Source organism: Pseudomonas duriflava (genome assembly GCF_007830155.1).
Classification (GTDB): domain Bacteria; phylum Pseudomonadota; class Gammaproteobacteria; order Pseudomonadales; family Pseudomonadaceae; genus Chryseomonas; species Chryseomonas duriflava.
Genome location: NZ_VLKY01000016.1, coordinates 1 through 57,671, shown reverse-complemented (window position 1 = coordinate 57,671; position 57,671 = coordinate 1). Strand labels below are relative to the sequence as shown.

43 protein-coding genes (1 of these 43 running past the window's edge) are annotated in these 57,671 nt (G+C 54.0%); 12 read left to right on the top strand and 31 right to left on the bottom strand.

The window, feature by feature from the left end; genetic code table 11:
* The 12 genes from dpdD to IQ22_RS19135 form a co-directional block, all read right to left on the bottom strand.
* A protein-coding gene (gene dpdD / locus IQ22_RS19190; protein WP_145144989.1) for a protein DpdD crosses the window boundary here: on the bottom strand, positions 1-756 show its 5' portion. Its footprint begins 1,428 nt before the window's first position; the window shows 756 of its 2,184 coding nt (coding positions 1-756); its start codon is at positions 754-756; its stop codon lies beyond the left edge, outside the window.
* Positions 753-1,280, bottom strand: coding sequence for a phospholipase D-like domain-containing protein DpdK (dpdK, locus tag IQ22_RS19185; RefSeq protein WP_145144987.1), 528 nt, complete (start codon positions 1,278-1,280; stop codon positions 753-755). Before dpdK ends, dpdD begins: the two co-directional genes overlap by 4 nt.
* A 9-nt stretch (positions 1,281-1,289) precedes the next feature.
* Positions 1,290-5,723, bottom strand: a complete 4,434-nt coding sequence (dpdJ, locus tag IQ22_RS19180; RefSeq protein ID WP_145144985.1) for a protein DpdJ — start codon at positions 5,721-5,723, stop codon at positions 1,290-1,292.
* Entirely contained in the window at positions 5,723-6,481 is a 759-nt protein-coding gene (locus IQ22_RS19175) for a hypothetical protein (protein WP_145144983.1), read from the bottom strand. Before IQ22_RS19175 ends, dpdJ begins: the two co-directional genes overlap by 1 nt.
* On the bottom strand, positions 6,474-9,554 hold the full coding sequence (gene dpdH, locus IQ22_RS19170; RefSeq protein WP_145144981.1) for a protein DpdH: 3,081 nt from the start codon (positions 9,552-9,554) through the stop codon (positions 6,474-6,476). Before dpdH ends, IQ22_RS19175 begins: the two co-directional genes overlap by 8 nt.
* The gene (dpdG, locus tag IQ22_RS19165) at positions 9,551-10,435 is read right to left on the bottom strand and encodes a protein DpdG (protein ID WP_145144979.1); all 885 of its coding nucleotides are present in this window, start codon (positions 10,433-10,435) and stop codon (positions 9,551-9,553) included. The genes dpdH and dpdG overlap by 4 nt, the downstream gene beginning before the upstream one ends.
* 2 nt (positions 10,436-10,437) lie before the next feature.
* Positions 10,438-12,903, bottom strand: a complete 2,466-nt coding sequence (gene dpdF / locus IQ22_RS19160) for a protein DpdF (protein ID WP_145144977.1) — start codon at positions 12,901-12,903, stop codon at positions 10,438-10,440.
* Positions 12,900-15,992, bottom strand: coding sequence for a protein DpdE (gene dpdE, locus IQ22_RS19155; protein WP_145144975.1), 3,093 nt, complete (start codon positions 15,990-15,992; stop codon positions 12,900-12,902). Before dpdE ends, dpdF begins: the two co-directional genes overlap by 4 nt.
* A 179-nt stretch (positions 15,993-16,171) precedes the next feature.
* Positions 16,172-18,202 (bottom strand): DUF262 domain-containing protein, encoded by a 2,031-nt coding sequence (locus IQ22_RS19150; RefSeq protein ID WP_145144973.1) that lies wholly within the window; start codon positions 18,200-18,202, stop codon positions 16,172-16,174.
* A complete protein-coding gene (locus IQ22_RS19145) occupies positions 18,192-19,688 on the bottom strand; it encodes a DUF262 domain-containing protein (protein ID WP_145144971.1) in 1,497 nt (498 codons plus the stop codon). The genes IQ22_RS19150 and IQ22_RS19145 overlap by 11 nt, the downstream gene beginning before the upstream one ends.
* A gap of 16 nt (positions 19,689-19,704) precedes the next feature.
* Positions 19,705-20,412, bottom strand: coding sequence for a hypothetical protein (locus tag IQ22_RS19140; RefSeq protein ID WP_145144969.1), 708 nt, complete (start codon positions 20,410-20,412; stop codon positions 19,705-19,707).
* Positions 20,413-20,952: 540 nt separating this feature from the next.
* Complete coding sequence (locus tag IQ22_RS19135; RefSeq protein ID WP_145144967.1) at positions 20,953-21,822, bottom strand: BrxR family helix-turn-helix transcriptional regulator; 870 nt, start codon at positions 21,820-21,822, stop codon at positions 20,953-20,955.
* Positions 21,823-21,929: 107 nt separating this feature from the next.
* On the opposite strand from IQ22_RS19135, the gene IQ22_RS19130 reads away from it, so the two are divergent.
* From IQ22_RS19130 to IQ22_RS19095, 8 genes are all read left to right on the top strand, one after another.
* Positions 21,930-22,499 (top strand): HD domain-containing protein, encoded by a 570-nt coding sequence (locus IQ22_RS19130; protein WP_145144965.1) that lies wholly within the window; start codon positions 21,930-21,932, stop codon positions 22,497-22,499.
* A 645-nt stretch (positions 22,500-23,144) separates the two neighbouring features.
* Positions 23,145-24,149: a dynamin family protein gene (locus tag IQ22_RS19125; RefSeq protein WP_145144963.1), complete on the top strand. Its 1,005-nt coding sequence runs from the start codon at positions 23,145-23,147 to the stop codon at positions 24,147-24,149.
* Positions 24,146-26,404, top strand: a complete 2,259-nt coding sequence (locus tag IQ22_RS19120) for a dynamin family protein (RefSeq protein WP_145144960.1) — start codon at positions 24,146-24,148, stop codon at positions 26,402-26,404. The genes IQ22_RS19125 and IQ22_RS19120 overlap by 4 nt, the downstream gene beginning before the upstream one ends.
* Positions 26,405-26,416: 12 nt before the next feature.
* The gene (locus tag IQ22_RS19115) at positions 26,417-27,307 is read left to right on the top strand and encodes a hypothetical protein (RefSeq protein ID WP_145144958.1); all 891 of its coding nucleotides are present in this window, start codon (positions 26,417-26,419) and stop codon (positions 27,305-27,307) included.
* Positions 27,308-27,311: 4 nt separating this feature from the next.
* The gene (locus tag IQ22_RS19110; RefSeq protein WP_145144956.1) at positions 27,312-30,575 is read left to right on the top strand and encodes an ATP-binding protein; all 3,264 of its coding nucleotides are present in this window, start codon (positions 27,312-27,314) and stop codon (positions 30,573-30,575) included.
* Positions 30,572-31,159, top strand: coding sequence for an HNH/ENDO VII family nuclease (locus tag IQ22_RS19105; protein ID WP_145144954.1), 588 nt, complete (start codon positions 30,572-30,574; stop codon positions 31,157-31,159). The genes IQ22_RS19110 and IQ22_RS19105 overlap by 4 nt, the downstream gene beginning before the upstream one ends.
* 12 nt (positions 31,160-31,171) lie before the next feature.
* Entirely contained in the window at positions 31,172-31,579 is a 408-nt protein-coding gene (locus tag IQ22_RS19100; RefSeq protein ID WP_145144952.1) for an SMI1/KNR4 family protein, read from the top strand.
* A 1,009-nt stretch (positions 31,580-32,588) separates the two neighbouring features.
* Positions 32,589-32,942, top strand: a complete 354-nt coding sequence (locus tag IQ22_RS19095) for a hypothetical protein (protein WP_145144950.1) — start codon at positions 32,589-32,591, stop codon at positions 32,940-32,942.
* A 98-nt stretch (positions 32,943-33,040) separates the two neighbouring features.
* On the opposite strand, the gene IQ22_RS19090 is transcribed toward IQ22_RS19095, so the two are convergent.
* From IQ22_RS19090 to IQ22_RS19055, 8 genes are all read right to left on the bottom strand, one after another.
* Positions 33,041-33,715 (bottom strand): amino acid ABC transporter permease, encoded by a 675-nt coding sequence (locus IQ22_RS19090; RefSeq protein WP_145144948.1) that lies wholly within the window; start codon positions 33,713-33,715, stop codon positions 33,041-33,043.
* Positions 33,715-34,392, bottom strand: coding sequence for an amino acid ABC transporter permease (locus IQ22_RS19085; protein ID WP_208733672.1), 678 nt, complete (start codon positions 34,390-34,392; stop codon positions 33,715-33,717). The genes IQ22_RS19090 and IQ22_RS19085 overlap by 1 nt, the downstream gene beginning before the upstream one ends.
* The gene (locus tag IQ22_RS19080; protein ID WP_145144946.1) at positions 34,392-35,138 is read right to left on the bottom strand and encodes an amino acid ABC transporter ATP-binding protein; all 747 of its coding nucleotides are present in this window, start codon (positions 35,136-35,138) and stop codon (positions 34,392-34,394) included. The genes IQ22_RS19085 and IQ22_RS19080 overlap by 1 nt, the downstream gene beginning before the upstream one ends.
* On the bottom strand, positions 35,135-35,974 hold the full coding sequence (locus IQ22_RS19075) for a transporter substrate-binding domain-containing protein (RefSeq protein WP_145144944.1): 840 nt from the start codon (positions 35,972-35,974) through the stop codon (positions 35,135-35,137). The genes IQ22_RS19080 and IQ22_RS19075 overlap by 4 nt, the downstream gene beginning before the upstream one ends.
* Positions 35,975-35,983: 9 nt before the next feature.
* On the bottom strand, positions 35,984-37,453 hold the full coding sequence (gene hydA, locus IQ22_RS19070) for a dihydropyrimidinase (RefSeq protein ID WP_145144942.1): 1,470 nt from the start codon (positions 37,451-37,453) through the stop codon (positions 35,984-35,986).
* A 20-nt stretch (positions 37,454-37,473) separates the two neighbouring features.
* Entirely contained in the window at positions 37,474-38,253 is a 780-nt protein-coding gene (locus IQ22_RS19065; protein ID WP_145144940.1) for an SDR family oxidoreductase, read from the bottom strand.
* Between the two features lie 2 nt (positions 38,254-38,255).
* Complete coding sequence (locus IQ22_RS19060; RefSeq protein ID WP_145144938.1) at positions 38,256-39,182, bottom strand: dihydrodipicolinate synthase family protein; 927 nt, start codon at positions 39,180-39,182, stop codon at positions 38,256-38,258.
* A gap of 98 nt (positions 39,183-39,280) precedes the next feature.
* Positions 39,281-40,192, bottom strand: a complete 912-nt coding sequence (locus tag IQ22_RS19055) for a LysR family transcriptional regulator (protein WP_145144936.1) — start codon at positions 40,190-40,192, stop codon at positions 39,281-39,283.
* Positions 40,193-40,330: 138 nt separating this feature from the next.
* On the opposite strand from IQ22_RS19055, the gene IQ22_RS19050 reads away from it, so the two are divergent.
* On the top strand, positions 40,331-40,999 hold the full coding sequence (locus tag IQ22_RS19050) for an aspartate/glutamate racemase family protein (protein ID WP_145144935.1): 669 nt from the start codon (positions 40,331-40,333) through the stop codon (positions 40,997-40,999).
* On the top strand, positions 40,999-42,405 hold the full coding sequence (locus IQ22_RS19045; RefSeq protein ID WP_145144932.1) for an FAD-binding oxidoreductase: 1,407 nt from the start codon (positions 40,999-41,001) through the stop codon (positions 42,403-42,405). Before IQ22_RS19050 ends, IQ22_RS19045 begins: the two co-directional genes overlap by 1 nt.
* A 224-nt stretch (positions 42,406-42,629) precedes the next feature.
* Here IQ22_RS19045 and IQ22_RS19040 read toward each other — a convergent pair whose 3' ends face one another.
* The 7 genes from IQ22_RS19040 to IQ22_RS19010 all read right to left on the bottom strand — a co-directional run bounded on the left by IQ22_RS19040 (position 42,630) and on the right by IQ22_RS19010 (position 47,862).
* Positions 42,630-43,490 (bottom strand): DsbA family protein, encoded by an 861-nt coding sequence (locus tag IQ22_RS19040; protein WP_145144930.1) that lies wholly within the window; start codon positions 43,488-43,490, stop codon positions 42,630-42,632.
* Positions 43,491-43,638: 148 nt separating this feature from the next.
* Complete coding sequence (locus IQ22_RS19035; RefSeq protein WP_145144928.1) at positions 43,639-43,968, bottom strand: hypothetical protein; 330 nt, start codon at positions 43,966-43,968, stop codon at positions 43,639-43,641.
* Positions 43,952-44,428 carry a hypothetical protein gene (locus tag IQ22_RS19030; protein ID WP_145144926.1) on the bottom strand — a complete coding sequence of 159 codons (477 nt, stop codon included), beginning with the start codon at positions 44,426-44,428 and terminating at the stop codon, positions 43,952-43,954. The genes IQ22_RS19035 and IQ22_RS19030 overlap by 17 nt, the downstream gene beginning before the upstream one ends.
* Before the next feature lie 603 nt (positions 44,429-45,031).
* The gene (gene mobI / locus IQ22_RS19025) at positions 45,032-45,571 is read right to left on the bottom strand and encodes a conjugative transfer protein MobI(A/C) (RefSeq protein WP_145144924.1); all 540 of its coding nucleotides are present in this window, start codon (positions 45,569-45,571) and stop codon (positions 45,032-45,034) included.
* Between the two features lie 515 nt (positions 45,572-46,086).
* Positions 46,087-46,734 (bottom strand): FlhC family transcriptional regulator, encoded by a 648-nt coding sequence (locus IQ22_RS19020; protein WP_145144922.1) that lies wholly within the window; start codon positions 46,732-46,734, stop codon positions 46,087-46,089.
* A gap of 331 nt (positions 46,735-47,065) precedes the next feature.
* Positions 47,066-47,320: a hypothetical protein gene (locus tag IQ22_RS19015; protein ID WP_145144920.1), complete on the bottom strand. Its 255-nt coding sequence runs from the start codon at positions 47,318-47,320 to the stop codon at positions 47,066-47,068.
* The gene (locus IQ22_RS19010; protein WP_010799210.1) at positions 47,317-47,862 is read right to left on the bottom strand and encodes a lysozyme family protein; all 546 of its coding nucleotides are present in this window, start codon (positions 47,860-47,862) and stop codon (positions 47,317-47,319) included. The genes IQ22_RS19015 and IQ22_RS19010 overlap by 4 nt, the downstream gene beginning before the upstream one ends.
* 506 nt (positions 47,863-48,368) lie before the next feature.
* Here IQ22_RS19010 and IQ22_RS19005 point away from each other — a divergent pair.
* Positions 48,369-48,962 (top strand): hypothetical protein, encoded by a 594-nt coding sequence (locus IQ22_RS19005; RefSeq protein WP_145144918.1) that lies wholly within the window; start codon positions 48,369-48,371, stop codon positions 48,960-48,962.
* A 31-nt stretch (positions 48,963-48,993) separates the two neighbouring features.
* On the opposite strand, the gene IQ22_RS19000 is transcribed toward IQ22_RS19005, so the two are convergent.
* From IQ22_RS19000 to IQ22_RS18985, 4 genes are all read right to left on the bottom strand, one after another.
* Complete coding sequence (locus IQ22_RS19000) at positions 48,994-52,662, bottom strand: conjugal transfer protein TraG N-terminal domain-containing protein (protein WP_145144916.1); 3,669 nt, start codon at positions 52,660-52,662, stop codon at positions 48,994-48,996.
* Positions 52,662-54,098: a conjugal transfer protein TraH gene (locus IQ22_RS18995; protein ID WP_145144914.1), complete on the bottom strand. Its 1,437-nt coding sequence runs from the start codon at positions 54,096-54,098 to the stop codon at positions 52,662-52,664. Before IQ22_RS18995 ends, IQ22_RS19000 begins: the two co-directional genes overlap by 1 nt.
* The gene (traF, locus tag IQ22_RS18990; protein ID WP_145144912.1) at positions 54,095-55,096 is read right to left on the bottom strand and encodes a conjugal transfer protein TraF; all 1,002 of its coding nucleotides are present in this window, start codon (positions 55,094-55,096) and stop codon (positions 54,095-54,097) included. Before traF ends, IQ22_RS18995 begins: the two co-directional genes overlap by 4 nt.
* A 553-nt stretch (positions 55,097-55,649) precedes the next feature.
* Positions 55,650-57,152 (bottom strand): 3'-5' exonuclease, encoded by a 1,503-nt coding sequence (locus IQ22_RS18985; protein ID WP_145144910.1) that lies wholly within the window; start codon positions 57,150-57,152, stop codon positions 55,650-55,652.
* 276 nt (positions 57,153-57,428) lie between these two features.
* Between IQ22_RS18985 and IQ22_RS18980 the strand changes: the two genes are divergently transcribed.
* Positions 57,429-57,671: transposase (locus tag IQ22_RS18980; protein ID WP_145145029.1), on the top strand; the 243-nt coding region annotated here is incomplete at its 3' end.

Sequence of the window (57,671 nt, the reverse complement as noted above, 5' to 3'; positions counted from 1 at the left end):
CCCTGGCTCCAGCAAACGTTCACCGCCTAAATTACCTACGGCGCGCAATAGAACCCGAACCAGTTGGGCGGGCATTCTTGCGCCCAGCATATCCACTAGTCGGGGATGTCCTATAATGTCCGACCAACGACGCTCAGCCTCCCAGGCCTGCAACTCCAGAGAGATCAAGTTTCGCTGACTGAAATTGCCTGTCGTTTTGAGTTCGCCAAAAAAGTGCGATGCTTTCGAACCATCCCAGGACTGACAAGCGGCGAAGAAATCCCGCAGGACCCGCCCAACTGGCCGCTTCACCACAGCGGTTGCTGGCGGCCGTTGCTGGTAGAGATCCAGCACCGATGCCAACGCTTGAAACACACGTTTACGTAAAGCGAAGTCGCTCTGCGACTGGCGTAACAAATCAACTTTGAGAAGCCCTGCAGGTGCCTGCTGTAAAAGAATCTGTTCGATTTTTCCCCGGGCTACCTTAATCAATGGAAACTCTGGATACGTATCCGCTGCTCCCAGCACCGCTTGCAGTATCTGTCGCAACTCCTCCAAAGATCGCCTGTCGCGTTCAGCACCATAGAAGTAAAGTTCGCCGCCACGACTAACCGGGAGCAGCAACGGCCATTTTCCCTCGATAGCTGAAGACACGAGTGGCTTGAGTAGATCTTGAAACTTTGGATCGTACGGGTTAGTCAGCGAAAGCAGTCGATCAAGATCGATTTGATTGTCTTCAGCGAAAAAATTCCGAAGCCAATCTGGTGGGATACTCATATATCGGCCTCGAAACGATAATGATTTTTGAATTCAAGAAACGCATCGGATATCACCTGTGCGTCTTGTGTCAGAGTCACATGCTCATCGTTTCGTTGCGTACCACTGAAGGTGTAGTTCAAGGAACCCTTAAGAAACCCCGATCGGGTCAAAAAGCCCTTCGAATGCAGGGTGTCACTGATTAGGTAGTGAAAGTCCGGATTGTCGCCGAGACGATTCTCAAGGCCACGGACAAAATATCGACTGGAGTCTACATCGCGGGTTGCGATTCGCAAGGTACACCCCGCCGTGACCGCCCGACCCAATAACTCGCTGAACGAAACGGTTCGACTACCCCACTTGGGTTCCAATGAATTCCATTGCCCTGAGCGATTATCCAATAAAGGAAAATCGCTCAACCAAGGTGATACAAGCCAGATCTCGTCTGGATTGATCAACAAAGACGCCAGCATAGTACTTAGTACTTCACGAAACTGCCTACGCCCCAGAGGTCCATGCAGAAAAATCTGCCGCTGCTCATTCATAGCGCGCCCTCACTGCAAAGCCTCCGCCAACTCTATGACCAGCACCAGGGAACCGTCTTCTCTCTGTAGTTCGCCCACTCTGGGGTAAAGTAGCAAACCCAGATAGTCAACCGGATACAACTGTACTTCGGTAATGACTTTGGACACCCTCCCCTGCTGGTCGCGGGGAATCACCAATTCAACGCCACCCTCTTCTCGCAAGAGTTTGTGCAATTCACTCAAATAGGAATTTGAATACACTATCCGAGGTCTACGCCCGGCGAACAAACCAGCGCCCAGCATTCGTTCCGTGGCCGCATTCCCATTATTAAAAGGATTGTAACGATTCAATTCCGATTGACGAATGGTATTACCTCGCGGCCACAATAACCCCTGATTCACACAATGAGCACGAAATAAATCAGAGACAGTCGCATTCGCCCTCATCTTCTGCGCCGCCAACGTGTGGGAAACAATATTAAGGGGCCACTCAATGCCACTCCTGACCTCCAGTTCTCGCCATTGCTTGAGCAATGTAAGCAGTTCAGCATCGGTTTGCCGACTGCTGCTCGGCTTGAGTATGCGAGAGTGCAATACACTGAGGAAACTGTGGCTAAGTGCAAACCCCGCCCGCAAGAGACTGGAATGCATGGCTGCACCGGCCTTGCGACGCTGCTTATGATCGGCGGCTGCACGGACATCCGTTAGAACCCTCTCGATCTCCTCATCAACAGAAGCTTTCTCCAGCAATTCGTAGAGATCGAAGTCAATTTGCTCGTAGTCGCCAGGGCGCAAACTGCACGCCAATACATTCAGAAATCGTAAAGGATCATCGAAGTAGTCTTCGGCCAAACGACTGATGATTCCACAACCACCCGCTTCGACCTCGCTGAGCCATACTTCCAAGTCACCGTCTTGCCAAAGCGCATCAGCATTCACCGAGCGTTCGTTAACGTCCCCAAGCAAGGTGCATAGTGTTTGCTGGGTTGCTGCTGCCAACGTATTGGCCAGCAGTTCTTTTGTCCATTCCACGATATCTGGCAAGGCATGAATATCCCGCCACAGAGGCTCGGCACAATCTGCCAGTCGGGCTAGCACTTCAGAGCATCCCAGGAGTCCCCGCAGGTCGGCCTGCAATTCCTGCTCTCTGGAACTTTCTTCTTGCTCATCGAGTTGGAAAAGGCTTTGCGGAATAGCGAGCAAGCGTTCTTTGCCCTCGTCGGAAAGTAGACGGCACAAGGCCCCATGCATCACCGATGGCACGGCCGGGTCTACGTCCTTCAACTCGACGGCCAAAGCGGCAAGGAAGCACTCGCATACCCAATTGGCTGTAAAGGGGTCACCGCCGAAACGATCTAGTTGCTCAACCCGCCGCCGGAACAACAACGGACGCAATGCGGCCGATATGGCAGGGGCCCCCAGGAGATCGGCAATCGTTTCATTGCCGACTCGAAAACGAAGACGCATACCATCCACCCACTGACGCGCACCTACGGCTATCGCTTCACCTTGGCTTTTCCATGCAAAATTCACCCGCGCGATTTGGCCGCTGCGAAAACGCAGCGTGGCGTCAGCTCCTTTGCTATAGCGCACCACCTCAAGCGGCGTCATTTGTTGATGAAGGCAAAACGCCACATCAATCAGGTGCTTCCCCCAACTTCCCATCGGTGGCTTCTGAACAGTTGTATGTTCGGCCAAGATGAATTCCGAATCCCAACGCAGGCGGGAATTACTCTTTTCCGTCAACCCACTCGCCTTGCGCAGAGCGCGGGTATGTATTTCCCGTGGCCGCACCACAGACAATTCTGCATCAGATCCCGCAGCCACCGCCCCTTCGTTCTGTAGGTACTCTCCGAATGCTTCCGCAATCTCAAAGTCAACCTGTTGTAGGGTATCGGCAATGGGCTGAAATCCCTCCGGGATCAGCCAGTCAGCCAGGTCATACTTGATAGCGAAACGCTTGGAAATCCTGCCGGGAGAGAACTCGCGCAAAGCCTGATAAAATGGCAGTCCTTCCCATTTTGCATCACTACCTTCCCCACGCTGCAAAGACACGAATAGGTTAGGAATATTTAATTCGGCGAACATTGCCTCTGGAATGAAAGCCGGCATCGGAGAGCGGCCTCGGGGGAGTTCTTTCCACTTCTCTCCATACTCGCACCACAGCGTTTTCAATTGCCGCCGAAGCGTCGGCAAAAAAGACAACATCAATGATCGCGGTGAAGCCCACAGAACTTGCTGCAAGGCTGCCTCATCTATGCGCAACGCGTCCTTCAAATAACCAAAATATCGGTCCTGCATTCCACCAGGTTGCAGTACTTGCTCAACGGCCGAGAGCAAGGTCGTCAGTTGTGCAGACGATCCTTTGGGATACTTCAGGATTCTCCAAACCGACCCCTCCTTCAGCAGCATCGCTAGCCAATCCAGCGTCGCCATTGCCCCCTGCATCTTCTGGATATGCCCATTCTGAAGTGGCAACCTCTGTCGCTTGATTTCAGGGGTAAGCAACTCCTCGTAACGCTGGAAAGCAACTCGATCTCGACCGAACTCAGAAAGCACAACGAGGGTCCATGGGCGCATCCCGCGGGGGCGCCCAGCACGTCCCTTGCGCTGCAGATAGGACGCAACGCTTCGCGGCGCCTTATGCTGCAAAACCGCCCCAACCGATGGATCGTTAAAGCCGACCTCCAGCGAAGCAGTAGCCACCACGATCTCGGAGTTAGGGTCGACGCCAGAGTCCTGACTAGAGGTCCGGCCTACCCGAGCGCGATCATCATTGTCGAGCGAATGCCCGATATCCATGCCTATTTGCCAGTCTTGGCCTAACTGAATGCGTTTAAGGCGGCTTGGAAAATCCAGATAGCGACCGCTTCCCCTCAAGCTTGCCAGCGGTTCATGATCCGGCACCAACTGCGCGCCCCTGGTTTTCCAACCTTCAGCGTCTGCAAGCTGGTGATAGAGTCGATTGTTGACATCCAGATCATCGGTAAAAACGAAAGTTTTACTTCCCCATGTTCCACGCGATCTCTTGTCACGATTATCCAGGATACGCCGAGTCAACATAGCGGCCTGAATGGTGGTGGAGAGCAATGCAGTTTGGGAAACCGGATCCCCGCGCAATAACATGAGATACTCGGCGCCCTCGTCCACCATCTCATCCGCAAGAGGCTCGATCAACTCCACATGACCTTCTTTCGCCCCGATTAACTCGGAAAAAAAAGCAGGTGCGTCGCTCAAAGTAGCGGAAAGTCCAACGAAGTGTGGCCGGCATTCACTTCGCTTCATCCAACGCCGAAGCAGATAGGCCGTCTGCGCTCCGCTACTGCCTTCATAAGTATGCACCTCATCCAGCAGCACTAGCGTGGGTCCCTCGCAGTTACCTACCCCGAATAAGTGGTGGAATGCATAGTTCCCAAGATGCTGATTCAGCATTTCAGTCGTCGTGAAGAGGATATCCGGTGGTGCAGCAGCCAGAGACCGCCGAGTCAATCGAACCTCATCATGAGGTACATAATGATCACAGCGACTGCAGTGCAGTTCTTCGCGTTGCGTGACAGAACCCTCCAGACGCCATTCCATTTTTCCGGAGCAATCCTTCGTAGGGCAACGCAACAAGTCGAACGGCAAATTGCCGTTGAACTTTTTTGCGGCCTCATGGGCAACATTGGTGTTCTCCAGCGTGTCGCCAAAAAATGCCCCAATGGAAATCTTTCGGCCTGACTGCGACTTGACTAGTTCGTCCAATTTTCGGCATTGGCTCCAAGTCTCCATGAACTGATCTTTCAGCAGTTCACGCCGCGGGTAGATCGCCAGAATGCGTACTCGCGAGGAAGCATCCTCAGCCAATTGACTGCATAAGGCAGCCAAGGCTGGTAAATAGAAAGCCAAGGTCTTGCCGCTACCAGTGCCGGCACAGACTATGCTGCCGGCAGCATGGATGGACCGATCCTTAGACGCCTGCAGGACTCGAGTAGTGGCACGCACCTGAAAGCCGGCCAGAAGCAGGTTCTCCTGGTATCCCAGTAGAGCGCGGATTGGCAGCTGGAATCGCGCAGAAGCGTCCTCGCCCAAGCCATCTAGTAGTTTCTGCAAACTCTGATCACGGCAGGGGTAACTACGCGGCCGCCGAACGAAACGAAAATCGGAAACTAGCGTACGGGCCTGGTCGACCGGTTTGTTTAGGAACCACTGGCGAAGATGGCGGTACAGATGCGCAGCCTCGCCCATTCGCGTCCTGTAGCGCTTGGACAATCCCTCGGGGTGGGGAGCCTCGATCACCATGGCGTGATCGCAGAGTCCGAGCAGAACTTCATAGGGATCGTCCCCGGGAAGCACCTCTTCGAGTGTCGCAAGTATCTCGTTTTCTGTGAAGAAGCCACCGGTGTCCCCCCAGGCCAGCAAACTCGTCTCCAACTCCTCCAGGCGATCGAGGGCAGTACACAAACGCTCCAGGGATATTTCCATCAAAATAGCTTCCTACTGCGTTCGACGGAGAACTGACCTAGCAAGGCGTGCTCAAGCAGCCAGCAGAAGGTGTCCTTGTCCATCTCCGACAATGGAACACCCGTAGACCTTCCGCGCTGGTTTAATAACTTGAAGAAACGCTTAACGTTCTCAGGAAGATCGAGTTGCATTTCCCCTCTAACCTGCTCCATACGATTTTTAAGGTCCATCAAATCGCGAAGAGGCCATACGGTCTCAGGTACTTGCTTTGCTAGATCTTTAAACCTTCCCTGCAACTCGATATAGTCGCTGTATACGCGTTCGGAACCCGGTATCTCGCGCTGACTATCCAGTATCACCTTCTCGACCATGCACTGGCTGTACAGTTGTTCGGTCCACTTTTTCCAGCAGGATTCGATTTTGCTCTCCAATCGAACAACCAGACTTTCAAGTGCAACTCGCGAATTCTCAAGAGAATCGTCCTGACGAGAGACTTGTTTATTCTTTCGCCAAACCTCAAAAAAAACTCCCAAGCTTGCCAGAGCCGTAGATATCTGCCCTTTAAACTCTGATTTCAAATCCAGCAATTCTGGAGCATCCACCGGTAAAGCCCCAATGCTCGATGATTGGCGCTGCAGCAAATCAAGCCTTTCGGAAAGCGACACAAATCTCTCGTAAATTTCCTGGCAATCATCAATGGCGGTTCGCAGTTCACCGGCCGAGCGATTTAGTTCAAACTGCTCGCGCAAAGCATAAACTCTTTGCTCAAGACTACTCACTGCACGCCTCCAACAAATCCTTCAAAGTGCCTGTCAGCCCCTTCAACAATCCGGTGACCCTCTCCTGTGACTGCCCCAAGACGTCCAGACCAGATTGACGATTCTCATTCTCCAAACGCGGCAAGACATAGGAATAGAATTTATCCCACGCACCCAGTGTCTGAACGGCCTCTTCCAGTTTTTGACCGTCTACCTGATTGATCAACTGCAACTTCTTGGGCAAATCAGATTCGTTCCAAGATGAGAGGAAAACCTTGACTGCCGCCCAAACCTCGCTTGCTTTTAGAGAGTTCAATGCCTCACGCATCCTCTTGGCATTCGGCACGTCTGAAAACTGAGCGGGATAATGCAACCCGCCTTCACTTACGCCACGAACAATTTCAGACATTTCATCCAGCAAGAGGCAAAATTGCTCGTGCCGAGAATAGCCATCTAGAACGGACAGCACATCGAACGACGACTGCAGTGCCTGGGTGATTTCTTTGTCATACCTTGGCAACTTCTGCTTAAAATCAGTCTTACTAGCCTCTTTGAATGACCTAAGCGCCAACTCTCCATCCATACCATGGTCATTGGCGGCCACCAACTTCAACCAGGCATCTCGCTTTCCTTCCCACTCATCCAAGGCACTTTTGCGGAGTTCTAGCAGTATCGGAGAAGCAGGTTTTGGCAATGACTCCAGAATCTTTTGTGCCGGAGTGAGCAATTCATTGAGTCGCTGGCGATCATTGGACGCGGTCCTCCATAATCCCAGGATGGGAACTAGACTCAATTGTTCTTTCATCACCTCATGAAGTTTTGAGCGCTCCATTAGCGAAAGTGTTTGTAGAACTTGCGGAACCCAACGTGCGGCGAAATTCTGGTAGCGCAGGTAATCATCGAATCCACCAGGGTATTGCCAACCTATCCCAGCGGATCTTCGATTGACGCTCTCGTAACGCAGAAGCGCCAGCGCTACGCCCTTCAAAGCAACTGCCTTTTGAGGGGCCTCAAAGTCCGCTTCCTGGCAGAACCACACCAAATTGGTGGCTTTGTTCCCAGTAAGGGAAAATGGAATATTGATATTAGCAATCGTCCCACGCAGTAATTCCGGCCGCGCCCCTAAGCCAAACCAGTCCGGATGAGCATATTGCTGATACATCTTGTTCAGGGCGTTTCTTAGATCCCTGGATTCGTCTTGCTCCAACTTCTTTGTACGCTGAAACCACTCTGAAACAATCTCTTCCAATCGGTGCTGATCGGGATCAGGCTCGGATTTCAGTACTCCTGGCTCTACCGCAGGTTTAGTTTTTTTCGGACCAGTACCTGTCCGCGTTGGTGGGCGAACAAAACCAACGGGTTGCACCTCTTCCAACAAAGATGCCAATGCGTTTAGCCCGAAGACGTTTGCTACGCGCCAATCCAAGTTCTGCTGCAACTCTGCGATAGACCGGCAACCGTACCCCCAGATAGCGGCCAAAGATTCGCAGCGTGCTGGTTCGTCGAGTCTATACAGGTCAATCAGTCCTGCACCGGCCTTGATATTGGCGAAATCTGCCGGCGGGAATCTCTGCTCCTGGCACGCCTGCCGATGATCACGTAATACTCGCAACACAACTTGGTTCAACACTTGGCGGGGATTGAAATTCAACTCTTCGTCGTTGCTGCAATAGTGATCCGCCAGCGCATTGATCGCGTTGCGATTGAAAGGGAAGAGCGGCACGCCAGAAGGCGAATGGCCGAATGCCTGGAGTTCCTCCGGCGGGCCTTCGGAATCTTCCCAAATTAACGGCCAACTGACGTCTGTCGAGCGCTCCAACCAGGACGCTTTCAGTTTTGCACTACCGTGACGGGCAGCGTTCAGGTAGCGACCGCAGAAATCAACAATGCGCTCCAGCGTTTGCTCGCGACTCTGGCCATGATCACGTATCAACCATTCATACTGTGCACGTGTTTTAATCGTGTCCTGCCGTCGCAGATATCCTTGATAACCATCCGTTACCGCGATAGCCGAGCGAAGCGTACACAGTTCTTGCTTTTCATCCCTAACGGCCTCTTCCAGAAGGCTGTCGATTAGCACGTCCTCGATAGCAGAAATCGCAGCCATATCCTCCACCAGTACTACCAGAGTGCGATCCTGATGTTTCAAGGTACGACGGATGTCTTTAAAGAGGTCTAAAAAACTACCGCCATTGAAACTGAACAAATGACGAAAAGCAGTTCTGGTTGACTCTCCCAAAACTTCGTTTAATACACCTGCTGCGGACTCTTGGGCTTGCCGATTGGTATTCAATTGAGCTCGACTGACATACTGCCGAGCGCTTTGCGACAGGTCATCGAGGTTGAAACTGAAATCCAGGTCCTCGGCCCTGATCTGGTAATCGTTTCGACTTAACTCTTGATCGGTAGCGCCTTGAGTCAACCGGCTTGCGAACTGATAAATACAATGCTTCGGATCAAGCAAGCTTCTCTTGAAATTAGGGTCGGTAATCAGTTCGGAAAGACCACACCCCGGCGTAGTATGCGCGTTAACATCTCGCCAACGCTGCTTTTCTTCAACAGACAATTTTTGACTGGCCTGCGGATTTTCTCGGTAATAGCTAATTTGCTCTGCGATCCGGGTGTTGAGTCGCTGCAATTGCTGTGACATGAAGGTCAACAGCAAGTCAGCTACCTCTCCGGTCCTCAGCATTTCACCTACAGACCGAATCCGTAGACGTGCACTCTCGAACTCGTCTCCTTCCAAGCCATCCAGAAGGATTTCCAATACCTGACGCAAACTTGCATTCTTCGGAATGCGAACGATATGCCAGTTGGCGGATAGCGACTGCAGTTTTAGTTGGGCTTCCAACCAGCGAATCAGGTGGGATTTTCCTACGCCGGAACGCCCGACCAAGGGAATCGGTCTCTCCACCTCTAGAAAGTGCGTTAGCAGATCGGCCTCGGTACATTGCTGCTCTGCTCCGTTACCTACCCGAAGCAACTGCATAGGCTCATGCACCGCTAAGAGTACGTGCTCAGCTAACTCCTCTGCCTCCGTACGGATGCACTGGGAAATGTGTTCCGAACTTGGCCAGTAATTGATCAGACTCATACAGCGACCTCAGTACGGTATTGAATCTCACCTACGGAGCGTTGAACACCATTTGGCAACAGCAGTCGCATACTCAAACTATCGTCAGAGGACTTTTCCAAGCGTAATCGAAACAGACTTTCCAGACGGACTAGAGCGTGGCTGAGTGCGGCGCTTACTTCATATGGTGCGTCTGGCTTCCAATTTTCCATGCAAGGTTCCAACAATCGACGATAGGCCCCTTCATCAAGCAGAGGTAGGTACCCTCCCAAACGTTCGAGAAATACTCTAAACGGAAGTACTCGCCCGCCTTCGAAAATTCTCTCAAGGTAGGGTTCGATAGCTAAAGTAGGATCTACAATGTAACCCTTTCCGAAGGGCTCCAAGAAGCCAAGGAATTCCCCATAGGCCAAAAAGGTCGGGAGTTCGTTAGACTCATTCAACCCCCGCCCCGGTAGATGGCTATTTACCGCCTCGGCGGCATTGGAAGAGCTTACCGACTCCCCGCCCATGAAGGTGTACCGACGCTGCGCTAACAAACAGGTCATTGCACGAAGAAATGGCTCAGTGCGAGTACCGTCCAAGATAGCCGATTCCGACCGCGTGGCTGCATTATCAATAAGCAACTGCAATACACGCGACGGAAGATCATTCTCACTGACCTGAGGGGGCGCGAAAATCATTCCCTCGCTGTCCTGCAACCACAACCCTTCTTCCAACCAGAAATCCAGATTCGACTCAAAACGTTTTGCTCCAGTCTCACTTTTGGGGAGCAACTCCGGCCGCAATGTCTCCAATAACTCCGTGCGCGCAATTGGTTTCCCCCTGCGAACCAATACTCGATCAATAAGATTTAGCAGGATCAGACTGCTGCCTGGGTGAGCATTATTCACCATCGACATACTTATATTTCCCTTTCGAAGTCGACTAAATCCTTGCTTTTGGAATCACACTCCCACCAACTTCGGTACGGGTGATACGGATCACTCAGAGTCTCGGGCGCAACTATCAATCTTGCTGGAACCTCATAGCCACCCGCAGGCAGGTTGCTTTCCCCCGGCATGAGTAAAACCAACTCAGTCCAACTTCCAGCGCTGTCGCGAGGTTCCAGGGCACACCAGAACGGTAGTGTTTTCAAACCAGCATCGGTCTGTATTTCATCCAACAAGGCCCGACTGGCACGGACAGCCTGCACCTGCTGGCTGCGCAGAAGAGCCACCATCCATCGCCGCCAGTTATGAATCAGAGCACGGGGAGTTACACTACGATAACTCTCAGTACGGTAGCGAATCCGCAGTAACTGGGAGTCCGGCATCCACTTCGGCATAGGGGGAGTTACTACGCCAGTCACATGGAAAGACGCGCTCAACGTTGGCGTAAAGGGTCCCCGCCCCTGAGCACGGCAACCAGGACAACCGCCGCAACTGCGTTCAGGACTAATGCCATCCAGTCGATAGAACTCTTCTAACTGGTGGCACAGCGACTGGCCCGGATCATCCAGCCATCTGCGCAAACTGGCGAAACCGTTTGCCATGACCCGCTGTTCAAGGGCACGTTGCGGATCAACATAGTGCCGCCAAGTGGCTGTGGACTGATGCGCATCCATCAGGATCTGTACATCGATGCGGTCAAAGTAATTGTCGCCCTGAGGCAATTCCGTATCGACTACTGCTGCGTTTTCGTGAGGTACCTCGGGCGGTGAATAGCGCAATCGAATCAAGCCAGCACGCTGCATCAGAAGCAACGTACGTACGTTCCACTCTGCGTTACCTTCGCTGCGTCGCTTCAAATCTCGGCGCAACATAGACAGAGAAACACTGAAGCAACCATCACTGCTACGTCGACGGCTCTGCAGCAAGGTGTTCCAGCGATCCAATCCCACTTCACTGGAAATCAGTCTTGCCCGTGATATCTGCTCTGCCACATTTATCTGGCCCGGGTAGAAAACCAACCAGGACCAACAGGCGTTACCGTCACGCCCGGCACGCCCCGCCTCCTGATAAAAACGATCCAGATTTTCTGGCACTGCCGCATGCAATACCGAACGGACATCGCTCTTATCCATGCCAACGCCGAAGGCGGACGTCGCAACCATGATGTCCAGATGGTCATCTTGCCACTGGCCGATCAGACGTTCGCGCTCCTGGGTGTTGGTTTCGCCATGGAACAGGCCAAGCCGACGGAAACCCTGCTCGACCAACAAGTCTCGCCAGTTCTGCGCATCCTGCCGGGTCGTTGTGTAAAGAATCAGAGGTCGAGGCAAACGCCATAGCAAGTCCACGACAACCTGCCGGTGCTCTTCTTCTGCAATAACTCGGCGGACATTGAAGTTCAACTCTGGGCGCAAAAAACTGCCATTGATCTCAATAGCCTGAACTCCTTCGGGAACGAAGGCTTCCTTCAGCACCTCCAGAGCGGCGGAATTAAACGTAGCTGACATCAACAAGGTTCGGATGGCGCTTGAGGAGTGCTCTCTGAGGGAGTGGAAAAGAGGGGCAAGCAGTTGGAAGTCTGGACGGAACTCCGCCCCCCATTGGCCGACCAGATGCGCCTCATCGATTACTAGCGCACCCAGCAGTCCTTTTCCGGCGAGTTCGAACAACAATGGTCTAAGGCCCGATATGGCGGACTCGGGCGCACAGAACAGGATCCGTTGAGTGCCGCAATGCAGACGCTCACGAATCTCTCGACGCTCAGCTTCCTCCTGGCCCCCGATCCACACGTAGCTACCGCCGTGATCGGATCCTGCAGCCGTCAGCACTTCCCCAGCACGCGCGGCCTGCTCGATGGCAAGTCCGGTCGTTGGCACAATGACAAGCACCACTTTCTGTCGATAGGCAAACAAACTTAAAGCATGGACAGCCAGCGTCTTGCCGCAACCTGTCGGCAGGTTGATGAAGACCGTACTGTCATCCGGAGAGGTCAGCAATGTACGTACTGCAGCTTGCTGACCGAGGCCGTTGTAGTTGCTAAATCCAACACGGCCCAAAGCACTACTCAAGGCCACGTCTATTTGAGGTTGGTGCAGGACTCGGCGACGCTCACGTCTGTAAACCGCCAACTCCGCTTCCTCGAGAGCAGTCTCCATCCTGACCCGGTCGGTTAACGGATCTTGAGTCAGGCCCACTCGCGCTAGATGTTGCCCTTCAACGGAACTAGCAGGCACTTGTAGCAGCAAATCAGTGCAGCCATGAGCTTGAGCACAGCCGAAAGCATCACGACAAGCGACGGCGCGATCGGCCGAGCCCGCCTTTGCGTCGCCGAACACCATCAGCAGGCGGAGAAAGTATGGCTCGACGACTGTCTGCTCGAATTGATGCTCTGGCGCCAGCAGAGCCCTCTGCAAGGCGTTCCATTGGGCCTGAATCATTCATTCCTCCACAGATCTTTCGAGCACAGGATCTGGGCGCGTACCGCCATAAGGTGCACATGCGGGTCAAGGGCGGAACCTCGCAGAGCGCCTATCTCCTCGATGATGCTCTTTCGGCTCAACTTAGTGATACCCAGCACCATGCGCTTCCATTCGCCCACAGGTAATAGAAACTCCAACTCGGACCAGACATCATGGCGCAGATTGATATCCTGGAAGATAGCGCCCGCGGGCTTTTTGTAAGGCCATTCCAGGGATTTCAATATGCTTTCGGCCTTTACCAGGCTGCCGTCTTCAGCGATCCAGTGGCCATACACCGCAGGTGCCAGTAACTCATCGGCGATAACCTGTTCCTGATACGTGCAATCCGGTCGGGCAGCCGTTACCAACCACTTGAAATGAAAGAAAATCTTTGGCGCCTGCAGTGAACTGCTATTAAGAATTCGCAAGAATGCGCAGGTTGCCCCACGCGAATCACCAGCGGCCAGTTCATATATGGAATCCACGAACGGCTGACCGTAACGGAAGGGGTACACGCCCGATTGAACTGAAGCCTGCTGCCGCAAGAAACTCATGGGAGCGGTATATGGCGGGTTACCACTTTCCGGATCAATACCCGTGATGCAACCTTCGATAAAGGTCTTCACGTCTACCAGGGTACGACCGCCACGCTCAGCGGGGTCAAGGCCGAAGCCCAACCTGAATTGCTGCTGCAGATCCCCCTCTAGCCTGAAGTTCAAGCCGCGCGTCATCCAGGCACACATGCGGCCAATCTGCTCCTCGGCTATTTCGTCCGCCTCAGAAATTCTTTCGGCGAAGTCCCGTGCCTTGGCGACATCCTCGTCCAATGCAAGCAATTCTTCCTGTACTTTCACCCGACGGCGCTCGCGGTCCAGCAGGCCGCCCTCGCCGCTCAGTTGCTTGGCGCAGACAAGCAACTCTTCATCGCCGGATCGCGCGACTGCCTGCCAAGTCTTTTCGAGGTGCTCCTCCAGTACGTACTGCAAACTGGCCACCGTCTGATTGAATACACCTACCGATGTGTCAAGCAGATCTAGCCACCGTCGGAACAAGCCATCATGGTCAGACATCAAAACCAAACTTTCCACAGGCCTGATGCCACGCAAATTTGCGCTGTAACGGTTCAATCGTCCCAGACGTTGTTCAACGCGACTGAACGATCTCGGTAGGCTGTAATGCACGGCGAGTTTCTGCCCCCCATGCAGGTTAAGACCATCTTCACCACCTTGATCGCAAACCAATACCCGCACAGAGCCGCCCGAAAGCAAGAACTGCAAGTCGCGGCCGGAAGCATTGCGCTCTATACCTACAGCCAGAGAGTCACCGAGCGTAGCGGCAACATGATCCGCGACTACTTCGTCACCGCAGAAAACAACCACCTTGCCCTTAGGGTTTTCGGCCAACCAATCTTCCAGACTCGCGCTCAAACTCCGATCTTTACACGCCTGCTCGAGTGAGGCCTGCTTGGATATTTCGGCAAGCAGCTCTCGCTCGGTTGCTTCAAGCGTCGCCGCCAGTTGCCTATCGAACTTATCGGCCCGCTGCTTTACCAGCAATGGACTGCCCAACAGGTCGTCAACCCAGTCCAGGTACTCTCCAGAACTCATCGCCTGGAACTCATCAGGATCCCGGCAGGCCTGGCTGCGGTACTCTTCCAACAACAGATCCAATGGCATGCTGTGTGGTTGTATCGGCCAGTATTGACGGCGCAAACCAGCCAATCCTGGAAACAACTGCGCGAGATGACCCATTTCCCGGCGGTTACGAAGCATGCGCTGATGCAGGCGGTAGTGTTCTCCGAGGTAATGCCGCAAGCCTGTGATTTGTTGCTCGCGCTGCTCGCCGCTCTCCTCCGCGAAGAGATCCACCAACGGCATCAAACTGCCGATTCGCTCATGCAACTCCTGATCCTCAGGGAACTTCCCCCGCAGATCCTGTAGTGCTTGTTCCAATGCGCCGTTCGAGTTATCCGGGGTCAGTGCGCTATACAATCCGCCAAGCCACTCACGCTCCTTGACTCGAGCGATGAAACGCTGAACCCCCGCTTCCGAGATCTCATAAGCCTCGGGACTCAAGCAGTGCAGCATCGCCAGGAAATTTCTTTCGTTCCCATTCAACGGGGTTCCCGACAATAACAGGGTCGCCTCAGCTGCCTGGCAGGCCTTCGCCAGCACCTGAAACCGGTAATTCGAGAGTTGCTCGGAGGACCAGGCCAACGGCGCCAATTGATGCATCTCGTCAACGACAAACAAGCTAGGCTGGCCGCCTTCCCCCAAAGCCGTCACCAACTGTTCATGACTGCATACTCGAATCAGTTGTTCCGATCGATGTTTTGTAGACATCAACTCGCCAAGATGAAATCGGCCCTTTAGCTCCTCATGCCACTGAGTGACAAGAGAAGCCGGCGCCGCAATTAAAACATTGGCGTCGAACTTCTTCTGAAGCACGTGCTCACGGATGATCAGGCCAGCCTCGATCGTCTTGCCCAAGCCCACTTCATCCGCTAGCAAGTACTTCGGGTATGAGTCCTTAAGGACGCGCCTAACGACAGCAATTTGATGCGGTTCCAACTCTACGCTACTGCTGGTAATCGCACCGATGGAACAGCACGCCGCCCGCTGTTCAATATAAGCCTCAAGAAAACCCTGGCGCAAAGGAAAAAAGTAAGGTGCGTCGTTAGATCTAGCAGCTAGAAAGGCCGAAGGATCCAACAAGCCGTTTGTACCTAAGTTCAGGCAGTAAATTTCGTCGATTTCAACAATTTCTTGATCGTTATTGTCGGCACGAAAAATCACTAAATGTCGGTCCAGAGGTCGAGGGCCACCGTACCGGCCACGCCGCCATATTCCTGTCGCCCGATCTTGACAATAAACGATAGCCTCCTCATACAACTGAGTTTTCCTAACGTCGTCAAGATTTACTCTAACCTTACGGGTCTCAGGATTCAAAGGAGATTCGAAGAAGGCAACCTCGCCTAGGCCCTTCTCAAGGTCCAGTTTCGACAGTTTGCCAATGCCAGAAAAGACACTAGACTGAACTAACTCACCGACCGCTAACCCTTGGTCCATATTTTCCTCTACCAGTATCTTTTCTGCCAACTCTTCATACCTTACTTATTGCCTAGCGAAACCTCCGTACTGATCAAGATGCAACAGATATCGAGGCGCTAAAAGCGGACATTGTGACCTATCAGATGATATCGCTTTTGAACGAATCAATCCTCGTTAAGCTTAGGAAGCGACTTATACTAGTTGAAGTCAAAAACCTTTAAATAATGGTCTCGTAGCGTCGTTAGCATGGCTGACTGGTGAGCAGTGGCCGCGGCTTCCCCCCATCTATCGTGCGAATAAATCAGGTCCATCTTTAGGGAGTCAGGCCGCTTTTCGTACTCTCGCTTATTAATAAATCGCTGACGCTTTTCGTTGAAGGGCAAATTGCCATATTCGGAGTTGATACTCCGAGAGACCAATGCAAGATTGCCAAAGCGGTCCAACCACGTCTTCGAGACCGTATTGGTATCGGTCGCCTGTGGAGTCTGCGGCGAAATATGCTCGACCGAATTCTTGGCGGTAAAACGAAAGTTGTCCCAAAGCTCATGCTTACTTTGTTGTTCAAACCAGAGCACGAAGTCCAACTTGTAGAACCAGTAATGCGCAAACCTGACGCCATCGTCCTCTACCAGCGCCGTTTCAAACTGCAGGGCTGCGGCGATCCGCCAAGGGGCGTCCATGAATCCACGACTACGCACAACTAACGAAATATCGGTCACCTCGCCCAGCAACTGGTTATCCAAGTGACACAAGAAGCCGAAGTAACGCTCGACCTCACCACTGCTACCGCGCACGGTATTAGCATGCTTGTGGATGAAATACAGAAAGGGAGTCAACCAGTAATGGGTAGTGATTTCCTGCGAGTGGTAAAGCATGCTCTGCAGCAGCGATAATCCCTGGTGTAGGTTGGTGTCCCGGCTGCGATTGATATAGCGCCTGTTATCAGTAGCAGAGATCGAGGTGTGGCAAACCTGATGTATTTCCTCATTGCCCTGGTCGACCCATTTGATCACATACTCATCCCAGAGTACGCGAATGCGCCAAAGCAGGTCGATAAAGCCTCGGGCCCTCTCTGCACGCTGCACAGACTCCGCTGGCACCAGCAAATGGGCCTCGAAGAGGGCGAGCAGTTGTCGATCCAGCACACGTGGTAGGTCTGGCTGCCCCTGCTCTTTTAGCCAGATTCGAAGAACATGAAGCAGAAACAGTGGAAAACCAATGATGCTGCGAGCCCAAGGCGCTTCGCTGCTATCGCTGGTGTTAACAGTCTTCCCCATACCGCTATTACCTGCCGAGGCATTAACAATTTCCTCTAGGCTCAGACGATCGCTATCATCACCTTGCTCGGTGTTGGCATTGTGCCCGAGCAAGCTGTGCACGGCACCGGCATGCAACAGTTGTCCCTTATTATAGAGATCTCCCAGCCGATGCGCTTCCAACTGCGCTTCTAAGGACAGATTACGCTCGACAAAGCCGCTCATGTCGGCACAGGCATTCCATAGAGCCGCGCAACGGGAGCGGTCTTGTACAGGGATATCATGCAGCAACCTGGCCTTAAGGATCTCGTGATGCTGGAGTTGAACCCCGCGGTTGTTGATGACCTCGAACAGCTTGTTTAGGTCCATGCCTTCAGGCACCTGGGTGAGCACCAGCGAGACATTGCGGTACACATACCCAGCGAGCCCCCTCAGATATTCATCATCTACCGGTTTGCCATCGGCACGCTTGTAGGTCTGCGCGAAGGAAGCCATCAGTTGCTGGGCCTTTCTCATGCTACGGGTATCGACTGCTTCAGAAGGCGTTACTCTGGTACCCGGCATCATGCTGGCAAGAAAGCCATTTACCTCATCGCGGATCGAGAAATGGAGACGCGGAATCCGTCTGTCCTTGAGCAGCACCCTACTGAAGTCGCCCATCACCTCATGCCATACCGGCACCGTACTGAGCATCCACAGAGTGGTGAACCGCTGCTGTCCGTCAATCAGATCGAAGCGGCGGACGCCCTCGCCTCGGTCTTCATGGGTGGTCTTTTCCACCAACAGCGTACCTCCCAGGAAAAAACTGGTGTCCTGGCGATCGAATGCATTTGCTATGTCGGTTAAGAGCGTTCTGACCTGATCATCAGCCCACACGTACAGGCGTTGATAAATCGGCACATTAAAACACCACGCGGCATCATCTCTGTGGGTCAACTGTTCCAAAGTGCAGAGACTAGACTCAATGCCCATCGTGACCTTCCAGAGAAGTTTTCAGATACGCCTCGAGCCATTGCGATTTTGCAGAAAGGCTTGAACATGCAGAACCTGCCTGCTCACGATAGAACGTTAGAACAGCTCGTTTATACCGGCCTTGCACACCTTTTCCTACATTAATGGACTCCTCGGCATAGAGCGGTAGCAGGGCCTGTTGACGCCGTTTCAGAAAGTCCAGCACTTGTTTCGGGTGGTAGCTCTGCACAATCACATCCAGCAGATTGAGTTCGGCGTGTCTGAAGAAATTGGCCGCCGTTTCCTGCCTGACCAGTTGCTGCTTTAGACGAATCGCACCCAGCAGGAACTCCAAGCGCAGGGCAAATTCAGGCAACTGCTCGACGTCAAACTGATCCATATAGACCAGGGTGCAGAGTATAAAAATCTCACGCAAATACTCCTGATTGTTGCGCAGCAATTCATGATAAATTGCACGGAATGCAGTCACCTGGGCGCAGGGCCTGGGAGTATTCATCAGTCTCTGCAGCAAAGCGGCATACTTGTCAGCATAGAGAAAGAAACCTACGCCTTCATGAATGGGCTGGCGCAGCGCCATGGGAAGGTTTGCCGGATCATGGCTGACCCGCACCTGGTTACCCTGCAAGACATACTCTCCGTCACGTGTCAGAGTCAGCGCCGTCGCCAGTCTATTAACCCGATTGGCATAGAGCGGTACACTGTCAACGCTGCTACGGCTATCTGCGCCGTGGTGCCAGGTATCGATCTGGAACTCGGACAGCAGCGCCTCGTGTGTGTCTGTTGGTGTTTGCGTACCGCGCCAGCGGCGAGCACGCCAGAGAAAGCGAGTGAACAGGCAGGGAGCAAAATCCTGGCCTGGCGACAGTGTTGCGGGCAACCGCTGCATCGCCTCCCAGCGTTCGGCGCAGTTTTTTTGCAGGGTGGCTCTGAGTTCGCCTACGCCATTCGCATGATCGATTGCCCGCAGGTGATAGGCCTTGAGCAGGTCTGTTGCCTGGAGGGGTACGCCACGGTTGTTCTGCGTATCGAAAAAGGTAAATGCGAGGTCGCTGTTATCCACTTCGATTACAGTCAGACGCAGTTGTTCAATGACCTCACGTGCAATCGCCGCTTGCTGCTGCAACGCCTGCATTCCTCTGCGGATTTGCCGCGCGGACTGTCCCGAATAGCTGAGTGCCTGGCCTGTGGGCAGCCTGCCGGTAGCACGGTGATACAGCAACGACAGCGCAGTAATGCGCTGCTGGCCATCAATGATAAACCTTCTGGACTGGCATGCATCATGATGCAGCAATACTGCACCAATATAGTAGGGCAGATGTTTGTCTGGCTGTGCTGCAAACTCAGCAAGATCACTTGTCAACTGCAGGAGCTTTTCAGGACTCCAAACAAAGCCACGCTGGTAGCTGTCCAGTGCCAGTGGCTGACCTGCTTTTAGCAAATCGGCAAAGGTCAATGTACTGACCCGTACCGGATGTTCCTGGATCATTTAATGACGCTCCTGCTCAACTCTCTTCCCAGCGTTTACGCAACGTCCTGATCCGCGCGTTACCGCGTAGTGCTCGCCTGTCCGGACCGCAGAGAGCAACCGAGCCTGCCGGCAAACCAAAGACCTCCTCGATGGTGGCGCGAATGCTACTGACTTTCGCATCAGAGCGTGCGGCCCGATAGCGCGCAGCCTTGTGTTCGGCAGCAGTCACAAGCGGGTCTGTATCCTCTGTATCCTCCGAGTCTTCCTGGTCGTCCAGGTCTTCCTCTAAAGGCAGGGTATCCTGCTCGGCCTCTTCGGTCAGGTCAGCCAGACGCTGGTTATTGGAATACCATGTGCAGGCATCTTCCGGCTCCCATACCTGACCTTCTTGGACATGAAACGCTCGCAGAGCAGAGGCTGATGATACGTAATCGCTCAATCGAGACTTCACGCATGGCAGTTGCTTAAAGCCAGAGCCTAGGGCCAATAGAACCTTTTCAGGACCTGCAACCAGAAGGAATTCAGAAAAGCTCGGTTCGTGAAAGTTGACGCTTGGAGAGGCATAGAAGTAAAGAGTGGTACGAAGTGACTTATCCTGCTCAGCCAACCGGGTCAGTATCTGCAGTACGGTGTGATGAATACTGAAGCCGGCCGCTTCAATAGAGGCAGCGTCGACTTCAACCGTGGGCAACGGCGATCTACGGTTGACAAAGTCGAGTTCTGCTACCGATTTCCTGATCATTTATTCTCTCCTTGAACGGCTTGTGGATTAGCCATTGGCAACCTGAACCGGTTTGGCTTTATATCGGCGCCCTGCGACTAGACTTTAGCTGTCTGCAGGTAAAAGGAGGCTAACATGGGATCGCCAACAGCATCGCTCTACAGGTCAAGATAGGCGGAGCCAGTTGATGAAGGGTATTGGAGAGGATAAGCAACCAACGTAACTGACGTAGAGCAGCAACGTGCTCATCTTCAAGGTTTTAACAAGGCCTGATCGAAGGCTGTCAGAGGCTGTCAAGTACGATCATGCGCTCGAACTCGTAGAGCTGCCCGCCTCCGTGCTGATGCAATGGCACAAGACTGAATGGACAGCTTCCTGGGCCTTAGCGGTGCTGCAGGTGCAACCGGGTTTTGATTGACAACAATCTCTCATACAGAAAGCTAGCAGCTCTGGAGCATGCCGGCCAATCTCCCAGCTAGTCTGCAGCCAGATATCTCCCCTTGATCGAGCCACATGTCGGCCAGATACCATTAGCCGTCTTACAAAACCCTCTAGCCTCTTTCAAATGATCCACTTTTTCAGCTCTTCCCGGTTTACCACATAGATCAGTTGGGCGACCGCATTGGCCGCAATGCTATCGGTGCTTAGCTGGTAGCGCTTGAGAACATAAGGTACCAGTGCCCCTCGGGTCGGAATAACCAGACGTCCCTTTTCCATACCAAAGTCGGCTTCGATAATCTCCTTTTGCTCATCGCTTAAGCGGGTGTCTGGTGCAATGATGACCTCAAGCTCGGTATTCCAGCCTTCGTCCTCGCTTTGACCATGCTCGGTGGGGTCCATCAGATCCGGCTCGCCCCGAAAGCGGCTAAGCACAAAGTCACGGTAGCCCCTGTTCTTCTCACAGTAGGCCCGGACATGCCAACGCAGCCCATCATAGACCAGGGTATGGGGCGCCATGACCCGGATTTCTCGAGTCGGAGCCGACATGGACACATACTCGGTTTCCAGCCTCAGCCCTTCCCGGCAGGCCTTGAGGATGGGCCTGAGCACCTCGGGACGAATGGTCCGGTCGGGTACATCAAGCTGCTCGACGTGGGAATAGGCGACCGCCAGGCCGCTGATATGCGGCGCCTTCTCACGGTTCTGGTTGACCATGTGCAGGTAGGCGCCAGCACTGCCATCAATAAACCGTGGCCTGAACGTTTTCGAGGGCTTGTAGCCCTTCAAATGCCGATCATATGTAAGGTTACCGGGCGCATGCTCGGTCAGGTAGGTATTGATATCCTTTGACGCCTGCTGCCGACTGATACCAAAGCTCTGCATCAGGTGCCCTGTGGTCAGGCGGCCCTCCCACCAGGCAATGGTTTCGATCAGTCGATACCGCAGGGCCAGGTCCCAGCGGATCTGGTCCAGGGATTGTTGCCTTTTCATCACTTCCTCATCTGTACGAATTGTTTACCTGTGCATGTCTACACGATAGACGTGTCGCCTCAGGATACATATCGTTTGACTTAACGCAACGGCAGGAAGCAACAATCTTGAGCAGTACAGTGATGAAGAACAGCAACTCCACCTACGGCACTGGCAATCTTTTCATTGCGTTTGCGCAGGCTGTAGCAGCTCATACCAAAGGAGAACAGGAGCTGGCGCAGGCCATGGGTACCGCGGCGCTGGTGATGGAAAACGGCGGTGATGAAGAACAGGTCATCGCGGCCCTGCTCCTGGGTCATGTACGTTTGCGTCAGCCCGCCCATGTCTCGCGCATTCATCGTCAGTTTGGCAACCGCGTGCTGCGCATTGTGCTGGAATGCGGTTTGCTCATGCCCAGGCAAGGCAATCCTGAGCCAGTGGATTCAGGCCTACTTATGGACCATTTGGCCGAAATGCAGCACGACTCCCTGCTAGTCAGTGTTTGCTCGGCCATTGAGGGTGCAAGCCGCTTACTACGAGCCCTTCATGCGGGCGATGCACGTTATAGGGAAGCCTCCCATAGGCTGGCCGCTATTGGCTATTACGAGTCGCTTATCTGGGCTTTTTCAAAATATCCCCAGATACCGTACAAGGCACTCAAGGATGTTGTCACGCAGGTAATGCTTAAAGGCGGTTAATGGCTCGGTTTGCCCTCAAGCATTAATCACCCTTAGCAAAGGCAGTGCCTCGAAGATCTGATACCAGGCGCAGTCTGCTGCGCTGGGAAACGAAAGCGCCACATTAGGAACATTGCTTCGCCCTCAGCGCAACAGCACGCCAAAGGGATACTGCTTGCCAAAATACCTGGTGATTCAGCGGAGGCGAGCTCAAGGTCCATGATCAAGATCTGCATTGCCCGGCTACTTGATCAACAGTCACCTAGTAGTTGCCTGGCAGCATTATCCAATTACAGACGGCGCTTCCAAGGCATTGGAGAAGAATACACACCTCGTCCTCAAGTTTAATCCTGCGAGGTCGATAGGTACGAATATGAGATTAATAGCTCTCTCAATCAACCAATACAAGGATGTTATGTTGCTACCTTCAACTTCTCCTTATATAAAAAGCTCGGCTGATAGACCCTTCACACGTTCCCAAATCCAGCCTGTAGTTTGGCTCTCCTTCCTGGTCCCATTCACCACGGCACATTCCGCATCAGGAATAGGCGCTTGCACACTTGCAGGACCTAGCCATCCGATAATTTCGTACAAACTTCAAAATTGCATCAAATACCTGGCCGTCATTTTGCCCATGGTCCTGAGTGCCAAAGTACGGGAAATACCATGACACATCGACAGGGGCCAGAGGGAAGCGCCAACAGAAAAGCATCCGCAACGGGCCGATCTTCTTTTGATGTCTTGGTACTGGCAACCATGAGCGCTGGAAAGACTTCCTTTGTCAATGCGTTGATCGGGACGGAGCTTTTACATACTGCCAACGAAGCGACCACTGCTTGCATTACCAGTGTCGAACATCGCCAAGGTGCTCGCGACTTTAGCGGCGCGTGCTATTCCTATGAGAATCAGGAATTGGCCTGCCTACAAAACATCGCTCCATCCCATATTCGCAACTGGAACGCCAATAGCGATGTGAAGCGCATCACCCTTAACGGCAGCTTCAGAACCTCGCCCAGCCCAGCGCAGGGACTGGTGCTGCATGACACGCCTGGGCCAAACAATAGCCAAGACACTCACCATGCTCAGCTAATGCTGGAAGCTGTCAGGACCGTGCCGTTCCAGGCGCTCTGTTATGTGCTTAACGCGAGTCAGCTAGGGACCCAGGATGATCATGCGGTGTTAACGCAACTACGTAGTGAGCTTGCGTTCAGGCCGAATCGCTCGATCTACTTCATCTTGAACAAAGTAGATCTGCTTGATCCTGAAAAAGGGGAAGGCATCGATGCCTACGTTAATAACTCTCATCGTTACCTGACAGGAATTGGCTTCGAGCGACCAGTCATTATTCCAACCATGGCCAGTGTTGCACTCTATGCCCGAATGGTACTTAACCATCACACTCTCACCCGCGTTCAACGATTGAAACTTCGCCAGACCCTCATTGAATTTAGCGAAGACAAAAGTGCCCTCCTGCGTACCGCTGTAGTACCTGACCCCATCAAGAAAGGCATGCTCAAGACACTCGCTACCCTGGAGCGTCAGCGTAACGCCCGTTTGCTTGCCGGAAAGTGCTGCGAGAAAAACGACTTGCAACAACTACTTACCATCAGCGGTTTGAAAACTATTGAAGCCCTGATCAAACATCAACGCCAATCGATCAAGAACCCATGAATCGCATCCAAATCACACACAATCCCTTTACCGTCGATACAGCATTCTTGATCAACGACGAGGCCCCAGCACATGGCTGCAAGCTGTCGAGCTACAAGGAGTCGCGCCTGCAGCTATGGGTGGAAAAGCTATTTGATGAACTTAGCGACCTGTTTAATGGCGACAATCGCTTTCACGTCGTCTTTACTGGTGTTGAGTCAGACTTTCTGGACATTCAGGAAGCAGCCGGAGCCGCTATCGCTAAAGGCATGCAGGTAGAGCTGGAATGGGTCCAGACCGTGCCTACGGAGCAGCGACTGGAACAGATTCGTGCGCTCATGGCCGAAGCGAGGGAGCATCCAAGATTTGATCAGTTCATCGAGGATAATGCTGAGGTTCGCCAATCCATCGAAGAGGCTTTCAACCGGGATTTCGATGTGTATGTGGTTGCAACCATGTCCTCAGGCAAGTCGACACTTATCAACGCCATGTTGGGTCGCGACCTGCTGCCTGCTGCTAACGAAGCCACGACCGCCACGATTGCGCGGATCACTGACAATGATCAGATGACTGAGCAGTTCACGGCCAAACGCTATGATCGTAGCGGCCAGTTGGTCGGCCAGGAAAGCAATGTCGACCTCGAGTGCCTGAAGCAATGGAACCAGCTGAGCGATACCCAGTTGATCGACATCGAAGGTAACATTGTAGCGATCCGGGAGCGCGAAGATGTCCGTCTGGTGCTTACTGACACGCCTGGTCCGAACAACAGCCAGGATGAAGAACACCAGCGGACCACAATGGGCTTTATCCAGGACTCCAAGCGCAACCCGCTGATTCTTTATGTGCTTAATGCCAGCCAGCTAGGTACTAACGATGATCGTAACCTGCTTGGACTGGTTGCCGAGACCATGCGTAAGGGCGGCAAGCAGAGCAAGGACCGCTTTATCTTTGTAATCAACAAGATGGACGTATTCGACCCAGAGAATGGGGAAAATATTCCTTCTGTATTGGCGCGTGTCACCCAATACCTGATCAGCAATGGGATCCATAATCCCCTAGTGTATCCAGTTTCAGCCAATCTCACCCGCCTCATTCGCAAGCCGAGCGATCAGCACACCCGCAAGGAGCGCGGGGAGTTTTCTGTCATGGCCGACATGTTCCATGAAGAGCCGAGCATGAACATGCTGCAGTACATGCCAATCACGTCTAGGGTCCATCGTACTCTCCAGGACAAGCGCTATTCCGATTTACTACTTAGCAGCGGCCTACCAGCAGTCGAAGCCATGATCGACGAGCACATCGACAAATACAATTTTCCGCATCGTCTCAAGCGTGCCTATGACGCTATAAGCCGAGCCATTGACGTGGGCTTGAACGAAGCCGCGTTGATTGAGCAACTGCAACAGGACGAGCGAACACTGGCACACCTCAATGAAGAAATCATGGGACTGCAGCAGCGTCAGGAAAAAGGCTTTGACACAGCTGCCTACAGAGACAAGCTGGAGCGCGAAGGCAAAGATCTTCCACGGGAAACAGAGCTTGAGTTGGCCGAGCTTGAGGCAGAAATGGGGCCAGTCATTAGGCAGTTAGAGACACGCTTTACGCAACAAGACGTCACGGTAAGCATCGCTGAAATGCGTATTAAAGAAGCAGAAGAAATACTGCAATTTCATCACCGGAAGCTGATGAACCAGTATGAGGCTGCTTATAGATCAAGCCAGGACATTATCCGAAATGATCTCCACGCCGAGTATCAGCGCTACATCGCTGAAATTTTCCAGAATACCGAAAGCCTAAAGCTTCCTATCCTAGAAAGCCTCCTGAAAGCGGCCTCGGATATCTCATTCAATCTTTCGGTAAACCCGGATGATATTCAGGAGAAACGCGTCGTCACCGGTAAACGAGAGGTTAGCGACAGCAGCTGGTGGAACCCCTTCTCCTGGGGTTCGACGAAAACCGTACATGAGTACAGTACCGAAAACTTCGTGGATCTTGAAAAGCTCTGGAAGGAGCGCATCACCCGAATTGAGGCTGAGTTTTCCCGTCTTGTTGACAACGCACGCAAAGAGATTGAGGTCGGTAAGGAGCGCTTAGTCGAACAGTACGTTGCCTTTATGAACCGTGAGTTCGATCTCAAGTTCGCTGAACTGCTGAGCTTCCTACAGGCAAAGGTAAACGACCGGAAGGCCCGCGAACTTGCCATTACCGAGGCCAAGGAGTTACGTGCCTGGATTAACTGCTTCAAGGCCAAGCTCGACAGCACCTTGGCTGTCTAGGGGAACTACTTCATGACGACCGACCCACTCACCAAGACTCGTAAAGCTCTCCTGGCATCGCTCAAGGATCCCCAGGCGCCTGAAGAGCTGCTCATGGACCTTCTCAGCAAGGCTGAAAAACAGTTTCCTGAACTAATGCATAGGTTTGAGCCTGGCGTAGGCAGGAATGCGCTGGATCCTGACAAGATCAGTTGGAACGCAGAGTATTTCAGCCGTCACCTGCTGCTTACCGAGCAAAATTTTGCTCGCGAACGCATCGAGCATCTGCTTGCTGTTCGCGAGCACCTGCGCAAACTTGGCGTAAAAGGTTTCGTTCCAAAAGATCGCCCTTCAAACCCATCCTCCCAGGGAGAACATCACGTGACATCAAACTACACCCCCTCCCTCAATCTGCAGAAATTCGTGGCGGAGGGCGATTTACTTACCATTCGTACGGCGCTGCGTATGGAACTAAATGATAACAGCCTCAGTGCTCAACAAGTTCGCGCTGCGCTGGTTTGGGCCAGAGGCCACGTTGCCGGACTTTTGGAAGCCTATTCAGAGAAATCTTTTGCTCGCGAGATAGAGGCTGATCGGAACCTATGGACCAGCCAATACTATGCGCATCAAGTAGTCTATCTAAAAGCCAACTTTGCCGAAGAGCGCTTCCTTCATCTGGTCGAAGTTCGCAACCATTTGCGACAGCAAGGTGTTGAAGGTTTTACGGCGGTGCCGCCAAGGTCCCGAGCTGGTACCCACGCCAGCTCAGTCGCACCAGCCCAGGCCCGCAGCCAAAGCAAGCAATCTGAAAGCTCAAGCCCATACACCTCGCCTCCCGAACGCAACCCTGTGTTCAAGGCAGCGCTGCTAATAGGGGGAGCTCTTGCCGCTCTTGTAGTGCTCTTGATTGCCATAGGTAAGTGACATCATGACCTCCACGAAACTCACTCCTTTGGCGATTCGTGAAATCCAGGGGAACGCCGCACTGACCCTGGTAGCTGGCCGCGACCTAATCAACCGCAGCTACCTAAGCGAACTGGAGCAGTATCCGGTTACTAGTCCTGACCTGCGCATCGCATTCAATCGCGCTAGCGACATGCGTGTATTCCGAATCGAACGGATCGTTCAGGACAACAAGCAGTCGGTGTTAGAAAGCACTACTGCTGCCTATACCGCTCTAGGCGCGGCTGGCTATACGGTATTTCTTTTCCTACGCTCGAACGGTTGCGAGACCGAGCTGTTTATCGGCACCCGTGGCGAGCCAGGCAAGATGCTTGGCCACAATTCTGGGGAACTGCTACGAGAGACTTTTAAAGGTCACTTCCCTGGTAGCGCCTTACAACCTTTGAACGTTTCAGACGCCAACGCCCTACTAGACGGATTGGACAATGAGAAAGGCAATCCGTCCGCCAGCATTACGGCAGTTACCGGCGTACCGGCCCTGTCGACCGAGAACCGCGAGCATTTTATGCAGGGTCTTGAGCGTTTTATCGATGCGGCAGAGCGGCGTGTCTACCAAGCGCTTATCCTGGCGGAGCCTGTGTCCTCTCAGAAACTAGACCTGATTCGCGTCGGCTACGAGCAGGTGGCAACCCAACTGTCGCCTCTGGCTAAACAGCAAATGACCTTTGGCGAGCAGGACAGCGATAGCGTCGGCCTAAGCATCAGCCATAGCCTAAGCGAATCGCTTGGCCATAGCCTGGGCCTGACCGAAACTCGCAGTACCAGCCACACCACTAGTACCTCCAAAAGCGAAACCAACGGCACCAGTGAAAGCCTGAGCAGTCAGACGGCAGCAGCAAAGACGGCTGCCATCGCTGGCAATGCAATCGGTGCCCTTGCCGGATCGTTCTTAGGTCCGATGGGTGCCATGGCCGGTAGTCAGGTCGGCTCTAGTATTGCAGCGGCATTTAATCAGCAGCACAGTAGCGGCACCAACCATTCGGCTACCCACGGCACCAGCGAAAGCTACGGGACCTCCATAGGAGAATCAACCGCCCGCACTCAATCAAACACCCATACCACTAGCGTCACGGACAACCAGTCGCTCAACCGCACTCACGGCAGTAATCGCCAACTATCCATCGAGTCGATCGACAAGACTATCGAGCAGCTGTTAAGTAGAATCGACCACCATCTGCAGCGCATTGACGAAGCCAAGACCTATGGTGGCTGGAATTCTGCGGCCTATTTTATCGGCGACAGCAGCGCCTCGTCGGAATCGCTAGCCAGTATCTTTCTTGGCCTAGTCCGCGGCAGCAAGTCTAGCTATGAGGATTTTGCACTTACGACCTGGACCTCTGGTAACAAGTCAGCAGTGCTTGACTGGCTTATCCGGCTGAGCCATCCCGAACTCAAGCCAAGCTTTGCCAGTCGCGTACCCGTCCCGTTCGTTACGCCATCAACCTTGATTTCCGGTAAAGAGATGGCCATCCAATTGAGTTTGCCACGCCGCTCCACCTCAACGGTATCGGTGGTTGAGACTCAAGCGTTTGGTCGTAAGGTGCAACGTTTGGATGGTCAACTTTCTCCTGGCAATGGGGCAAGAAAACTTTCGCTCGGGAATATTCGTCATCTTTGGGAAAACCTGCCCCAGACCATTGAACTGGATATGGATCAACTCTCCAGCCACGTATTTGTTAGCGGCTCTACGGGCGCTGGCAAGAGTAATACCGTGTACGAAATGCTTAACCAGGTAAGCGCTGCAGGTGTGCCCTTTCTGGTCATCGAACCAGCCAAGGGTGAGTACAAGCATGTCTTCGGCCATCGCGTGGATGTAACTGTCCTTGGTACCAACCCTGCTCATACTGCCCTATTGCGGATCAATCCATTCCGTTTCCCTGCGGCAATACATGTTCTGGAACACGTCGATCGACTGGTCGAGATTTTCAATGTGTGCTGGCCGATGTATGCAGCGATGCCCGCCGTGCTCAAGGATGCCATCCTTCAGGCCTACCAGCGCTGCGGATGGGACCTTGAAAGCTCTCGCAACTACTACAGCGAAGAGCTGTTCCCAACTTTTGTTGACCTACTTGAGACGCTGCAAGATGTGATTGAGGCGTCGGCTTACTCCCAGGAGCTCAAAGGCAACTACATCGGCTCCTTGTCCACCCGCGTCAGGTCGCTGACCAATGGACTCAACGGCCAGTTGTTCGCAGCGGGAGAGGTCGACAACGAGATCCTCTTTGATAGCAATGTCATCGTCGATCTCAGCCGCATCGGCTCCTCCGAGACCAAAGCGCTGATCATGGGAATCCTGGTGATGCGGTTGAGCGAGCATCGCATGGCACACGGTGGTATGAACCTGCCTTTGCGGCATGTCACCGTACTCGAAGAGGCCCATAACATCCTCAAGCGTAGCCCGGAGAGCAGCACTGAAGGTGCAAGCCTTGAGGCCAAGTCGGTTGAAATGCTAACCAATGCCATCGCGGAAATGCGCACCTATGGGGAAGGCTTTATCATCGCCGACCAATCGCCCCACGCTGTGGACATCGCGGCGATCCGCAATACTAATACCAAGATCATCATGCGTCTTCCCGATGAAACAGATCGTCGCTTGCTCGGCAAGTCGGTAGCCTTAGGTGACGATCAACTAGAAGAAATTGCCCGCTTGCCCAAAGGGGTTGCCATCGTTTACCAGAACGATTGGCTGGAGCCTGTGCTGTGCCAGGTACGTAAGTTTGCCGGCGAGCAGATACCCTACCGATACCATCCGGATACCGGACCGGGTGTCGACCGAACTACGTTTAATAGCCAACTCCTGAAGCTACTTTTGAGCCCTCGTGTACATACACCCATGCAGGTGGATGTCGCCCTGTTACAACGTGGCCTGTATGCCCTGCCGTTAGCTTCGCGTACCCGCATCAGCATATTACAGGCCGTTGCGCACTACTCCAGCAACCAGGCTCCAAGCGTGTGGCAGCCGGATGCTTTTGAGTCTCTGGCACGTCTACTGGTGGATGCGCTTGGGTGCCGCCAACAGATTATTCGCATCATCCAAGAGGCCAATGATTACGCACACCTGAGTAACCTACTTGCCCGTCTACTAGAGCAACATGTCGAAAGCCCTTCGGCAGAGCTGGCACTGGCTGCTCAACAATGCCTGATGAAGGACTATAGCCTTCAGCACGAGAGCCATCTTGAAATCTATTCGATGTGGCATGCCCATCATGAAAAAGGAAGCGTGCGGTGAATTTGGAGAACTTTTCTATCGAGAAGGCCAATGGCCCCTCGCGCCTAGCCCTGCTGGCTAGGGAGACACCCGATAAGTGCCTGATCGTTGCTCAACTCGACCGACCTATCGTGTTGACCCAAGAGAATCGCCTGGAGTTACCGAGCATGCGTGATGAAACGCGCACGCGGCTGGAGAAGCTAGGATTTCCAAATGAGATACTGGACGTTATCGGTAGCGAGGCTGAAGCCCGCATTTATGAGGACGCTAATCTTGAGCCTACCCAGGTCAACGGCAAGGAGGCTCTGGTTCGTACCGATATTGATTATGATCAAAAGGATGCATTAGGCCGAACCAACCTAGAACGTATGAAGCTTGGCCTGGCACCTCTTGACACAGAGGGCAAGCCAATCGAGCTACATCACATCGGGCAAAAGTCCGACTCTCCCCTGGCCGAACTGACCCGGGATGAGCACCGGGGAAATGGCAATGATAACGTGCTGCATAACAAGCTAAAGGAGTCAGAGATAGTTCGCGATGACTTTGATAAGGAACGCAAGGACTACTGGAAGGCCCGGGCCGAACAGATCGAGAAACAACAGTAAGCGAGCATATCTATGAAAACGTTGGAAAAGCTAGTTCTGGAACAGCAGGCCATCACCCGCCCAGCCTCCCCTGCAAATATCAAGGCACTAGAGGCGACGCTCGGCTTTCCCTTAAGTCATGAGTACCGTGAGTATCTCTTGCGCTTTGGCATAATCGCCCATGATGCTTACGAGACCTATGGCCTAGGCGTCCCAGATGACTATTTCTTAAACGTGCTAACCGCCTACAAGGATCTGTCGTCTGATACTCGCTACCCTGCTAACAGCGTTCCATTATTAGAATTAGGTGATGGTCAATATTATCTTTACGATAATCACCACCAGCGAGTCCTGCTTTGGGCTACACCTAGTGGTGGAGTGGTTCGTACCTTGCAGCTTTCCCTAGAAGATTTTCTAAAAACGCATCTATTCAAGGCCTGAGAGGGACACTCACCGCTTTAGGGTGGAGAGTGGTCCCTCTAGCCTTTGGGGTCTAGCCGTTGCTGTCAAACCACATTGCGACTTTGACCCCTCTACTTCTGGCAGCAGCTTTGTGCAGCAATCGCAGACTTGGATAGCAGCGGCGAAACGGAAAGATGCGCTTGTCTTCAGAGAAAATGACTTATGGTGCCGCTTGGCCGTCTGTCAGCTATCCCAAGGCCTCCCATGCACTTGCCTGCCAAGCTTTTAAATGACTGTGAATGACACGAAAACCCAGCCATCGTGCCTTTAGGTTTGGATCTTTTGGCTTGTTGCATCTTAAACAAGGGTATTCTCTACTGCCTCATCTGCTCCGCTTCTCCACCTTTTCCTTCCTGCATCTACAGGCGCAGCCCGACCAATACTGACGTATTATAAGTTGCGCCCGGCGGAGGCGAGTACGGATATCAGATGAAAGGCAGGTGACCCAGTACTCATGTGATTTCTAGGGCATCCCTGTTACGGCTGATATACTTACATCGGGTCTCCTTGAGAGAGCTCTAGAAAATCCTACCTCACCCATTCCGGACTGACCGCTGCTCTCTTGCAGAAACCATACTTTATAGCGAATGAAGCGCCAGACCTGACCCAGGTTTAACCTGTGTCCTACAGGCTACAGGGGCCTTCCGGGATGTAGTCTTTAGCGTGGCCCACGCGAATACCAAGTCGTGAGTCCTAAAGTGTCATGCATGAATAGCTCTGTATTTCCCACACATGGTCGCCCTGCTACATGGGCCTCCAGGCCGGGCAAATACGGCGATGCTGAAACAGCAACTCAAAGTCCCTGTATTTGACCCAGCGCCGTAAAACCTCACGATTATCTAGTCGACGCTTACGATCATTCACCTTGCGAAACTACGAATATCAGATCGCAAGCTCCAAAGCTTCACGTAGGAATAATCTTCCATATTCCCTGCACTTGGACGCGCTGATAGCATAGTGCCTTTATTTCTATTCAAGGAAGATCCCAGTGAGCGACATGGTCAAGCTCAAGCAGCTTCAATTGGCTGTAAAAACGCTCGAACTGCAGATAATGCAAACCAGGCTGTCCCATGCTCGAACCCAGGATGCAGACCTCTCAAGGCTGGAAATCCAGAAGATTGCTGATGAGACGGAAGTCATCAGGCTGGAAACCCGGCAGATTATCCATGAGACAGAAGTGATTGAACTGGAAACCCAGAAGATCATCATGGAGACCAGGGCGATCAAGCTGGAAAACCAGATACTTGACAGGAAGATAAAGCGAGCCCCTTATCTACTGGCGCTCAAGGCTTTTGGCGTCATGGCAGCAGTATTGGTCTGGTACTGGCTGTTATTCCATTGACAGGCCTGAATGCGTGCCCTGCAGAGCCAGGCGGCTACCATTGATCTACCCTCACTGTACATGCTCTATCCAGCGGCAAGGGCACTGGATCACGGGTATTACCGGTTGCTAAAACGTCGATTCTCCAGGTGGCTGAGCAGACGAACCAGTGGCCACAGCAATGCAAGATACAGGAGTGCCGCCAGGATAACAGGCGAGGGGTTATAAAACATTGACTGCGCATCTCGCGCCGCCTTGAGCAGCTCCGGCAAGGCCACTACGCTTGCCAGCGACGTCATCTTGATTACCTCGATCACATTGCCCAGGAGATCAGGCAGAACATTGCGCGTCGCCTGGGGAAGCGTTACGTAAACCAGGGTTTTCCATGCACTTAACCCTGTGGAGCGCGCCGCCTCCTCCTGTCCCCTGGGAACACTGCCTAGCCCTGCGCGAAACACTTCAGCAAAGTAACTGGAGTTGTTTAGCATAAAGCCTAGGGCTATCGAGCCTAGCTTGGGCAGTTCCCAGCCAAGAAAGGGCGCGCCAAAATAGATGAAGATCAGCAGCACCAGGGGCGGAAACGCCCGAAAAAAATCAACATAGAGGGCAACCAGCCATCGGATGCCACGATTGTTGACCTTAGTGGCCAGGATAGCCAATACCAGGCCCAGGCCAGCCCCTAGAGGAATGACCAGTAGTGACAGCCAGATGGTTGTCCAGAGCCCCTGCAGGAGATAGGGCGCGACCTCCTTGTAGATGGCAACATTGAGAAAGTTTGCAAGCAAGGCATCCATTAGCGCCTCCAGGCCATACGGGCTTCCAACCAGCGGCCAAGCAGGACCACGGGAATGAAAATCAACAGATAGGCCAGCGCGCCAAGCACCAACGGCGTTGGATTGCCGGCATTACTGCTGGCTGACTGGGCGTTATTAAGTATTTCGCTTAGCGCCACCACGGAGCCGAGCGCGGTGTTCTTGGCCACGGCAATGACGCGATTGGTCAGGCCTGGCAGGGCAATCCGCGAGGCCTGGGGCAGGATGACGCTGGTCATGCACTGCCACCAGGATAAGCCGCTGGCACGGGCGGCCTCACTCTGCCCCTTCGACACCGCGCGAATACCTCCCCACAGGCTTTCCTCGGCATAGGCCGCCAGGACCAGGGAGAGCGCAAGCCAGGTCGCCGTAAAGGCTGACATGGACAGTTCGATATAGGGGAAGGCAAAGTAGAACATGATAATGACCACCAGGGGTGGTAGCGCACGCATGATATCGGCAAAACAGACAATGAGCAGCGTAAGGGGCCGCCACTGGAGCGCCCTGAGTAGCGCAAGGCCCACACCCAGGATCAGGCCGCTCACCGTCACCCAGGCCCCCAGCTCAAGGGTGATTCGCATCCCCATTGCAATATCCGGCCAGTAGCGTGCGGCCACCTCGGCATTGGCAAAGGTAAAGAGCAGCTGCTGGATATCCATCAGGAGCAGACCCTTTGCAGGAAGGCCTGGGTACGCAGTTCACGAGGCGCCCCAAAAATCGCATCAGGCGGTCCCTGCTCAACAATCACCCCACCATCCATAAAGACCACGCGGTCAGCAACAGCCCGGGCAAAGGCCATCTCATGGGTGACAACCAGCATGGTCATACCGCTCTCACGCAGCTCCTGCATCACCTGCAGCACACTGCCTACCAGCTCGGGATCCAGAGCGCTGGTAGGCTCGTCAAACAGCACGATCCTGGGTTCCAGGGCGATAGCCCGGGCAATGCCGACCCGTTGTTGCTGACCTCCAGACAAGGCGGCCGGCCAGGCATCGGCCTTGTCTGCCAGCCCCACCCGAGCCAGCGCCGCCAGGGCTTTTTCCTGTGCCTTTGCACGGGAATAGCCCTGGACCTTGCGCAACGCCAGGGTCACGTTTCCCAGCACGTTTAGGTGGGGGTAGAGGTTGAACTGCTGAAAGACCATGCCAATCTTTTGCCGCACCTGGTTGAGATTGACGCCCGGCGCGGCAAGGTCAGTGCCGTCCACCACGATTTGCCCACCCGAGCACTCCTCCAGTCGATTACAGCAGCGCAGCATGCTGCTTTTACCTGAACCTGACGGGCCAATCACGCAGACCAGCTCACCCGGGCGAACCCGCAGGTCAATGCCCTTGAGCACCTCCTGATCCCCGTAGTGCTTGCGCAGGCCAACCAGCTCCAGGATCGGGTAGGCCGCAGTATTCATGCGCTACACTCCAGGGTTACCGGTGTGCTGTCATACCCCGCCATACCCGGCACGCCATGCCCGGGCATAATTTGCACGGACGCCGAGGTGGGCCCAGGCTCAAGGCCAAACCATTTTTTTGCCAGGGCAGCCACCGTGCCGTTCTGCTTTAGGCATTTAAGCGCCTGGTCTACCCGCGCACGTCCCTGTACATCGTCATGGCGCAAGGGAATCGCCCACACCTGACCTGTCTTGATGGTATAGCTGGTTTGCAAGAGGGGGTTACGCCTGGCAGCAAAGGCTGAGACCGTATTGCCGCCGAGGTTGGCATCGGCCCGGCCGGACAACAAGGCCTGGATGGCATCGGCGTTACTGCTGTAAACGTCAAACGTGAACCCATAGTGCTTGGCGTTTTGCCGCGCCCAGCTCTCGTAATTCGACCCCTTGTTGACAGCAAGCTTCATCCCACTTAACCCAGCCAGATCGGTGATCGGCGCTACGCCCTTCTTCTGAACAAAGGTGTAATCCGAATCCAGGTAGCCTTCGGTAAAGAGCAGGGTCTTGCTGCGCTCCTCGGTAACGGTAACCGGGGCCACGATAAAATCGTACTTGCCCGCGTTGAGGCCAGGGATCAGGCCTGAGAACTCAGCGCCTTCGATGATGATTTCACGCCCCATCTGTTTGGCCAGCGCCTCGCCCAGGTCTACATTAAATCCCTGCAACCCACCCTCCAGCCTGGGCATGGCATGCGGGGCAAACGTGGTGTCCACCGCCGTTCGAAGCGGCTCATCAGCAATCACCGCCTGTGCCAGGGCGACACCAGTCCACCACAGGAAGACCTGTAATACCTTGTGCATATCCTCTCCTTATCGTGTGTGAGCGTTTTCAAACAACGTGCGGATGAAATGGGCTGGCTTTTGCCGCGCACGCGCCTGCCTTACGGGCTCTGGCAGACCGCATGGCAAAAACCTGCCCGAGCCTCGCTCTGCGTGAAGCGTGCCGTCGTCCACCACGATACGGCCCCGGTTGATGACCACCTCCGGCCAGCCCTGTACCTGGCGCCCGGCATACGGGGTGTAGCCTACGTTGTCGTGCATGAGGGCATCGGTCAGCACAACCTTGCGTTCAGGATTCCAGAGGGCAAGGTCTGCATCTGACCCAATGGCAATCGTGCCCTTGCGCGGGAGCAGTCCATACATACGGGCATGGTTGGTGGCCGTCAGTGCAACGAATTCGTTGATGCTGATCTTTCCGCCTATCACGCCTTCGCTAAACAACAGGGGCATTCGCACTTCAAGGCCTGGCAAGCCATTGGCGATCTGCTTGAACGTTGTCTTCTCGCCCTGCGGAAGCTTGCCGGTCTCGTCAAACCGGTAGGGTGCATGGTCGGATGAAAACAGCGCTAAGGTACCGTCAAGCAGTCCCTGCCAGACCGCGTCCTGACTCTGCCGGTCACGCGGGGGCGGGCTGCAGCAGAACTTTGCGCCCTCTACCCCGGGAAGATCGATATCCTCCGCGGTCAGAAACAGGTACTGCGGGCAGGTCTCGGCATGGATATGCGCGCCCAGACCCTGGGCCTGGCGGATGGTAGCAATCGCTTCGGCCTGGGAGACATGAACAATCAGCAGGGGGGTATCCAGCAGACGGGCCAGGGTAATCGCGCGGTGTGTGGCCTCAGCCTCGGCCAGCGGTGCGTGGGCAACGGCATGGTATTTGGGCTCGGTAAATCCCTGCTGCTGCAGATGCTTGACGATCCAGTGAATGATGTCGTTGTTTTCCGCATGCACCATGACCAGTGCGCCCTCGCGGTCGGCCACGGCCAGTACGTCCAGGATCTGTGCATCACCAAGCTTTAGGGCCTCATAGGTCATGAATACCTTGAACGAGGTGATACCACTGCGGATCAGATCGGGCAGGTGTGTGGACAGTGCCTCTGGCGTGGGGTCTGTGAGAATCAGGTGAAACGCATAGTCGATCACGGCCTTTTCCGCGGCCCGGCGGCTGTAATCCGCCACCACCTCTGGCAACCGGTGGCCTCGATGCTGGGCGGCAAACGGGATGATGGTGGTGGTTCCACCAAACGCGGCGGATACCGTGGCGCTGTAGAAGTCATCGGCGCACATGACACCCATTCCTGACAGCTGCTCGACATGGCAGTGGCTGTCGACGCCACCAGGCAAAACCCAGCGACCTGCCGCATCGATATCCTGCCGGCCTGGCGGGAGCGTCTTTTCCAACGCGACGATCAGTCCATCACGGATACCAATATCTGCTTCAAACGTGTCACTGGCCGTTGCAACACGGCCATTACGAACGGTGAGGTCAAATGCAGTCATGCGAGCTGTCTCCTCATCGGTTAAAACGTGCCAGGGTAGGCGCCGCCATCGAGCAGCCAGTTTTGGCCTGTGATATAGCCGGCCTGAGCGCTACACAGGTAGGCACAAGCATCACCAAACTCGGAAGCCTTTCCAAAACGGCCGGCGGGATTGGCAGTGCGACGCCTGGCCAGTACCTCTTCCAGGGACTGGCCCGTCTGTTTGGCAGCCCCCGCCGCGGTAGCCAGGAGCCGATCCGTTTCAAAGGGGCCCGGCAGGAGATTATTAATGGTCACATTGTGGGCAATAGTCTTGCGCGCCAGGCCGGCCACAAATCCGGTCAGGCCCGAGCGGGCGCCATTGGACAAGCCCAGGCTATCAATAGGAGCTTTTACCGCACCGGAGGTAATATTGACGATCCGGCCAAAGCCGCGCATTTGCATGCCATCCACAGTGGCACGAATCAGGGCGATCGGGCCTAGCATGTTGGCATCCAGCGCGGCGATCCAGTCCTCGCGTGACCAGTCCCGAAAGCTACCTGGCGGCGGGCCGCCTGCGTTGGTTATCAGGATATCCGGCGTCGGGCATCCTTCCAGGGCAGCCCTGCGCCCGGCCTCGGTGGTAATATCGCAGGCCACCGTGGTGACCGCTACGCCTGTGGCCTGCCGGATCTCCTCGGCAGTGGCCTCCAGCACAGCCTGCCCTCTGGCCACCAGCGTTAGCACGACGCCTTCGCGCGCCAGGGAAAAGGCACATGCCTTACCCAGCCCCTTGCTGGATGCACACACCAGCGCCACTCGCCCCTTGAGTCCCAGATCCATGGTTATGCTCCCTTTTGAACCGCTTGAGGCCCGCGAGCCTCAAGGGAGAGCCCGACACGACAGACCACCGCCTCAAGCTCATCCCTGGTATAGGCATCAATGCGCATGCCGGGGGCGCGCACATGATCACAGGCAATCACCCCGCGCTGCTGATAGATGTATTTACGCAGCGCCAGTCCGAGCCTGGGCTGGAACTCATAGCGAAGCAGCGGGCAGTAGTGGTCAAAGGTTGCAGCGGCGCCCTCAAGATTGCCCTGGCGGAACTGGTCATAAATCGATACCAGTACCTCGGGAAAGGCAAAGCCGGTCATGGTGCCCACGGCGCCACGCTGCAACTCTTCCAACAGGTACACGCCGCCCAGTCCGCCAAACACGCGCATAGAGTCACCGGCAAGCTCCCGGATTCGCGTGATCTTGGGGCCAACGGGAGGCTCCTCCATCTTGATCATGTTGACACCCCCTTCCCGGCCCAGCCGCGCGACCACTTCGGCGCTGATTTGCGTACCAAAGGAGTCAGGAAAGTCATGAATGATTACCGGGATGTGCAGAGCCTTACCGAGCGCCTTGTAGTAGTCGAAGAGAACCGCATCCGAAACACCGTCCAGTGGGGCTGCAAAGACGGCTGAAGCGCCCAACGCCTGGGCTTCCAGCGCCTGCTCGATGGCGCCGGGAATCCCTAGCGCCCGCACCCCGACCCAGACGGGTACCCGGCCGCGTGCGCCGCTCACAAACGCGGTGATGACCTGACGTCGCTCGGCATTGGTCAACTTGTGGGCCTCGCCCAGAAAGCCCAGTACGGCCAGGCCCCTGACACCGACCTCAATCTGGAACTCCACAAGGGTCTTGATGCTGTCGACATCGACCTGGCCATGTAGATCAAATGGCGTGGGGCAGATGGTGTAGATACCGGAGGCGTCGAGCAGGGTCATTGCAACATCCTTTGGGGCAACAGAGAGGTGCCTTTGATTCTTGCCCCATCGGTCGCAGGCTGTCGTATGCCTTTTTATCTGAACGGCTTAACCTCACGTTATGCCTCGGCCGCCTGAAAGCCATGGTGAGCCATCGTGCTTCGCAACGTGGCAACAAAGTGCTGGGCTGGTTTGGACAGGGGCTCATAGCGGCTATGCACCAGGTTGGCTACCAGCGTGGGTGCCGGCGCCACGGGCCTTACGACAAAGTTGCTCTGGGACCAACTGCTAACCGAAAAGTCATCGACCAGGGCCAGGCCCGCCCCGCTTTGCACCAGTGCGCAGGCATTTTGCGGTGACCCTACCTCGATGGCGATGCGCATTGGCTCGCCGCACGCCGCGTACATATCGGCGACCACCGCGCCAAAGGGCGTCTCACGGTCATAGCTGATCAAGGGGTATGGCCTTAGATCGGCCAGTTGCAGGGTGGCCCGCCGTGTCAGCGGATGGTTGTAGGGCAGGATGCATACCAGATGGCCTCTGCAAAGAGGGACCATCTCAAGGTTGGGATGCCTCATGGGCAGGATCACCACACCCAGGTCAGCCTGCTGGTTTAACAGGCTGTCACGCAAGTGATTAAAGCCCAGGTAGGTAAAGGTGCACTTGACGTCAGGGTGGCGCTCGCGAAATGCGGTGATGGCCTGGGGGATCAGCATCTGGCCAATGCTGGGACTGGACACAATATGCACGGATCCTTGTGAACGCTCCGCCAGGTCATGAGCCAGGGTGTTGACCCGCTGCACCCCAGCGTAGACGCTTTCCACTTCACGAAAGAGTTTTTTCGCTTCAGGCGTTGGGTACAGGCGCCCTTTTATCCGTTCAAACAATGAAAATCCAATCCGGCTTTCCGTGTATGACAAGAGCCTGCTGACGGCTGGCTGGGAGACCAGCAGGAGCCGGGAGGCCCCGCTGATGCTGCCCGTGGTCATGACCGCACGAAAGACTTCGATCTGACGCAGGTTAAGCGACATGGCATTTCCTTAGGGCTTTGTCAGGGCATTCCTTAACGCAACGTTATGGATGATGAACAAATCAGCAAGGTCTGTGCCGTATCAGCCTGATTACACTACCGGGATCTCCTCTCCCCCTCGTTTCTCACCGGAGGTGCCATGCATCCCCCTTTGATTGTTATCAATCCCAACAGCAATGAGGCCGTTACCCGGGGTATCGATACGGCGCTTGCGCCGCTTCGACTCAGCGGTGGTCCGGCGATCAGGTGTCTGACCTTGCATGACGGCCCAGCGGGCGTGCAAACCCAGCGCGACATTGCTCGCGTGACGCCACCGCTGCTTGAGCTGATAAGGACACATGAGGCCACAAGCGGCGCGTTTGTCATTGCCTGCTTTAGTGATCCTGCATTAGCCGCTGCCCGGGAGGTCACCCGCCGGCCTGTGCTTGGGATTGGAGAATCAGCGCTCCTGACCGCGCTTACGCTGGGCGAGCGTTTCGGGGTGATCGCGATGCAGGACAGTGCGCGCGCTCGTCACCTGCGCACCTATGGTGCAATGGGAATACTGGATCGCTTTGCCGGAGAAGAGGCCATCGGCTTAAGCATCACGGCGCTGGGTGATGCCCGACAGCGTCAGGATCGCCTTGCGGTCGTTGGGCGCAGGCTGCGTGATGAGCACTATGCCGATGTACTGGTGATGGGCTGCGCAGGGCTGGCGCAGCATCGAGAGGCGTTGCAGCGGGCGTTGGGTATCCCTGTGGTGGAACCCAGTCAGGCCGCCGCGGTAATGGCCCTGGGCCGTATTTGTCTTGATTGGGAGAAGGGCTGATGACACCGGAACTACTTGAGCAATTTCGTGCCCTGCTAGGGCCTGCTGGGGTTCTTACCGACTCTGACGCCATGGCGCGCTATTGCACGGACTGGCTGGGTAAATGGCAAGGGCGCACTGCCGCTGTGCTGCGGCCCGGCAATACAGAGGAGGTCTCGGCAGCTATCAAACTCTGCCATCGACATCATATTCCTGTCGTTCCCCAAGGGGGCAACACAGGCATGAGCGGCGGGGCAACGCCCGATACCAGCGGGGCCCAGGTGATCCTGAGTCTGGAACGGCTCAAGCGTATTCGCCAGGTTGACCCTATCAACGATACGCTTACCGTTGAGGCCGGAGTGCTGCTGGCCGAGGTTCAGCAAGTGGCGCGTGAGGTCGACCGGTTCTTTCCCTTAAGCCTTGGCGCGGAAGGCAGTTGTACCCTGGGCGGTAACCTTGCCACCAATGCCGGGGGAACCGCGGTGTTGCGCTATGGCAACATGCGCGCCCTGACCCTGGGCCTTGAGGTCGTTTTGCCCGATGGTCGCATCTGGAACGGACTGCGTGGTCTGCGCAAGGATAATACGGGGTTTGACCTGCGTGATCTCTTTATCGGCTCTGAGGGAACCCTTGGAGTTATCACCGCGGCTGTTCTCAAGCTTTACCCTAGCCCCCAGGGCCGAGCGGTCGCCTGGGTCGGCAGCGCCACGTTGCCTAAGTTGATCTCCCTGCTCACCCACCTGCGCGCCAGCTGTGGTGAGCGACTGGTAGCCTTCGAGATGCTTTCAGCGAGCTGTCTGGATCTGATTGCCGCCCATGTTGACAGCGCACGCGTTCCCCTACAAAGCCGCCCTGCCCTTCATGCACTTATTGAACTGAGCGACACCCGTCCGGGTGATCTGGCCGGGCTCCTGGAAGACTCGCTAAATCATGGACTTAAACATGACTGGATTCAAGATGCGGTTATTGCCACCAATGAACGCCAGGCTGCCGAATTCTGGCGATTGCGTGAGGGGATTTCACAAGCCCAGGTTCGTGCTGGCATGGCGATCAAGCACGACATTGCATTACCCATCTCCCAGATACCACATTTTGTCGATGAGTCTGACAAGGCCTTGCGGGAAGTCTTTCCTGAACTACCCCTTATCAACTTTGGCCATCTGGGTGACGGCAATCTCCACTACAACGTGTTACTTCCACGGGACACCTCCCCGGAGCGCTATCACATGCTAACCGAGGCCCTTAATCGCCTGGTTCATGATCGCGTCATGAGCCATGAGGGAAGCATTAGTGCTGAGCATGGTGTGGGTCAACTGCGCCGTGATGAGTTAAAACACTACAAGTCCCCCATTGAGCTTGAGCTGATGCTGCGCATCAAGCAGGCCATCGATCCAAACCAGCTGATGAATCCTGGCAAGCTACTGTAAATTCTGTCACGCTGGCCCGGGTTCGACGACTAGCTTCTGCCTTTGAGCTAGCCGTCGAACAGGCCCAGGTTAACAAGGGACCTGCTCCTACAGCGCTCAACAAGACGAGCGCACAAAAAGCCCAACTATTACCCCTCGACTGTCGCTCTCTGGCGTCCTGTCAGGGTCTAATAGGTGCAAGCCTGCTGAACACATGAGCATTGCTCACCACATATCGTAAGCATTCAACCTGCAGTACCCTGCGTGACTGCTGACGGCTGAAGCGCCCCTGTAGCCTTTGGATCCTTGGCCCCCTCTTCGTCCTGCATCTGCAGACGACGCATCACCGACAGGTACGTTTCCATGGGCTGTGCACCCCCTATCAGGATACGCTGGCCGGTCTTGTTATCCACAACAAAGGTGGCTGGTGTTCCGTTAGCCCCATTACTCTTGGCCAGCGCCACCGACTGCTGGAGCTTGTCCATGTGCCGGCGCTCGGTCATGCACTGCTTGAAGGCGCTGGGGCCGGCTCCTAGTCGGGTGGCCAGGCCGTTGAGGTCCGCATCCTGGCCGGGATGCTTGTAGAGCTGATCCAGCATTACCCAGAACGCCTGATTGCCCTTCACCTCGGATACACACTCCAGGGCATGCGCCTGCACCTGTGAGGTCGGCGAGAGGATGGGCATATTCTTGTACTCCCAGTTCACCGTACCGCCGGAAGCATCCACGATCTGCTTGGGCGTCTCATGAAATCGCTTGCAATAGCCGCACTGGGTATCGGCAAACTCCACCAGCGTAAAACGTGCCCTGGTGCTGCCGTAGATGTGCTGGCCAGCCTTGCGCCCTTCCAGGCTATCCGAGGCAGCCTCATACCCTTCGAACAAGGCCTGACGTTCCTGATCGGCTTCACGGGCCCGGATATCCGCCAGCGTGGTTTCGATCGAGGCCCTGAGTCGCTCTGGAGAAGTAGCTGACTGCACTGTTTGCGCCAGTTCATCCATTCTCTTTTGCGTCTGGTGAGACTGATAAAACATACCGCCCGCAACTGTTGCGCACGTTACAGCAAGCGCAATGACTACAAGTTTGTTCGAATTCTTGTCACTCATTTTAAAACTCCAGTTTTAATATATAGTGGCATTTTGAGGTAACTTTGCTATACATGAAGAACAAACATTGGCATCTTTACCAGTGCCCACACTTAACAACCTGTGAGTTCTTGGCGTTAGGCAAATGGAGCAAAAAAATTACAAGAAATCAGGGTATGAGAAACGCATCGCAAAGCTCTGGCAGAATATTAACAACAAGAATCAGATAGCATCCCATCGCATATCCTGCTGCGCCCGTTCCCAGTAATCCGCTAATTGAACTTCCAATACCTTTCTGACAGCACCTGCCAAGATCAGCGCCCAGCTGTTTGCCCTGAAGAAAACCCCATGCTCCCATAACAACGCAATTAATCAGCGAAAAGGCCAGGAAGAGATCAGAAAATGACTGACTTATATCCAGCCAATAAACCGTACCACAGGTTAAAGCCGTTAAGGCGAACATGAGAGATGTGATAATCGATTTATTTTGAAACCGCATGAATGCCTTCCTTGCCAGCCACTGGCGAATAGGTTGGGAAGGAAAAAACATTGGCTTTGTATCCCTGTTGGACAGGAATTGCGGCCAGCCAACCATTAGGCAGGAGTTCAAGTAGCGACTGAAATACAGCCGTATCAAGACAATCAACCGGGTGCCCCGTCATATCAAGAAGTGATCGGGTAAGTTTGTGTCGTGGCTTGAGTTCAACTATATCCGGACGGCTATTGGCAAGATGGGACTGGACAAATGAGAAAGTGGGAAAGCTGCCGGATAAATGCGATGAGTAAGCACACAGCAAGGAAATACGCGCCGTATCATCAACACCCTTCTGACTATGCCCATTGAAATACGAGACCAGCGCTCTTAGTTCATCCAGCTCAAGCGTGGAAAGAAGATGGTTGATTACATATCTTTTGCGAGTAGGTAGTGCCTCAAGCAAGTTTTTAGCTGCAACGTGCATAACAAGTCCCTCCGAAAGTAAACCTACTTTCATGGTACAGGAGAATCTCAGAATGCAAGTCTGGCTGGATGATTAAGGAAAACCTTGTCCTGAAATAGAACTGGAGCCGCTGGTCAGATAATTAGATTAGCTAGATATTTAACTGCATCCGGGAAAGCCGACAATCTGTCATTGAATCCAGATCCCAGAAGTCCAGGCCGAAGTCTGACTCTATACACCTTCCAACATAGTTAATATCCTGCTCGCGGTTTTTTGCAAACACACCATGCGGCACGCTTTCATCCTCAAATAACCACTTGCGCAGATTGAAGTTGATAACCAGCTCACCCTGAGGATGTTCACGATAAGCACAAAAGATTGGGGAGAGTTATATCCAATAGTGCGAGATAACGATATGGCCTGTACTTACCTTAATACAGGGACCCAGCATTAGCTGAAAGGAATAGTTTGCCTTCCTTAATAAATACTGCACGCAGGCAGAAAAGCCATCACAATCCAGATCCTTGATGTACTCAAGATCGCAGAGTTGCAGTTCCAGAAGTTGCGCGTGACGGCTGTAAACCATATCTGGCACCTACCAGTCGACAAAACGATTAGATAGGATCAGGAAGGCACAAGGGCTGTTGTAAGTTCCTTGAGTTTCTTTATCCGACTTCTTGCCTCGGTAATCAGCAGTTGCCGGCGGCGCATGATCTCATAATCGTTTTCTGCCTCTTCGATATTCTCCTTTTCCCAGGAGTGGCATCTGGAAAGTGATGCATTGCTATACCGGGTCTTTCCGGCAGGTTTGGAAATATGTTTACTTACCCAGAGCTTTTTACCAGCCTGCCCCAGTTTTAGGGAGAAGGGACTGTAATACCAGATAATCGTTAAGGTGTTTTTCAGTACACGTACGCGCGACCCCATTTTAGGGAATTGATTGTTTCGCTCCTGTTCGCGCCTGGCAACGGTCCAGAAGTACTCGCATGTTTCCTTGGCCTGAAGAATGTTGAGGGCATTGAGTCGCTCAATCTGCTCCTCCAGGCCCGCCACCGCTTGTTCGGTCAGCTCAAGGATATCTCCTGCATTAAGATCCAGATCCGCAATGCGTGTGTCACCCCACGCCAGCTCCTGAAGCTCGGCAGTTGTGTAGTGCTTTGTCATCGTTGGAACCTCGCTATTTGACATGGCAATCAATGATCTTGAGGGTCACGGTTCGTGAGGCGTAATGCAGGTACATTTTTTAGTAAATGGAAACGGCGATTGGCATGTGGATACCGCAACGACTGTTATCTCGTTCTTATCTTATGGGATACCAGATCGTCGAAAGCCGGGTCTTTTAATTCGTCCTCAACTGGATTATTTCGAGGGTATCCAACATACATGTGCGTTAATCCAGGGTGAGGTATCCAGCCTTAGAAAAACGCAGCCCTTTGATAACGTGGTATCCAATATATATATGGGCTAAAGCGTACCTAGGTATCCAGTCTGGCGACAGCGCGGATTTGAATGGATCACTATCCAACATACAGGTGTGTTAGGCCCTGCGCTGGTATCCAGTCATGGTCAAGCTGTATCCCTCTGGCTACCTCGACAGCTATCCCTGCATGCCGCTATCACCGTCTACCTGCTATGAGAAGGAAGGGATCGGACTCCCTTCTCATGTGCTCAGAGCGTGACTACATCCTTGGGGATACATCTAGAGCTGGCGCGTAGACCGGTCCCTTTTTCATCTTTAGCCAGACCGGAGTTCGCTCATCCATAACCGTGTCATGCAGTCTTTTACGGGCGATATCGTTAGGGCAGTTGGAGCTCGTCACGGACGTGTTATAAAAGACAACAAACGGGGTTCCACAACCTGGGCAAACTTCCAGGGAAACCTCCCGGGCGATATAGGCAAGCGCCAGGGAATAAGCCTCGTTTATGGTAAGGATGCGTGGTAGTTTTTCGGACTGATTGTAGTGCCAGTTGATAGAGGCCCGATAAATGTCATAGGCGTCTATAACATCATAGACATCAAATTCTCCGCACTTCTTACCATTCAACGCGGCGTAAGGAAGAATAAAAAACGCAGCGTTTTTGCGCTCCGTTGAATTCTTGATAATGGTTTGCACACCCTTTTGAAGCTTTCCCTTGCGATCTTCAAGCGGAAGTCCAAGTTCATCTCGTAGCTTACGCAGTGTCTTTTTGCTGAGCGACGTTTCAAGCTCAATAAAGCGAGTCACAAACTTTCGCATCAGCATAGTTCTGGCAAGAGCGAGTTTGCGCCCGGCTGCCACACTTTGATAGTGAGTGGTGTTTGAGTTATCGCCTTTCTTGTCAGTCATGTCAGATTTCCAGGGAAGAGTTAAAGCACTGAAGTTGAATTCGGCTCAACGCCTCTTTAGATAGATCTGCTCTACCGATGCCGTTAATCAATTGTGAGTCAAACCTGAGTTCAAGTTTGCCGGCTGTGGTATGCGCAACCAGATGCCGGATCTGGGCATCAGATAGCTTTCTGACATATTCAATATGTTCCTTCTTTACTCCATACCGAATACGGGTCACTCCGATACTTTGCCGGTGCGAGCAAAGTTTTACCGATAGCCAGAACCTGTATGCCAGGTCCTGAAACTCATTAAGAGATGCACTCGGTTGCGGGCTCGCAACAGGTAATACCTATTTAAAATCTGTAATTGCATGGCTACAGGTAAAATGCAATACCACTGGATCAGCAAGTAACCTTATATTCTGCTGAGCCAATTGGGCCAGCCACAAATACTCTTTAGCCTGGATTTTAAATTCTTTGCGCGTCTCCGCGCATCCATCCATGGCGCTGCGATATAAATAGGACCAGACGTCACAATTAAGATCTGCCGTGTCCTTACAACTTACATTAGCAAAACCACTTTCGTAGTTATTGAAACTGCTCATTGCTCGCAAACTCCACCTATGACGTAGGATATGTTCTTGCATATGGCCAGTACTCTTGAACCGTAGTTTCTGGCCAGTGCTTCGTTTTTTATGTTGTGGTACCTACCGATACCCAGTTCCAAGTCACCAGGAGCAGATCTAATTCTCTCGCTTAGTATGGATGCACCTGTTCTCAAGCCATTTTCAGCACTTAACAACGACTTCGGATCATTTATGCGATCGGAATTCCAGTACAGGTTTACCTGCATGATTCCGACATCAACTGATCTTGCACTTCTTAAAAGGTCAGTCAGGAGATGCTCTGCTTCTTCCAACGTTTTTGCATAATACGCTTTGGTTGCAGTTCGTATGGTATACGGCCACGGGCTTATACCTTCCGAAGAAGAATAGGCCGACTCAGCAAGTGCAACAGAGTAGAGCAGATTGACAGGCAAGCCATGCTCTCTTGCTATTTCACCAAACAGTGAATTATCAAGATCTGCATGAGCATGAGTTACGGATAGCGCTCCGAGGGCGAATGCCAATAGTGCAACCTTTTTCATATCTTCCCCGCTTGCTTAGTTTTAGCTTTGTCTGAACTACATATCCATTTTCCACAAAAACTCCATTATGCAAGTGCCGCATTCAGAGTGACGCTAAATCTTGCGCAGAGAAGACTATTCGGCTGCGAGTCCGAATATTGCGCTCATTGGTTTTCTGTAATCAATCCCTATAGACAAACGGGCAGGTATAACTTGCAGGAGTCTATGTAATAGAGATAGCTAATATCAGGCCGATATCAGAGTGAAGGCAAACTCACTGATGTCGGAGCGATATTGCTCTGGTGAATAGCAAACATTCATTTGAACATTTGCATAAAGCATAAGCTGGTAGAAGCTACGAGCTGGGTACAGAAATAATATTGACGCTAAATGGGCTGCTTCTTTAACGAGGCCAGCTACCTCAGAAATGAAATGTAGACTATTTTTTATGGATTGAGCAACTGTCTGGATGAAATCATTTTCACGCAGACACCAACCTTAACGATGCCATCCTCAGGGCTACGGTCATGACACAGATCGATGCGGAACAAAAGCCAGGTCGAAAGCTTGGATTCATTGGTACGTGGCTGCTGGTTCAGCTGGTGTTTTTGGTGATCGCAGGTGTGTGGGTCGCTATCGGGACGATGGTAGGCGATGGGTATCGCGTTACCAACCTCGCCCTCTTTGGCCTATGTGCATTACCACCAACCAGTTTTCTGGCCTTGTGGGGCGTAAGGGCAGCGTTAGGAGGAAGGATTGCCAAGTTGATCTTTGGACTCATTTCAACTGCAGCAGTCATTGGGGCGGTATGGTTTTCAAAGCATGACACTGTTCTGATGGCATCAGTGGTGTGGTTAGTCACTGCTGTGCCTTTTTTCTTGATCTCAGCGCTCGTAAAACTGATCAGAGAAAAAGAGCAGGCTTTTGCAGAGCGACGAGCGAAAAGGCTTCAACGTTGCGTGTGTTCTTACGAAGAGGCTGATGAATACGTTTGGCTGGGGCAGACCACTACGAACGGAACTAATCAAGCCATAAGAGACCTTCGTAAATTTCAGGAGCATGTTGAGCAACAGATGATCCATGACAGCGTCCCCGGCACACAACACCCTACATGGTTGTAAAAGAAAGCCCGCTTTATGCGGGCTTTCTTTTTTATTCTTTAGTTATGTCAGTGGGATTAAAGGTACTGGCTAGTCGAGCGGGGTGCTGTAATAGACTGGAGGCAAGCTCTCTATTAGTGGGGGCGGCTTCAATATAGTCATAGGATCGATCGAGCGCTTTACTAAAGAGCTCTTGGTCTTTCTGAGGAAGATTCTCGAATCTTTCATATCCTCTTGCTGTTGCTATTGCCTGTTTGTCCTCAGCTATGCGCTCGGATCTAAGTTCTCCATTGTTTACATGATCCATATGGTTACCTACCAAGCCTGCTACCTTGAGCAGAGGACTTGGTATAGGAATATCCCCCAGCTGTTCAGCAAGCTGAATTGCCTGATTGGCAGTGGTAAACTGGTCAGCGTAATGATTAGCCATTGATTCGGTTAAGCCGTCACTTCGCGCAGCCTCATACATACGCTCTCTCATAAGCTCTCCTGAGCGACTTAGTGCAGCCTCCCCTACACGTCCTCCCTTCCCCTTCGAGGCTTCAGCGAGTTGCCCCGCATACACAGCGGCTGCTTCCTCGTTAGACATGGTATCGACTACTTCTCCCCCCATCATGCCCTTGGCCAGGAGGCCGCTGAGCTTTAATCCAGCGCCTTTCAGCCCGTCAGGCAGTTGGAAGTGAGACAGATCCTCGCCGGACTGTGCGGCGTCGCTAAACTGCTTGAGCTGTTGATCATCCATCCCGCTCAGCCACTGGATGGCCTTCTGGGTCATGTCTTTTGCCATGCCGGTAGCAGAAGCTGCTGCAGTATTGACCAATGCTTCGGTGGTTTGAGACGTGCCCGTTGTTGTATATGCCGCTGGAGGTTCGGGAGCCTGAAGCACGCTTTCGGCTGCATTCTTCATCCGGCCAGTTTGTAATTCACCACCCCAACTAGAACCTTGTGAGCGCGCTTCGGAGAGGCCTGCCTCATGATGTTGACCTACGGGGCCGTTATTGCCATTAAGTCTTCCCATACCCTGGGTGTAGCTGGGACCTGCGGCTGCGCCAGCAGCAGCCTGATCTCGATTGACCATAGCGGGGCCTTGTATCCTCTCGGCCTCTTCACGTATGCCCCCCGGAATACCTGCCGCTCTGTCGACGAGGCCGGCATTGGCCTCATGAGACATTTCCGGCGCCCCTTGCAGATCTCGGCCCAGCGTCATGCCTGTTGCCTTGGCAACAGTACTCATAGAAGAGAGATAGGTGCTGTTATCGTTGCCAAAAGTCCTTTCGTCCGTCATAAGCACAAGAGAGGCAGCGACCCGGGCCTTGCGCTCATCCATACGATAGGGCCCGTCATTGGAAGTGTATCTATCCATCAGCTTGCTGACCTTGGAGCGAAGCTCAGGATGGTACTGGGCAAACTCAGTGAGCATTCGAGCTGCACCGTCGTTTTGCGACATCTGGTTGGCTAGATCGTTGATGGTCAGCCCTGTGTTGGACCCAAAGCTCTCAGCCAAGGAAGAGGTACGAGCATAGGTCTCATTGGCACTTACCGCCTCGGAAGCGGCATTTTGCAGTGAGCGAGCTCGTTCAGATCCAAGTGCGTGAGACAGAGTCTGGGTACTCATACTGCTAATGCCATGGCTTAGTGCGTCGCTGAGCGACGCCCGGCTGCTTTCACTAAAGCCGGCCTGCTTCAGGTACTTGTCACCGTCCGCTTTACTGAACTGGACTTGATTACTGTCAGAGTCGTTCATCTGACCACTGATTGTAGTACCGCCGTTGATTCCACTGCTATCTTTGCTATCAGTGTCCCCACCTTTCCCCTTCCCTTTTGTAGGTAAAGACAGCGATAACGATGCCCCCCCAGCCGCTGCCATTGTCACTAGTCCAGTCACAGCAGCCGTTTGCGATGCTCCAATATTATGATCTCGCATATAACTCGCCGCGGCGCTCCGGATTGCCTGCGCCTCACTACTATTGCTGCTCATCACCGTGCGACCGATCTGCTCTGAAAGCGAGGTCATTTGCTGCTGCGAGACGTTGTCAGTGAACGAATTTGAGAGCGTGCGGGTGAACTGCTCGCGCTTGTCGTTAGCATAGCTTTGCGCCGAAGAGGCTGCGCTGCTGAGTCTTGCATCAAATGCAAGATTCGGAAGCAGGCTGTCGGCGCCGGTTCCTGCGGTCCCACCTACGTTCGTATTGCTGTTCATGGCCAGGTTGTTCAGGGCCGGACTATTGCTGACCACATCCGGCGTCGTGATCTTCTCGTTGATGTGATCTGCCCCGTTCATGCGCTGAGCCAGTGATGTCCAGGCATAGGTCGAGCCAGTCACCAGCATCATGGTAAGTACTGGAGTAGCCGCAGCCAGCATCCCGCCCGTAGCCAGCCAGTTGGCCAGGTATTCATCTGACTTGTACAGACCATAGAAGGAGTCAAGGGCGATGGCCGTACCGCTAGTGACTCCCATCAGCGATTCAAGGTCCTGAGTGGCTGCGCTGTAGAGGTAGAGATTGATGATGGATAACACCGGCATCCATAGCTGGATCCAGATCAACATCTGGAAGTACTTGCCTACCAATGATTGACCATACCGGCCGATAACCATCAGAAAGCCCATGAAGGGTACGATGGCATAGACAAAACCTTCAATCAGCGCCAGCATTGGTCGCACAGTCGTACGGAACATGGACTGCTCTGACGCCCACTGCGTGTTTCGCTGCATCAAGGCCTGACCAATCATGGTTGCACTGGAGAAGTCTCGCATGTCCTGATAACGGCCCTGAGCGGCCTGTAGATAGACGTTATCCAGTACAGCCGCCATGACGTATTTCTGAGCATCAACAGCTGCCGCTCCACCCGTTGCGAGTGAGCCGAAGTTTTCGGACAGCTTCGTATAGAGATCCTGATCGTCATACAGGACGATGCCGGCCGATTCGGCCATGGCATTCTTGACACTTTCCGAGGCAAAGGCTGCCTGCGTGCGTTCCATGAGCAAGGTATAGGCCGCAGAACACGTCATGGTTGTGCCAAACGGGTTTCCAGCATCCAGAAACAGCAGCGTATGGTGAATGGTGGACTTGTACTGCATGGCCTCGACCGCTGAATGGGTCATCAGCGCATCAAGGGTAAAGCGGTTGGTATCAATGCCCTTGAGCGTACATTCCTTGATGTAGTTGTACCAGGAGCGACGAAAGTTGACCGTTCCGGTACTGGTCCCGCTCTGCATGTTGGCAACTGACTGATCACCCAGCGCCTGGTTGATGGCCTGAAACACCTTGGGCTCGGAAACCTTGCGACGAATATCATTGATGCTTTTTAGCGCATCGGCAAAGTGGGTTTCGGTAACCCCTGGGATAATGGTGCCGTAGCCCACCTCAAACAGCCGGGTCAGTCCGTAGCCCAGCTTTGAGATCGTGCCGCCTACGGCGCCAGCAATCAGCGGCACATTATCAACCGGCCTTACCGCACCGCTGTAGGCATCCTCGATCACTACCGTGACCTTGGGTGCAAAGAGCATCATATAGATAACGACACCAATGAGAGCCTGCTGAAAATCAACGCCCCCCTTCGCCCCGCTGACCAGTGCCTGCCAGCCGATGATAAGCACACCGACCAGAAGGCCTATCGAGACGATCTGAATGAAATCGCCTGATCCTGTGATCATGGCGACACCGTTGAAAATTTGCTCCAGAAAGGCGCTTTCACCAATCGAATAGATCGTCCATTCCATCACTTCTGCCCTCCACCTGTTGTGGTGACCTGTTCCTGCATCGCATAGCCGCTCTTCTCGACAAGGCCCAACGTGGTTTCGGAGCGGGCCAGCATCTGTCCGAGGTCGCCATAGTCACCACGTAGCGCATCGGCTTCCCGGTCAAGCTCGGCGAGCGAGTCGCGCAGCTGCTCGCGGGCCAGGTTGGCGTGGGAACTCTGGCTGGTCGCAACCGCCGTGTAGGCCGTTGTGATCATGCGGCGTGCAGCATCACGGATCATGGAGAGCGCCATGGCGCCAGCTGATTCCTCGGCAAACTCCTGAGCGGTGAGGCTACTTACAGTGGAAAGGCGACTGAGCATTGAACCGGCAGAGCCAGCATTGGCCGACACGGCCTGTTCCTGCGCTGTGGCGGCCATGCCTTCGGTGCCGGTAGCATATTTCATGATCAAACCGTCCGAGGTTGAACCATTGCCCAGATAGGCTTCCTTGATCTTGGTCCTGAGGCCGGTCAGGGTAACGCTCTTGGTAGGGCTCGTGCTGCTGATTGCACAGTTCTCGGTATCACCGCCGCAGTCGTATACCTTGACGGTACCGCCCTCGATGAGATCCCTGAGCTTGACAAGATTGCCCGGCAGGGAACGGGCGATGTTGGTGTCGTCATCACTGCCCTCCCCCACAATCACTGTGCCGGTCATGGACATGATGGCCTCGAGCAGGTCCGTATCCAGCGAGCCACCTGTTCCGCTTGAAGAGGAGGCAAACCACAGGTCGACCCGGTTACGCCGGAGTTCCTTCCAGACGATGTTGCCCATCTGCTTTTCATACTCGGCCGGGTTGGACTGCTTGAGCGAGGCACGGGAGCTGACGCCATCGGTCTCGCTCCAGGTCGCAAAGTAGTCCGTCATCGCACCGGTAATGGTGGCGCTGGTACGCACGTCGTTGTCCAGCTTGAAGCCCATGGCGCCTACCGTGTCATTCACGACGCCCTGCGCCAGCTGGCAGGAGCTGCCCATCATCTGGTTGAGGTTCTGAATGCGGGCCTGAAGTTCAGAGAGCAGTTCAGCGCCGTCCGGAAAGACATTCGATAGCGCGAGCTGGAAGGCATAGCCGGTCGCGTTGGCCGCAACGCTTCGCAGGAGCTGGACGAACTGGTCGGCGTTGATAAAGGAGAACGATCCGCCAAACAGGTCCACTCCCCCACATCCTGCCTTCCAGCTGGGAATTTCCAGGTTGGCAAAGTTGGTGTTCATGATTGGGCTTTTGGCAATGTAACGGCCGCCGGCCAGTGCGCCCCGCGTCTGGGTTTCGAACACACCCGGATCGGTGGTGTTGGTCATCTCGTTGAACAGGTTGTCCATCTGATCCTGCAGGCCCCCGGCATGGGACGCAACAGGCAGCGCGGCGCCAGCGGCTAGACATAGCGCCAGTGCTGACAAGGTGAACAGTCTTCTCATGGAAGTTCTCCTCCGCCCACGCGGGCGCGGCCAAGGGATCTGTCTATGTGCTGAAGCAGTTCGGAAGGGGGAATAAAGCCGCTCTCATCGCCCTCGACTAAACCAGCGGGGAGCAGCTCGCTGAGGTTGTCATCAAGGTTGCGCAAGGGTCGGGTGCGATTAAGCGTGCGCTGGTCAATCCAGCCCTTGCTGGCCGCCGCCAGGGTGATGCGATGCTCGATATCCCCCAGCGCCAGCGCCCCCTGGGCGATGGGTGCAAAGTCACCGTCGGGGCTGGCCAGATAAATCGCCGGGAGCTGGCGCACCCCCAGCATCCGGGCATGGCCTGCATCTGGCTTGAACCCCGGGAAGGGATTACCCGGTAGGTCCTTGCCGTCCACCGAGATAGGAGTAACGGTAAAACGGCTTTCCAGCATGCGCAGAACCGGAACCTGCGTCTCGCAGAGATCACAATCCGAGGCGTAGAAGAAAAACACGCCGACCTTTTGCGCCAGCTCATCAAGCACCTGCGCCTTGGCCTCCCCTGCCTGCTTGTCCAGTGCCTGCGCGGCATAGGTAGCGTTAGGACGACGAGCGTTTTCATCCAGTAGGGGATCAATCTGTACAGCAAGCTGGCTTACGTCCGCAAACTGAGCACTGCGGTCCATGGCGTAGCGCTGAAGGAGCTTAAAGGCGCGTACATTCTCGACGGTGGGGTTATCCCAGGCGGCGTCCTTGTACTTGGGCAGATTCTTTCTGAACCACTCGGCACTAAAGGCTTGTGGCGGTGCCGGGGTAGCCTGTGCTGGCGCCTCGGTTATGGTCTGTACTGTCTGGGATTGTGGCTCAGGGGGCGGAGGCGCTGGTGCTTCTTCTGGTGGCTCGGGTGGGTCTTCATAAAAGAACCAGCCGCGCTGCTTTTGTGACCAAAAAGAGTGAGGGTCGGTGGTGTCGGCCGGAGCGTTGGAAGCAACCACACTGGCCAGCAAAAGAACCGGAACAAAGGCGTGTCGTTTCATGGCGTGCGCATCGTAGTGGCGGTAGGTCGATACTACGATGCAAGCCCACTGGCCAAGCCTCGTGGTTGATACCCGCGCGGGTACCAACCACGGGGTTTGGGTGCAAATAATTTACTGGACAGACCAAAGGTGGATCATTCGCGGCGTAATAATCGGTTGACTCTGCACGAACCATCCTTGAAATCTATAGATACCTGGTAGCTGCCAGGACGTATCAAGAAGCGCGGCCCATGCGAAGAAGTAGGCATACAAGGAACCTGCCAATACAAACCAGAAATTGTCATTTTGGTAGGCGTCCCATAGGCCGCTGCCAAACATAGACAGAGCAAAGAGAAGTATTGGGGATTTGCAAACAAGAAGGAAAACACGTTGCCGGGTCATGGTCTCGCCCTCAGTAGATTGAGACAGCGATATTAAAACCAGGCTGGACATGGCTATGCCCGTGGTTGATACCTGTGCGGGCATCTTTGAGAAGACGTCGACCAGGGGTACGCGATAAGGTGCGCTGTTATCCCAACTCCCTTTTGCCTAAATATCGGGCACTCCTACCTCCTCAAGCGCTTAGTGATTTTGAACGGTACAGGTCCGTCAGGCGAAACCCCGTCTTGATCAGTTTTACCAGATTCAGAAGCGTAGGTGTGATCACTAGCAGCTTCTTGGCCCGCGTCAGCGCCACGTATTGCAGGTTCACTTCCCCTAGCATTTCCTGCCTAGGAATTTCATCGTCCGTGAGGTCAGGGAAATCGTCACAGAGATAGACCTGATCCCATTCCAGCCCCTTGCTCTTGTGCGCCGTGGTGACGACCATTTGCGCCTGCTGGCTACCCTTCACGATCTGGCTCTTGAGTATGGCAAGGCTGTCGGGAAGATTGGCGTAACTGTCTACGACCTTGATCGCTCGAAGCATCTCAATGTCACGGGCTTCCTGCGCCACTATCTGGTAAGCGGTGTAATCCGGATAGTCTTCAAGCAGGCGCTTGTTCTGGATGTTTTGCGGTTCGTCCTTTGAAAGCCAGTACACATCCAGGATGCCCTTGAAGTCGTAGGCATCGTACCCGCCGACTAACTCAATGCTCATGCCACGAGAAGAGAAGAACAGGGCGGCTTCAATAACGCCCGTCACCGTGCGCGCGATAAAAGCAAACGGCGGCTTTGAATCGCTCAGCTTGAACTCGGACGAGACCACGATGCGGTCCTCTCCTCCCAGTCCCACAAGCGGTACATCCTCACCCTTGTAGCGCAGGAGCACATTGGCCATGGCCGCGACATTGGGACCAAAGCGAAAACTGTTGGTTAGCCGCAGTTGCTCGGCGTCGTGCAGCTGAGGATGGCTCAGGGCGTCGATAGCGCCCCTGAACTGATAGATCTGCTGGTGTTCGTCGCCTACGGTAATGACACGCGCCTTGGTCTGGCTGAACACGATATCGGTGGTCAGCTCGTTGCTGTCCTGCCCTTCGTCAAAGAGAATCACGCTGTACTGGGCGGAAAGGTCAGGACGGGATAGCTGGTACTGCTTCAGATAAACATCGTGCACCGCAATCTGCTTGCTGTATGGGTCCTGCATCTCACTCCATAGTGCTTCGGCCACCTTGATCGCGGCACTGGCAAGGCGCGGATCGTCCTTCTTCTTGGACTTTTTCGACTTCATCTCCTGAGCGCGGTAGTAGTGCGCCTGCGTAATGAATTGATCAGCGCTGTTCATGAAACAGGACACGGTGGCAATGGCTGCGGCAGCGACTTGATAGTTGCACTCATAGTCTCGGGCCACCTCGACGGGCCGTAGATTCCCCTTGAGCTTGTGCTGGAGTGTTTTCCCATAGCCGGTAAACGCCATCTGGTGCGTGGTCTTGCAGGTGACGTTACGGGGAAACTTCTTGGTAGCTTCATCACGGATGGCTCGGTTGTAGGCCAGATAAAGCATCTGCTCACTGGGATTGGCCCTAGCAAAGGCTACCAGCGTCGACGTCTTGCCCGTGCCGGCATAGGCACGGACCACCAGTTTTTTTGCCTTGGAGGCAATGATGGGTTCCTGCTCGTGAGTGGGAGTAAAGGCCATGAGGTGTCCTTGAATAGTGATGCTAGGTGCTACCAGCGTCTCACAGGTCTTCCGGGATGCAAGTCCGGTCCCCCCTACTCCTGTCAATATCAGGAGTTTTTCTGGCGAGGCAGATGAAAGCGCGATGGAGGAGGCGCATCGCTGTAGAAGATACCTGTCTTAAGGTGTATGGCGACCGTTCGTGAACAAGCCCCCTGAAACACCGGACACCGTTTTCCCCTTACCATAAGGGATAGGCAAACGGTCGTGTTTATGACTACCAACAAAGACAGACATATTGAAGTGCTCGGCCAAGAGCGGCGTCGCCGTTGGAGCGTCGAGGAAAAGCTCATCATGGTTCGCGAGAGCCTGGAGCCGGGGCAAAGCGTTTCCGTCGTGGCTCGGCGCAACGGCATCAACCCCAACCAGTTATTCCATTGGCGCAAGCTTTATCAGGACGGCAACCTCTCAGCGGTCAGTGCCGGTGAGGCTGTGGTACCGGCTTCGGAGCTGGCCGACGCGATGAAGCAGATCCGCGAG

What these genes read in the sequence shown, in the direction of transcription:
- dpdK (WP_145144987.1), bottom strand. Translation starts at nt 1,280, where the DNA reads ATGAATGAGCAGCGGCAGATTTTTCTGCATGGACCTCTGGGGCGTAGG.
- dpdJ (WP_145144985.1), bottom strand. Translation starts at nt 5,723, where the DNA reads ATGGAAATATCCCTGGAGCGTTTGTGTACTGCCCTCGATCGCCTGGAG.
- dpdH (WP_145144981.1), bottom strand. Translation starts at nt 9,554, where the DNA reads ATGAGTCTGATCAATTACTGGCCAAGTTCGGAACACATTTCCCAGTGC.
- dpdG (WP_145144979.1), bottom strand. Translation starts at nt 10,435, where the DNA reads ATGTCGATGGTGAATAATGCTCACCCAGGCAGCAGTCTGATCCTGCTA.
- dpdF (WP_145144977.1), bottom strand. Translation starts at nt 12,903, where the DNA reads ATGATTCAGGCCCAATGGAACGCCTTGCAGAGGGCTCTGCTGGCGCCA.
- dpdE (WP_145144975.1), bottom strand. Translation starts at nt 15,992, where the DNA reads ATGGACCAAGGGTTAGCGGTCGGTGAGTTAGTTCAGTCTAGTGTCTTT.
- IQ22_RS19150 (WP_145144973.1), bottom strand. Translation starts at nt 18,202, where the DNA reads ATGGGCATTGAGTCTAGTCTCTGCACTTTGGAACAGTTGACCCACAGA.
- IQ22_RS19145 (WP_145144971.1), bottom strand. Translation starts at nt 19,688, where the DNA reads ATGATCCAGGAACATCCGGTACGGGTCAGTACATTGACCTTTGCCGAT.
- IQ22_RS19140 (WP_145144969.1), bottom strand. Translation starts at nt 20,412, where the DNA reads ATGATCAGGAAATCGGTAGCAGAACTCGACTTTGTCAACCGTAGATCG.
- IQ22_RS19135 (WP_145144967.1), bottom strand. Translation starts at nt 21,822, where the DNA reads ATGAAAAGGCAACAATCCCTGGACCAGATCCGCTGGGACCTGGCCCTG.
- IQ22_RS19125 (WP_145144963.1), top strand. Translation starts at nt 23,145, where the DNA reads ATGACACATCGACAGGGGCCAGAGGGAAGCGCCAACAGAAAAGCATCC.
- IQ22_RS19120 (WP_145144960.1), top strand. Translation starts at nt 24,146, where the DNA reads ATGAATCGCATCCAAATCACACACAATCCCTTTACCGTCGATACAGCA.
- IQ22_RS19115 (WP_145144958.1), top strand. Translation starts at nt 26,417, where the DNA reads ATGACGACCGACCCACTCACCAAGACTCGTAAAGCTCTCCTGGCATCG.
- IQ22_RS19110 (WP_145144956.1), top strand. Translation starts at nt 27,312, where the DNA reads ATGACCTCCACGAAACTCACTCCTTTGGCGATTCGTGAAATCCAGGGG.
- IQ22_RS19100 (WP_145144952.1), top strand. Translation starts at nt 31,172, where the DNA reads ATGAAAACGTTGGAAAAGCTAGTTCTGGAACAGCAGGCCATCACCCGC.
- IQ22_RS19090 (WP_145144948.1), bottom strand. Translation starts at nt 33,715, where the DNA reads ATGGATGCCTTGCTTGCAAACTTTCTCAATGTTGCCATCTACAAGGAG.
- IQ22_RS19085 (WP_208733672.1), bottom strand. Translation starts at nt 34,392, where the DNA reads ATGGATATCCAGCAGCTGCTCTTTACCTTTGCCAATGCCGAGGTGGCC.
- IQ22_RS19080 (WP_145144946.1), bottom strand. Translation starts at nt 35,138, where the DNA reads ATGAATACTGCGGCCTACCCGATCCTGGAGCTGGTTGGCCTGCGCAAG.
- IQ22_RS19075 (WP_145144944.1), bottom strand. Translation starts at nt 35,974, where the DNA reads ATGCACAAGGTATTACAGGTCTTCCTGTGGTGGACTGGTGTCGCCCTG.
- hydA (WP_145144942.1), bottom strand. Translation starts at nt 37,453, where the DNA reads ATGACTGCATTTGACCTCACCGTTCGTAATGGCCGTGTTGCAACGGCC.
- IQ22_RS19065 (WP_145144940.1), bottom strand. Translation starts at nt 38,253, where the DNA reads ATGGATCTGGGACTCAAGGGGCGAGTGGCGCTGGTGTGTGCATCCAGC.
- IQ22_RS19060 (WP_145144938.1), bottom strand. Translation starts at nt 39,182, where the DNA reads ATGACCCTGCTCGACGCCTCCGGTATCTACACCATCTGCCCCACGCCA.
- IQ22_RS19055 (WP_145144936.1), bottom strand. Translation starts at nt 40,192, where the DNA reads ATGTCGCTTAACCTGCGTCAGATCGAAGTCTTTCGTGCGGTCATGACC.
- IQ22_RS19050 (WP_145144935.1), top strand. Translation starts at nt 40,331, where the DNA reads ATGCATCCCCCTTTGATTGTTATCAATCCCAACAGCAATGAGGCCGTT.
- IQ22_RS19045 (WP_145144932.1), top strand. Translation starts at nt 40,999, where the DNA reads ATGACACCGGAACTACTTGAGCAATTTCGTGCCCTGCTAGGGCCTGCT.
- IQ22_RS19040 (WP_145144930.1), bottom strand. Translation starts at nt 43,490, where the DNA reads ATGAGTGACAAGAATTCGAACAAACTTGTAGTCATTGCGCTTGCTGTA.
- IQ22_RS19035 (WP_145144928.1), bottom strand. Translation starts at nt 43,968, where the DNA reads ATGCGGTTTCAAAATAAATCGATTATCACATCTCTCATGTTCGCCTTA.
- IQ22_RS19030 (WP_145144926.1), bottom strand. Translation starts at nt 44,428, where the DNA reads ATGCACGTTGCAGCTAAAAACTTGCTTGAGGCACTACCTACTCGCAAA.
- mobI (WP_145144924.1), bottom strand. Translation starts at nt 45,571, where the DNA reads ATGACAAAGCACTACACAACTGCCGAGCTTCAGGAGCTGGCGTGGGGT.
- IQ22_RS19020 (WP_145144922.1), bottom strand. Translation starts at nt 46,734, where the DNA reads ATGACTGACAAGAAAGGCGATAACTCAAACACCACTCACTATCAAAGT.
- IQ22_RS19015 (WP_145144920.1), bottom strand. Translation starts at nt 47,320, where the DNA reads ATGAGCAGTTTCAATAACTACGAAAGTGGTTTTGCTAATGTAAGTTGT.
- IQ22_RS19010 (WP_010799210.1), bottom strand. Translation starts at nt 47,862, where the DNA reads ATGAAAAAGGTTGCACTATTGGCATTCGCCCTCGGAGCGCTATCCGTA.
- IQ22_RS19005 (WP_145144918.1), top strand. Translation starts at nt 48,369, where the DNA reads ATGACACAGATCGATGCGGAACAAAAGCCAGGTCGAAAGCTTGGATTC.
- IQ22_RS19000 (WP_145144916.1), bottom strand. Translation starts at nt 52,662, where the DNA reads ATGGAATGGACGATCTATTCGATTGGTGAAAGCGCCTTTCTGGAGCAA.
- IQ22_RS18995 (WP_145144914.1), bottom strand. Translation starts at nt 54,098, where the DNA reads ATGAGAAGACTGTTCACCTTGTCAGCACTGGCGCTATGTCTAGCCGCT.
- traF (WP_145144912.1), bottom strand. Translation starts at nt 55,096, where the DNA reads ATGAAACGACACGCCTTTGTTCCGGTTCTTTTGCTGGCCAGTGTGGTT.
- IQ22_RS18985 (WP_145144910.1), bottom strand. Translation starts at nt 57,152, where the DNA reads ATGGCCTTTACTCCCACTCACGAGCAGGAACCCATCATTGCCTCCAAG.